We start from the raw sequence: 56,353 nt of genomic DNA on the forward strand, positions 1-56,353 counted from the left end.
CGTCGGCCTCGGGGTCCCGCGGCACGTCGTCGGGCGAGCCCTTGGGCCGGCCCTGCCACGCCAGGGCGTAGAACCAGACGGCGTCCTCGACGGCCTCCTGGTCCTCCTCGGCGACCTGGATGGTCACCGTGGCCAGGCAGATCTCCTCCCCGCCGGCGCAGGAGGCGGCACCGCCGGTGGTGTCGCTGAAGCTGACGACGCCCGCGTAGGTCTCCGGCGCCCGCGGTACGGCGAACACGCCCATCAGGACCACGAAGATCGCGAACGCGGCCAGGCCGTACCAGCGGCGCGGCAGCGGCTCGCCCGGCGGGGGAGGCGTGCTGCGACCGGCCAGGGTGAGCCGGCTCAGCATCCACACCGCCATGCAGCCGCCGCCGACCCCGGCGATCGTGCTCATGCCGAGCAGGAACGGGAGGCTGTCGGCGTTGAAGGGCTGCGGCAGCGGCATGAAGACCTTCGACCACAGCCACTCGCCGTACATCCCCAGCGATCCGACCAGGAGGCCGGACACCAGCGCGAACGGCACGTACCGGTCCTTGCGCCTGGGCTGCAGGAGCGCGGCGACGACCTCGATGATGATGGCCGACGGGATCAGCATGAGGAACCGCGCGGTCAGCACGTCCGGCAGCACCCAGATGGTGACCCACAGGAACCCGTGCGCCAGCCAGAAGGCGCCGGCGACCAGCAGGGCGCCGCCCGGCCCCAGCCACAGGCGTACGGCGCAGCCGATCCACGCGACGAGGAACGCGAAGATGATGAACTGGGTGACCGCGGGGAACTGCGGCACGCCGAGGTCGAACTCCATGAGGAAGGCGAACGGGACCCCGCAGACGGTGATCCCGAGGGCACCGAGGAACCGACCGACGACGCCCTGGGTGCGCGGGGCGCTGACCTGGGCCGCCTCGGCGAGCAGCAGGGGGATGCCGAGCACGAACGTGACGGCGCCCCCGATCATCATCACGTGGGTCGGGCCCCACTCGGTGACGTCCTGGCCGAAGAGCCGGTGCCACAGGTCGTCGGCGGGGAAGCCGACGAGTGCGATCAGGCCGGCGCCGGTGATGACGACGGAGCCGAGCGGGACCCGCCAGTTCTCGGCGAGGCGGATCGTGTGCCGGGGGAGCGGGTCCCGGGCCAGGCCCATGCTGAGGATGCCGGCGTGGCAGAACCCGAGGATGCCCAGGAAGATCGGGTAGTGGCTGGGGTTGGCCAGCGGCCCCTCGTCGCGGCCGTTCTGCATGTGGATCGGGACGTCCCACCACACGCCCCACCCGGCCAGGAGCGCAGAGCCCAGGCCGAGCGCGGCCGGCAGGGCGACCCAGCGGGGGAGCTTGACGAGGTCCGCCGCCCAGTCGGCGAGCCGACTGACGAACGTGGGCTTGTCGGCCCGCTCGCGCAGGACCACCCACGCGAAGAACAGGATGACGACGCCGGCCATGCCGCCAGCGATCAGGATCTCGCTGAAGGCCGCGCCGGCAGCTGGGGGAGTCTCCGCTGCCGCCAAGGTGCTCATCCGCAAACGCTCCGTTCGCTCGGATTGTCTCACTCGAGGGGTTTCGCGCCACGCGGCGCGTGTTACCGCTAGTCGACGTCGCGATTACTTCTCGTTCGCGAGAACGTAGAGCGCCCCGGAACACGGGGTCAAGGAAGGCGGCCGTGATTTGCGGTACACACTGTACCGCTTAGATCGCTTGGCTGCGGGGCGCCCACGTACGCGAGGAAGCAAGGATGTGGCGGTGACCCTGATATCGTCAGGATCAGTTGAAGGGGCTCGTCACGCATGAGCTCTCCCGGTGCCACGCTGCAAGGTGCCGGTTCACTTACGTGGTTCCTTGCGGCCTGCTGTCTGGGCTGCCGTCGAGGTGCGGTGCAGGTGTTTTCATCCGCGCGGCAGGCACCATCGTCTGCGCGTCTCGACAGCAGTGACATCAAGGAGAAATCAAATGGCAACCGGAACCGTCAAGTGGTTCAACGAGACCAAGGGCTTCGGCTTCATCGCGCAGGACGGTGGGGATGGCGACGTGTTCGTCCACCACACCGGCATCGCGGGTACGGGCTTCAAGACCCTCGCTGAGAACCAGCAGGTCGAGTTCGACGTGACCCGCGGCCCCAAGGGCCTGCAGGCGGAGAACGTCCGCGCCGTCTGAGCGACGCACGCCACCGCGAGCGGCCCCACCTCCGGGTGGGGCCGTTCGTCATTTTTCCGCGCGAGCTGGCGGGCCTGTCAGCGGGGTCGCGCCACGCCGGCCGGAGTTGCACACAAACTCTATTGATCTGATATCCTTACCACGTTGATAAACATTACCGAGGTAGGTCACTGTGTGGATTGTTCTCGTCTTCGCCCTCGCCGGCGGCGTCGCCCAGCTCGTCGACGGCACGCTGGGCATGGGGTTCGGCGTCACGTCGGCCTCGGTGCTGCTCTTCATGGGCATCGCGCCGGTCACCGCGAGCGCGGCGACTCACGCTGCGAAGCTCCCGACCACCCTGATCAGCGGGCTCGCCCACTGGCGTGAGGGCAACATCGACAAGGCCATCCTGCTCCGGATCGCGGTGCCCGGAGCCGTCGGTGGCTTCCTCGGCGCAGTCGTGCTGACCAACATCAGCCTCGAGGCGGCGAAGTCCTGGATGGCGGGGCTGCTGATCTTCTTCGGCGCCGTCATCTTCGCGAGGTTCGGTCTCGGTGTCCGGCTGATCCCCACGCCCAAGAACGGTCACACCGCGCGCTGGATCTCGCCGATCGGTCTGCTCGGCGGGTTCGTCGACGCCACCGGCGGCGGCGGCTGGGGACCCGTGGCGACCCCGAGCCTGATGACCGTCACGAGCCACGAGCCCCGCAAGGTGGTCGGCACCGTCAACGCCGCGGAGTTCGTGGTCGCGGTCTCGGTGTCCTTCGGGTTCCTCACGGGAGCCGCGCAGCACGGCATTCCGTGGCTGCCCGTGATCGGGCTGGTCATCGGCGGCGTCATCATGGCGCCGATCGCCGCCCGCCTCGCCGGTCGTCTCCCGCACGCCGCGATGGGCACGATGGTCGGCGGCCTCGTCGTCATCGTCAACGGCGTCACGATCGTCGCGTCCCTCGGTGGCCTCCCGGGCTGGGCCGACGCCGCGCTCATCCTCGCCGCCCTGGTCGTCACCGGCGCCGTCGCCCGGCGGGCGTGGTACCGCGAGAAGGCGGAGCGGGCCGTGGCCGAGGTCGTCGAGCCGGCGCTCGCGCCCTGACCGGCGCCGCGGCCACTACCAGCCGCGCTCCCGCCACTCGGCCAGGTGCGGCCGCTCGGCTCCCAGCGTCGAGTCGTCGCCGTGGCCGGGATAGAACCAGGTGTCGTCGGGCAGCGTGCCGAACAGCTTGGTCTCGACGTCGTCGATGAGCGTCGCGAACGCGACACTGTCGCCGAAGGTGTTGCCGACGCCGCCCGGGAACAGCGAGTCGCCCGTGAACAGGTGGGGGTGGCCGTCGGGGTCGCGGTAGAGCAGGCAGATCGAGCCCGGTGTGTGGCCGGTGACGCGGATGACCTCGAGCTCGCAGTCGCCGACTGCGACGGTGTCGCCGTCGCCCACCCGGCGCGACACCGGGACCCCGGTCTGCCCCGTGATCGCATCGGCGTCCGGCTCACCCGCGACCACCTCGGCGCCGGTGGCAGCGACGACGTCGGCGAGCGCGCGGTGGTGGTCCCAGTGCTGGTGGGTGGTCACGACGGTGGTGAGCCCGGCGTCACCGACGAGGGGCAGCAGGGTGCCCGGCTCCGCGGCAGCGTCGACCAGCACCTGGTCACCGGTCGCCGAGCAGCGGAGCAGGTAGGCGTTGTTGGACATCTGCTCGTCGACCGCAACCTTGGTGATCGTCAGCCGCGACAGCTGCCGGACGTCGGGGGAGCCCCCGACCGTGACGGCTCCGGTGTAATCGGTCATCGTCCCTCCATCCTCGGGAGTGTGCCGGTCGAGCTGGTCAACAGCCCGCCGGGGTCGCGTCCCGTGGCCCACCAGGCCAGCGCGGACGCAGAGCCCGTGACGACGGGACTGTCGACGTCGGCGCTGCCGAACGCGAACGTGCGCCCGACGTCGGTGGCCCGGGCGACCACGGGCGTGCCGTCGTAGCGGCCGGCGTCCTGCTCGAGGAAGCGCACCGCCGTCTCCGTCGGCCAGTCGGCGTGGGTGTAGCCGGCGAGCAGGTCGGCGTGGTGGATCTCGACCTCGCGCAGGCGCAGCAGGGGTACGACGTGCGCGCTCAGCCGGACGCCGCCCGGCGTGCGCTCGAAGGTCGCGTCGTCCGGCAGGGTCGGCAGGTCGGCGAGCGCCGCGTCCAGCATCGCGGCGGAGGTCCGCAACCGGTCGCGGACCTGGGCCGGTGGGGCGGCCGCGAGCGTCGCGATGTCGGCGTCCCGGCGCTCGTTCGAGGCGTACATCAGGGTGGGGACGCCGTCGAGCAGGCCCCGCACCGCCCCGCCGAGTCCTTCGGCGTTGAGCGCGACGTGCGCGATGACGTGGGCCCTCGACCAGCCGGTACAGCCGCTGTCGGCGGCCCAGTCGTCGTCGGGAAGGTGGTCGACGGTGTGCAGCAGCCGGTCGGTCGCGGCCGCGACGGGAAGGGTCACCCGGCCATCATGCCCAACGCCGCCCCGCCGTCGAAGCCGCCCTCGAAACGGTCGTTGTCGGCGCCCCGTGAGATCGTGGTGAACGGTGTGGCGACTTGTGCGCCCGCCGTACCATGGCGAACACTTGTTCGAAGGGTCTCGACAGGCTCGACCACCGATCAGGAACGGAACGTTAGTGGCGGACCAGCTCATCATCCGCGGCGCGCGCGAGCACAACCTCAAGGACATCTCGCTCGACCTGCCCCGGGACTCCCTCATCGTCTTCACCGGGCTCTCGGGCTCCGGCAAGTCGAGCCTGGCCTTCGACACGATCTTCGCCGAGGGTCAGCGGCGCTACGTGGAGTCGCTGTCGGCGTACGCCCGCCAGTTCCTCGGCCAGATGGACAAGCCCGACGTCGACTTCATCGAGGGCCTGTCCCCGGCCGTCTCGATCGACCAGAAGTCGACCTCGAAGAACCCGCGATCGACGGTCGGCACGATCACGGAGGTCTATGACTACCTCCGACTGCTCTACGCCCGTGCCGGTCGCCCGCACTGCCCCACCTGCGGCGCGCCGATCGAGCGGCAGACGCCGCAGCAGATCGTCGACCGCGTGCTCGCGCTGGAGGAGGGCCGCCGGTTCCAGGTGCTCGCTCCGGTGATCCGCGGCCGCAAGGGGGAGTACGTCGACCTCTTCCGGCAGCTGCAGACCCAGGGGTTCAGCCGCGCCCGGGTCGACGGCGCGATCCACAACCTCGACTCGCCGCCGAAGCTCGACAAGAAGATCAAGCACTCGATCGAGGTCGTCGTCGACCGGCTGGCGGTCAAGGACTCGGCGAAGCGCCGGCTGACCGACTCGGTGGAGACCGCGCTCAACCTCGCCAGCGGGCTGGTCGTGCTCGACTTCGTCGACCTGCCCGAGGACGACCCGCACCGCGAGATGCGGTTCAGCGAGAAGATGTCGTGCCCCAACGAGCACCCGCTCGACACCGACGAGCTCGAGCCGCGGTCGTTCTCGTTCAACTCGCCGTTCGGTGCCTGCCCGTCGTGCACGGGCCTCGGCACCCGGATGGAGGTCGACCCCGAGCTGGTCGTCCCCGACCCGACCGCGACGCTGGGCGAGGGTGCTCTCCAGCCGTGGAGCCACGCCCATGTCGCCGACTACTTCGGCAAGCTGGTCCAGGCCCTGGGCGAGGAGCTCGGGTTCGACATGGACACGCCGTGGGAGCAGCTCCCGGCCAAGGCGCGCAAGGCGATCCTCGACGGCCACCCGACGAAGGTGCACGTCGTGACCCGCAACCGCTACGGCCGCCAGCGGTCCTACTACGCCGAGTTCGAGGGAGTGCGCTCCTACGTCGAGCGCCGTCACCGCGAGGCCGAGAGCGACGTCAGCCGCGAGCGGTTCGAGGGCTTCATGCGCGAGGTGCCGTGCCCGGTCTGCGAGGGCTCACGGCTCAAGCCGGTCTCGATGTCGGTCACCCTCGGCTCCAAGGAGTCGGGCGGCAAGAACATCGCCGAGGTCTGCGCGCTGCCGATCAACGAGTCCGCCGACTACCTCCGCAACCTCGACCTCTCCGCCCGCGAGCGGCAGATCGGCGAGCGGGTCCTCAAGGAGATCCAGGAGCGGCTGCAGTTCCTGCTCGACGTGGGCCTCGACTACCTCTCGCTCGACCGGCCGTCCGGGTCGCTCTCCGGCGGTGAGGCGCAGCGGATCCGGCTCGCGACCCAGATCGGCGCCGGTCTGGTGGGCGTCCTCTACGTCCTCGACGAGCCCTCGATCGGCCTCCACCAGCGCGACAACCAGAAGCTCATCGAGACCCTGGTCCGGCTCAAGGACCTCGGCAACACCCTGATCGTCGTCGAGCACGACGAGGACACCATCCGGGTCGCCGACTGGGTCGTCGACATCGGGCCCGGTGCCGGCGAGCACGGCGGCCAGGTCGTCCACTCGGGCACGGTCAAGGCGCTGCTGGAGCACCCCGACTCGATGACGGGGGAGTACCTCTCGGGCCGGCGCGAGATCCCCGTGCCTGCCGTGCGCCGGCCGCGCACGGTCGGCCGTGAGCTCACTGTGCACGGCGCTCGCGAGCACAACCTGAAGAACATCGACGTGAGCTTCCCGCTGGGTCTCTTCGTCGCCGTCACCGGCGTCTCCGGCTCCGGCAAGTCCACGCTCGTCAACGACATCCTCTACACGTCGCTGGCCAAGGAGCTCCACCGCGCGCGGACGATCCCGGGCCGCCACCAGAAGATCACCGGCATCGACCACGTCGACAAGGTCATCCACGTCGACCAGGGGCCGATCGGCCGGACGCCGCGGTCCAACCCCGCGACCTACACCGGCGTCTTCGACCACATCCGCAAGCTCTTCGCCTCCACGCCGGAGGCGAAGATCCGGGGCTACCAGCAGGGCCGGTTCTCGTTCAACGTCAAGGGCGGGCGCTGCGAGGCGTGCACCGGCGACGGCACGATCAAGATCGAGATGAACTTCCTGCCGGACGTCTACGTCCCGTGCGAGGTCTGCCACGGCGCGCGCTACAACCGCGAGACGCTCGAGGTCCACTACAAGGGCAAGACCATCGCCGAGGTCCTCGACATGCCGATCGAGGAGGCGCTGGAGTTCTTCGGGGCGGTGCCGGCGATCGCTCGCCACATGAAGACGCTGGTGGAGGTCGGCCTGGGCTACGTCCGGCTCGGACAGCCCGCCACCACGCTGTCCGGTGGCGAGGCGCAGCGGGTCAAGCTGTCGACGGAGCTCCAGAAGCGGTCGACCGGCCGCACGGTTTACGTCCTCGACGAGCCCACGACCGGGCTCCACTTCGAGGACATCCGCAAGCTGCTCGGTGTCCTCTCCTCGCTGGTCGACAAGGGCAACAGCGTGCTCGTCATCGAGCACAACCTCGACGTGGTCAAGACCGCCGACTGGATCGTCGACATGGGCCCGGCCGGCGGCTCCCGCGGCGGCACGGTCGTCGCCGAGGGCACGCCCGAGCAGATCGCCGTGACCCCCGGCAGCTTCACCGGCGAGTTCCTCAAGCCTCTGCTCGACGGCCGCGAGGCGGCACAGCCGAAGCGCAGGCGCGCGTCCGCGGCGACATCCGGCACGGCCAAGAAGCGGACCACGGCGAAGGCCCGGACCAGCACCCGTCGCTGAGCGTTGCCCAAGAAATCGGTCTCGTCCTGAACCAGACGGCGCCTCGGTACGTTAGGTGCGGTATGACGATCAAAAGATCAACCATCAGTCGGCGGCGGGCTCTCGGCGGGGCCGCCGGCCTCGGGGTCGGGCTGCCGCTGCTGGCCGCGTGCGGCGACGACGGCAGCGACTCCGGGTCCGACCCGGCCACCTCCGACCCGGCCAGCCCGACCTCGGCGGACGGCAAGCCCTCGGCGAGCGAGTCGGCGCCGGCGGGCGAGGGGATCGCGACGTCCGAGGTGCCGGTGGGCGGCGGCATCATCGCGGACCAGGTCGTCATCACCCAGCCGACCGAGGGCGAGTTCAAAGCGTTCACCGCGGTCTGCACGCACCAGCAGTGCCTCGTCGGCGACGTCTCCGGCGGCACCATCAACTGCCCGTGCCACGGGAGCCAGTTCTCGATCGAGGACGGGTCGGTCACGGCCGGGCCGGCGCCCTCGCCCCTCGACACAGTCGGCCTCAGCGTCGACGGCGGCCGGATCGTGGTCGGATGAGCGGCCTCGGGGAGGTCCGTGCCACGCGCCGGATCGTGTTCCACGGGCTGGGGGCGCTCGGCGTCGCCGCCGCCCTGGCGGGCTGCGCCGGGGACGACGGTGACGACGGGGAAGGCGGAGGCTCCGGGGTCGAGTCCGGAGCCGAGCTGACCACCACGGCCGAGGTCCCGGTCGGCGGCGGCATCGTGCTCGCCGACGAGAAGATCGTCGTCGTGCAGCCGACGGAGGGCGACTTCCGGGCCTACACGGCGGTCTGCACCCACCAGCAGCTGCTCGTCACCTCGGTCGAGGACGGCACCATCCACTGCTCCAACCATGGCAGCTCGTACGACGCCGCGACCGGCGAGGTGACCGGAGGGCCTGCGCCGTCGGCGCTGTCGAGCGTGGAGATCACCGTCGAGGGCGACAAGATCCTCAAGGCCTGAGGGCCTGCGCGCGCCAGCGCTCGTCCCGCGGGGACGGCCGGCGGTCGAGGCGGGCGTCGAGCAGGACCCGCGCGTCGTCGTACCGCTCTGCCCGTAGGAGTGCCGCGATCCGGGTCTCCTCCACGATCTCGCGCTGGGCGTCGGAACCGCCGAGCCGCCAGGCGTCCGTCGCAAGCATGCCCAGCCGGTCGGCGGCCTCGGACGGGTGACCGGAGCCGAGCTCCTCGAGCGCGAGGGCGAGCGATGCGACCACCTCGCGATGGGCCGGGTGCGGGTGGCTGGCGCTGCGGGCGGCGAGCCGTCGGAGGGCGTCGAGGTCGCCGAGCGCGAGGAGCGTGACCGCGGCGTGCAGCGCGAGGAACGGAGTGGCCGGTGCTTCGAGGACCCCGCGACCGGTCACCCGGGCGACCTCCTCCAAGCCGGGGACCGCCTCGGCGCCGGGTGTCAGCGCCCACCGGAACAGGAGCGACCCGGTGTCGACGAGCGCCCGGCAGCCGACGGCGCGGCGGGGCTCGAGCTGGGTCGCGTAGCGGCGCCGGAGGGCGTCGAGGTCGCCGAGGGACAGCTCGTGCAGCGCCGCGTGCCAGGCGAAGTGGGTGATGCTCTCGGTCCCGGCGCCCTCCCCGGCGACCCAGGCGTCCATCCAGGCCAGGCCGGCGACGTGGTCACCGGTCTCGTAGTGCGCGTGCGAGCGGGCGTGCGCGGCGTGCCCGGCCGCCGGGTCGACGGCCAGCGCCCGGCACGACAGCGCCATCGCGTCGTCGTACCGGTGCTGCTCCTGGCGGACGAAGGCGAGCACGCCGAGGTACCACGGGTCGTCGCCGTACGACGGCGCCGCGCGCTCGACGATCGCCCAGGCCTCGGCCGGCACCTCGGTCACGCCGGCGAAGGCGATCGTCGGCATCGCCACCGAGAGCAGCAGGGCGTCGCGGGGGTAGGCCTCGAGGTGGGCGAGCAGCGGCCGGTGGTCGCCCTGCAGGTGCTGGTCGACGGCGTGGACGTGGCTGCGCTCGCGGTCGCTGGCCCGCGCGGCGAGCCGGCGGGCGTCGTCGAGCCGGGACGCGATGTCGACGTCGACGCACATCTCGTGACCGAGCAGGGCGAGGTCGGCATGGGCGAGGGCGAACGTCGGGTCGTGCGCGAGCGCGGCGGCGATGCGGACGTGCGCCCCGCGCCGGAGCCGGAGCAGGTCACGGACTCCGGCGACGTACGACGCCGCGGCCGCGGCGTTCGTGGTCAGCGGATAGCCGTAGTCGTCCCGACAACCCATACCGCCAGTGTCACCCGATCGGCCGCGATCGGACGCGATTTCGGTGCGGGCATCTGCCGATCACGCTGTCAGCCGCGAAGTCGTCGGCGACGGTCCGTAGGGTGGAGCCGTGTCGCAGAGCTACCGCCCGAAGCCGGGTGAGATCCCCACCGAGCCTGGGGTCTACCGCTTCCGCGACAAGCAGCGACGGGTGATCTACGTCGGCAAGGCGAAGAACCTCCGGGCGCGGCTCTCGTCCTACTTCCAGGACATCGGCAACCTGCACCAGCGGACCGCCTCGATGGTCACCACGGCTGCCTCAGTGGAGTGGACCGTCGTCAAGACCGAGGTCGAGGCGCTGCAGCTGGAGTACTCCTGGATCAAGGAGTTCGACCCGCGGTTCAACGTGAAGTACCGCGACGACAAGTCCTACCCGTGGCTGGCGGTGACCGTCGGCGAGGAGTTCCCGCGGGTCATGGTCGGTCGCGGCGCGAAGCGCAAGGGCACCCGCTACTTCGGGCCCTACAGCCACGCCTGGGCCATCCGCGAGACCGTCGACATCCTGCTCCGGGTCTTTCCGATGCGGTCGTGCAGCAACGGCGTGTTCAAGCGCTCGCAGCAGATCGGGCGGCCGTGCCTGCTCGGCTACATCGACAAGTGTGCGGCGCCCTGCGTCGGCAACGTCACGCCTGCGGAGCACCGGGCGATCGTCGACGACTTCTGCGAGTTCATGGCGGGCCGCACGCGGCCGTTCATGAAGCGCATCGAGCAGCAGATGTACGCCGCCAGCGACTCGATGGACTTCGAGAAGGCGGCCCGGCTGCGAGACGACCTGGGCGCGATGCGGAAGGCGCTGGAGAAGCAGGCGGTGGTGCTCGGTGACGGCGCCGACGCCGACGTGATCGCGCTCGCGGAGGACCCGCTCGAGGTCGCCGTCCAGGTCTTCTACGTCCGCGGCGGGCGGATCCGGGGCCAGCGCGGCTGGGTCGCCGACCGCACCGACGACAGCGGCACGCCCGAGCTGGTCGAGAACTTCCTGCTCCAGCTCTACGCCGGCGAGCCCGACGCCGTGCCGAAGGAGATCCTGGTGCCGGAGCTGCCGCCCGAGCCGGCGACCCTCGAGCAGCTGCTCGGGGACCTCCGCGGCGCCAAGGTGTCGATCCGGGTGCCGCAGCGGGGCGACAAGAAGTCCCTGCAGGAGAACGTCGCGCGCAACGCGAAGGAGTCGCTGGCCCTCCACAAGACCAAGCGGGCGAGCGACCTGACCACCCGCAACCAGGCGCTCTCCGAGATCGCGGAGGCGCTCGGGCTCGACGAGGCGCCGCTGCGGATCGAGTGCTACGACGTCTCCCACATCCAGGGCACCGAGATCGTGGCGTCGATGGTGGTCTTCGAGGACGGGCTCGCGCGCAAGGGGGAGTACCGCCGGTTCGTCATCCGTGACCAGCAGGGGTCGGACGACGTCGCGGCGATGCACGAGGTGATCACTCGCCGCTTCCGCCGGCTGCTCGACGAGCAGGCGCGCAGCGAGGAGCGGATCGGCGAGGACGGGCCGATGCTGGTCGACCCCGACACCGGCCGGCCCCGCAAGTTCGCCTACGCCCCCGGACTGGTCGTCGTCGACGGCGGCGCCCCCCAGGTGGCGGCCGCCCAGCGGGCGCTCGACGAGCTCGGCATCGACGACATCCCCGTCTGCGGGCTGGCCAAGCGGCTCGAGGAGGTGTGGGTCCCCGGTCAGGAGGACCCCGTCATCCTGCGGCGCACCTCGGAGGGCCTCTACCTGCTCCAGCGGCTGCGGGACGAGGCCCACCGGTTCGCGATCGCGCACCACCGCGGCCGTCGCTCGAAGTCGATGGTCGAGAGCATGCTCGACGACGTCCCCGGCCTCGGCGAGGTGCGGCGCAAGACGCTGCTGCGCCACTTCGGCTCCCTGAAGAAGCTGCGCGAGGCCGACCTCGAGGCGATCGCCGCGGTCCCCGGCATCGGGCCGCGCACGGCCAGCGCGATCAAGACCGCGGTCGCGACCAGCGACGCCACACGGAAGAATCCCGCGTCATGAACCCACCCCACGAAGTTCTTCGCCTCCCCCGCTTCGCTCCTCCGGCGAACAACTCCGCGGGGACCCCGGAATGACGGCCCAACCTGCCGGCGAGCTCGTCGTCGTCACCGGCATGACCGGCGCCGGCCGGAGCACGGCGGCGAAGGAGCTGGAGGACCTCGGCTACTACGTCGTCGACAACCTGCCGCCGAGCCTGCTGCCCGACGTGGTGCGGCTGGTCGACGAGAGCCAGGGGCGGAGCCAGCGGATCGCGGTCGTCGTCGACGTACGGTCCGGCTCGTTCTTCCAGGGCCTGCGCAGCGCCCTGGCCCACGGCGTCACCGGCCGCCACACGACGCTGGTGTTCCTCGACGCCGTCGACGAGGTGCTGGTCCGACGGCAGGAGGCGGCGCGCCGGCCGCACCCGCTCCAGGAGGGTGGTCGGCTGCTCGACGGTCTCAAGCGGGAGCGGGTCGTGCTCGCCGACCTCCGCAGCGACGCCGACCTGGTCATCGACACCAGCAACCTCAACGTGCACCAGCTCACCGACCGGATCGCGGAGTCGTTCGGCACGCCGGAGACGACGCGGCTGCGGGTGACCACGATCAGCTTCGGCTTCAAGTACGGCATCCCGGTCGACGCCGACTACGTCGCCGACATGCGCTTCCTGCCCAACCCGCACTGGGTGCCCGAGCTTCGCGCCCTCACCGGCCGCGACCAGGACGTCGCCGACTACGTCCTCAGCCGGCTCGGAGCGGCGGAGTTCCTCGACCAGTACGTCAGCCTGCTGACCGGGGTCGCGGAGGGCTACCTCCGCGAGGGAAAGCGGTTCATGCGGGTTGCCATCGGCTGCACCGGCGGGAAGCACCGCAGCGTAGCGATGAGCGAGGAGATCGCCCGCCGGATGCAGGAGCGGGGCTACGTCGCCCGCGCGCTCCACCGCGACCTGGGGCGCGAATGACCCCTCGACCCCACGACCGCGCCCAGGCCGTGGTCGCCCTCGGCGGCGGTCACGGTCTCCACGCGTCGCTGACCGCGCTCCGGATGCTGGTCGACGACCTCACGGTCGACGAGCTCACCGCCGTCGTGACCGTCGCCGACAACGGCGGCTCGTCGGGCCGGCTGCGCGGGGAGTTCGGCGTGCTGCCGCCCGGCGACCTGCGGATGGCGCTCGCCGCGCTGTGCGGTGACGACGAGTGGGGCGACACCTGGGCGCGGGTGCTGCAGCACCGCTTCGAGGGCGAGGGGGAGATGCGGGGCCATGTCGTCGGCAACCTGCTGATCGTCGGCCTCTGGGAGCTGCTCGGCGACCACGTGGACGCGCTCGACTGGGTCGGGCGGCTGCTCGGTGCCAAGGGCCGGGTGCTGCCGATGGCGATGACGCCGATGGACATCACCGCCGAGGTGCGCGGCCTCGCGGACGACCCCGACGAGCTGACGTTGGTCAGGGGCCAGGTCGAGGTCGCCACCACGGAGGGCGTGATCACCTCGGTGGCGCTCGACCCGCCCGACCCCGAGATCAGCCCGGCGGTGCTGGCGGCGATCGAGGAGGCCGACTGGGCGGTGCTGGGTCCGGGCTCCTGGTTCTCCTCGGTGATCCCGCACCTCCTCGTCCCGCAGCTGAGGCAGGCTCTGGTCGCGACCGATGCCCGGCTGATCGTCGTCCTCAACCTCGCCGAGCAGCAGGGTGAGACCCACGGCTTCGGGCCGGCCGACCACCTGGCGGTGCTCGCGGAGCACGCGCCGGACCTGGCCGTCCACACGGTGCTGGCGGACCGGGAGAGCGTCGGCGACGGCCTCGACGACCTGCGCGCGATGGTCGCCGCGCTCGGCGCACGGCTGGAGATCGACGACGTCGCGATGAGCGACGGAACCCCGCGGCACGACCCGACGCTGCTCGCCGCCGCCTACGCGCGGATCATGCAGTCCGGTTAGGCCGTTCCGGGTTCTTCGGTAGTTGACCGTCGTGGCAGGATCGCCCTTATGGCGATGACGGCTCAGGTCAAGGCGGAACTGGCCTCCACCCCGGTCACCAAGGCGTGTTGTCGCAAGGCAGAGGTGGCGTCGACCCTGCGGTTCGCCGGCGGTCTCCACATCGTCGGCGGCCGGATCGTGGTCGAGGCCGAGCTCGACACCGGCGCCGCCGCACGGCGCCTGCGCCGCGACATCTCCGAGATGTACGGGCAGTCGTCCGACGTCGTGATGGTGCAGGGCAACGGGATCCGCAAGGGCAGCCGCTACATCGTCCGCGTCGTCAAGGACGGCGAGGCCCTGGCGCGCCAGACCGGCCTCCTCGACCAGCGCGGCCGCCCGGTCCGCGGGCTGCCGCCGGCGGTCGTGTCCGGCGGGGGCTGCGACGCCGTCGCCGCGTGGCGAGGTGCGTTCCTGGCCCACGGCTCCCTGACCGAGCCCGGCCGCTCGTCCTCGCTCGAGGTCACCTGCCCGGGGTCCGAGGCTGCGCTCGCCCTGGTCGGCGTGGCCCGGCGGCTCGGGATCCAGGCGAAGGCCCGCGAGGTGCGCGGCGTCGACCGGGTCGTGATCCGCGACGGCGACGCGATCGGTCAGCTGCTGACCCGGCTGGGCGCCCACGAGACGCTGATGGCCTGGGAGGAGCGCCGCATGCGGCGCGAGGTCCGGGCGACGGCCAACCGGCTCGCCAACTTCGACGACGCCAACCTCCGGCGCTCGGCGCGAGCCGCCGTCACGGCGGGCGCGCGGGTCGAACGGGCGATGGAGATCCTCGGCGACGAGGTGCCCGACCACCTCCGGATGGCCGGCACCCTCCGCCTCGAGCACAAGCAGGCCTCGCTCGAGGAGCTCGGTCAGCTGCACGACCCGGTGCTCACCAAGGATGCGATCGCCGGGCGGATCCGCCGGCTGCTCGCCATGGCCGACAAGCGCGCCGAGGAGCTCGGCATCCCCGACACCGAGGCGTCGCTGACGCCGGAGATGCTCGCCGGCGAGGGCTGAGGCGGGGCACTTACCCGGCCTTCTCGCGGAGCGACGCACCCCGCGCGCGTCGTACGGTCAACCACGCGCTGACGACGGCGACGCAGCCGAGCAGGACCGCGACACCCGTCGCGACGATCGACAGCAATGTCGGGTCGACGTGCGCGACCACCCGCGGCCAGGACACGCCCTCGACCACGCCCAGTGTGATCCGGCGCAGCACGATCCACTGGGTCAGGGACCCGGCGGCGAGACCGGCGACCCCGGCCGCGCCCAGCACCACGCCCTGCTCGAGGGCGACCGCCAGCAGCACGGATCGGCGCCGGACGCCGACCACGCTCAGCGACGCGGCGTCGAGCCGACGGCCCGGCAGCTGGACGGCCGTCGACACCGCCAGCCCGGCGACGGCCATCAGCAGCACGAGGGCCGCGCTCACCAGGTAGAGCCGCAGGACGATGGCGTACGCCGTGCCGTCGAGCCGTTCCACCTCCCGGTCCTGGGTCGTCGCGACGACGAGGCCGCGTGCCGCGAGCGCGTCGTCGATGCGCTGCGGGGTGTCGCTCGTCGCGAGCACCCGGGTGTCGAACTCCGAGCTGAAGATCGACCGGTTGACGCTCATCATCGTGTGGTCGATCGCCACGCCCCGGGGGCCCAGGAACGGCACGCTCTCGGCGACCACCGCGGCGGTGATGGGTGGCGGCTGCCCGGCGCGGGACGTCGCTGCCCCGCCAGGGACGTCACCCGCGACGTCGACGATCTCGCGGCCCGCCACGACCGGGCGCACCGGCGGGACGTCACCGGCGGTCAGTCCCGCGAGGCCGCGCCCGGTCGCCCGGACCGTGAGACCGGCGGACGTGGTGGTGACCTCGCCGGCCACCTGCTGGAGCTCTTCGGCAGAGGTCAGCTGCCAGCCGCCGTCCGTCAGGACGTCGGTGCGGTCCGCGCCGTCCATCTCCATCGGCCCCAGGACGAACGTGCCGTCGAGCTCGGTCGGCAGTCCCGCGCCCCCGCCGATGAGCAGGCCCTCGATCGTGCAGGTCGTCCGGCACGCGACGCGCTCGGTGAGCGACGAGGTGCCGGCCGCGAACGGTCCGACGTAGGCACCGCTGACGGCGCCCTTCGCGTCGCGGAAGCGGACCTCGACCGTGACCGGCTCGCTGCCGCGGGGGACGGTCATGGTGAGGCCGAGCCGGCTGCCCGTGACGGCGGGGAGGGCAGTGCCGGTGAGGACAGCCGCGATCTCGTTGACGTCCCGGCCCGGCGTCCAGGTCTCGTGCCAGGTGGCGACCTGTCCGAGTCGGGCGCCGTCGACAGCGACGTAGATCGCGTCCTGGGCGACGAACGTCCCCGCTGCCATCAGCCAGCGCCCGTCGGGGTCGAGTGCGTGGGTCAGCGCCACCGCCTCCTCCATCGGCAGCTCGGTGGCCCACACCGTGTCCGCCGGTGCCTGGGTGGCAGCCACGCTCTCGCGCCAGGTCGCGGCGGCGTCGTACACCCCGGCACCGAAGGTGCAGACGGCGATCGCCACCGTCAGAGGGAGGACGACGAGCGTGCCGGCCGCGCGCCTGGCCACTGCGCGCACCGCCAGGAACACGACCGTGCCGCGTGGGCGGCGCGCGGCCAGCCTCGCCGCGCCAGCCCGGGCGCCCGCGGTGGCCGCGCCGCCGAACGTCGCCGCCACCAGCACCGGGAGGACCAGGTCGGAGGCGTCGGTCGCGCCACCGGTCCGGGTCAGGGCGAGGGTCGCCACCACCAGGGTGGCCGCGACCAGGACGAGGATCCCGAGCACGGCGGAGCGACCGGCCTTCCGCGGTCGCTGGTGCCCGGTGAGCTGGTCGGCGAGCGTCCTGGTCAGCACGCCGCGGACCGCCAGGGCGCAGACGCCGACCGCCGCGGCCGTCACGGCGAGCACCGTGAGACCGGCGACCGGCGGCAGCGGGAGCGGCAGGCCCGGGGCCAGCCAGGACCGGACGAGCCACTGGGTCAGCCCCACGCCGGCGAGCACGCCGAGTGGCAGCGCGATCACGACGAGCAGAAGTGGCTCGCCGAGAGCGAGGAGCCAGACCCGGCGGCGGCTGGCCCCGCGGAGGGACGCCAGCGCGAGGTCCGGCACCCGCAGGTCGCCGGCGGCCGACGTGAGCCGGCTCAGCAGGGCCAGCGCCACCAGCACGAGCGACACCACCGCCGGCGTCACCGACGAGACCGCGGCCTCGCGCTCCTGCTCGACCTCGGCGGTCACCGCGTCGAGGTCGTTGAGGGAGACCTCGGTCAGGGTGCCGGAATCGAGCGTCTCGGAGCCGGGATCCTCTGCAGCGAGCCCGGACAGCTGACCGGCGTCGAGGTCTGCCGGGACGTCGATCCGCGTGTCTGCCCGTACCAGGAACAGCCGGGCTGGGACCGAAGCGAACTGCTCCGCAGGGACGAGGTACGGCGCCGGACGGCGCGGCAGCAGTTGGGTGCCGAGGACCTGCGCGGGGACGGACGCCAGCCGGGCGGGGTCGAACCAGAAGTCCTCGACCGCTGCCAGCTCGTCGTCGTCGACCCCCTGTCCGTTGGGGTAGACGTAGGTGCCGACCACGGTCAGCTCGCCGAGAGGATCGCCGAGCTCCAGCCGGTCGCCGATCCGGAGGCCGTCCTCCTCGGCGTCGCCGGCGAGAATCGCGGTCTCACCCGGACGCTGCGGACAGCGCCCCTCGATCTCGAGGTGCTCGCAGGCGCCGTCGCGCGCGAGCAGCTGAACCTCGCCGTAAGCCCCGGGGGCAGGGACGCGGTCGGTCTCGAGCTGCAACGACAGGTCGCGCTGCGACGACGGCACCTGTACCGCGTCGCGCGCGGCGGCGAGGGCGTCACCGGGTCCCGGCGAGCCGGTCGGGCGGAACTCCCAGGTACGGCCGGTGATCGGGTTGGGCGCCTCCGACAGCCGGCTGATCGCATAGCTGTTGCCGACCGCGACGGTGAACGCGGGGCCGACGACGGCCGAGGCGACCGCGATCACCAGCAGGGCCAGGGTGCCGGCCGAGAGGAGGGCGCGGGAGCGAAGTCCGTCGAGGGCGACGCGGATCATCCGGCCGCCTCCTCGCGGAGGTTGGCGGGTCGGCTGGCCGCGGCCCTGCTCCCGGACGCCCAGGCGCCGGCGGCGAGGGTCGCGATCGTCACGACCCCGGCCGCGACCAGCACGGGGATCACCTGCACGCCGGTGTCGAGCGGCAGCTGCGCGGGTTGCTCGCGGAGGGCGGGCACCACAGGGGCAAACGCCGCGATCGCTCCCGCGGTCGCAGCCGCGCCGGCCACGGCCGCGACGACGGCGACCAGCACTGTCTGCGCGCGGGACGCCCGGCGCAGCTCGGCCGAGTCGACGCCCAGCACTCGGAGCGCGGCGTGCTCGCGGGTGCGCTCCGCCCGCAGCCGGGACGCGGGGAGCAGGACGCCGAGGACCCCGAGCACCAGGCCCCCGAGGGCGACGAGGAGGAGCCGACGTGCCAGGTCGCTCCCGGAGTCCTCGAGGGTCGCCGAGGAGATCTCTTCCGGGGACAGCGGGCTGCCGACCGCGGCGATGACGTCGTCCGGGGTGTCTGCCCTGGCCAGGATCCACGGCTCGGCGGCCGCGACCGCGGACCCGCCCTCGAAGGTGCTCGTGGGCAGGTCGAGCACCGTGCCTCCGGAGCCGACGAGGGGGAGCGCAGGGACCGTCCTCAGGACGTCGGCGGGGCGGGGCAGGCTGCTCGTCGTCGGTGCCTGCGGGTCGCCCTCCCAGTCGACGCTGGTGGTGGCGACGACCGGGACCGACCACAGGGTGCGGTCGGAGGCGAGGAAGCTCCCGCCCTCCCTGCTCGGGCGCACCTCGAGAGACCTGGCGGTCTGCGTCACCTGGCCCGGCGGCCGGTCGTCGGGCTCGGCGAGGCTCCACTCCCGGTCGAGGAGGTCGAGACCTCCGGCGTTGAGCCTGCTGATCCGGATCACCGGGCGACGGCACCGCGGTCGGTTCCAGGTGTCGGAGGTGCAGGGCCGGCCGGTCGCGACCTCGAGGCCGAGGACACGACAGCCGGCGTCACACCGGCGCAGCGGCACGAAGGTCGTCGTGCTCTCGCCCGGTACGACCCGGAGGAACAGGTCCTGCTGTGCGCCGCCCTCGACCCCGTCGGTGGTGACGGAGACCAGCACGAGCGCCGCGCGCGGGCTGTCCGACGCGACGGTGGCGGTCAGGAAGTTGCCGGTCGTCGTCGGCTCAGGCTTGGCCGACGTCGCGGCGTCGTGGAGAAGGGCGACGGCCGCCGAGCCCTCCTCGGCCGGGGTCTTGTCGAGGTGGTCCCCGACCACGCGCTCGTAGCGGGCGGTGTCGAGGTAGACGCGCCGGGAGACGGCACGGTCGTCGGCGAACACCCTGAGCGCGGCCATCAGCCAGCGGCCGTCGGGATCGGCCGCCCGGGTGGCAGCCAGCAGGCTGTCGGCGTCGCCGGCGTACGGGACCACCAGCGGCGCGCCGGCGGTCACCGCCCGGGTGTCGTCCTCCCAGTCCTGCACCGCCAGCAGCACATTGGTGGCGAGGCCGAGCAACGTGGCGCCTGCGATCACCAGCGGGAGGCCGGCGGTCGCGCGCGGTGCCTGCAGGCGCCGGCCGACGAGCACCGCTCCGAGGTCCGGCCGGCCCGTCAGCCAGCCCGCCACGACCCGCACCAGCCACGTGGCCGTCACGCCGCCCGCGAGCCCGACCAGCGCCGGGCCGGCGAACGGCAGCCAGGCCGATCCGTCGGTGTCGCGCCGGAGCACGGTGACCACCGCGGCGACGATCACGAGAACCGCGAGGAAGCGTGTCCCCGTGCCGCCCGTCAGCCTCGGGACACGGTCGCCGAGCAGCAGGGGGAGCGGTTCGCGCAGGGCGAACAGCATCGCGGCCACGACCACCACCGCGGCGGTGCCGGCGACCGCCACCGCGAAGGTCACCCGCTCGGGCGCCACCGTCCAGCAGAGGGCGGCACCCGCCGCGCCGCCGAGCAGCACAGGGACGAGGGGCTCGGCCACGAGCGCGCGGGCGACCGAGGCCCCGCGGCGTCCCCGCAGTCGGAGCAGCGCGGCCTCGTGCCGCCGCCGGGCGCCGAGGGCCAGGCCGGCCGCAGGCAGGAGACCCGCGGCGAGGAGCACGAGCGGGGTGAGCAGTGCGTTCTCGGACCCGTCGTCCCGGACCGCCATCGGACCGGCAGCGACGACTGCGACGGCGAGGGCGATGGTGAGGTGGGTGCCCCGCCGGAGCCACAGCCCGGCCAGCAGCCGGGACCTCATCCGAGGCGGCCCTCGTCGATCGTCACATGGTCGTCGGCGGCGTCGACGATCGCCGGGTCGTGGGTGGCGATGACGACGACCGCTCCGCGGTCGGCCTCGCGTCGCAGGACGTCGAGCACGACATCGGCGTTGCTCTGGTCCAGCTCGCTGGTCGGCTCGTCGGCGAGCAGCACCGGCGCCTCGACGACGAGTGCCCTGGCCACCGCCACCCGCTGCATCTGGCCACCCGAGAGCTCCTCGACCTGGCGGTCGCCGAGGTCGGCGATGTCGAAGCGCGCCAGCGCCGCCTCCGCGCGGTCGTTGGCGTCGACCCAGCCCACTCCGCGGGCGCGCAGCGCGATCGCGACGTTCTCCCGTGCCGACAGGATCGGCACCAGGCCGTAGACCTGGAGCACGAACGCGATCTCCGGGCGCGGGTCGCCGTTGCCGCGCCACGTCGGAGCGCCGTCGTAGGTCACCGTGCCGGCTGTGGGAGCGATCAGCCCGCCGGCGACAGAGAGCAGGGTCGTCTTCCCGGATCCGCTCGGGCCGGCGACCGCGGTCACCTGACCGGCCGGGAAGGTCACGGACACGTCGTCGAGCAGCAGCGGTCCGGGCTGGTACCGCACCGCGTCGACCACCAGGTGGGCGCCGGTCATCGCACGTCCTCCTGCGGGATGCCGGTGTCGTCGGCGGGGTGGCTGATCACGATCCGGCGGGGCCCGGCCTCGATCCGGACCAGCGTGCCCGGCGGCCACTGCGGGGTGAGGTGCGACGGCAGGTGCAGCACGCCCTCGGCACCGATCACGGCGTACTCCGCACCGTCGCGGCCCTCCGACCCGACCCGGCCGCCCTTCATCGTCACGGTCCGGGGGAACGTCGCGGCCACCTCGGGCTGGTGGGTCACCACGACGATCGTGGTGCCGAAGTCGCGGTTGAGGTCGTGCAACAGCCGTACGACGGCGTCCCGGTCGAGGTGGGACAGCTGGCTCGTGGGCTCGTCGGCCAGCAGCACCTGCGGCTGGGTCGCGACGGCGCACGCCAGCGCCAGGCGCTGACGCTGGCCGCCCGACATCGTGCTCACGACCTGGTCGGCCTGGTCCGCCAGCCCGACCCGCTCCAGCAGCTCCATCGCGGTCGGAGCATCGTCGAGCTCGGCCGACGGCACCCCGATCCGCGAGAAGCCGATGTTGCGGCGGGCGGTCGTGTAGGGGAGCAGGTTGCGGGTGGCGCCCTGGAGCATCGTGGCGACCCGGCGCGCCCGCAGCCGGGCGAGGTGGCGCTCGCTCATCCGCGAGATGTCGTCGTCGCCGAGGTAGATGCGTCCTGCGCTCGGCCGCTGGATCCCTCCCAGCAGGGCCAGCAGCGTCGACTTCCCCGACCCGCTCGGGCCGAGGAACGCGACCCGCTCGCCGGGCTGGATCTCGAGGTCGACGCCCTGGAGAGCCACCACGTCGTGGCCCTCGAACGTCCGGTAGAGGTGGACCACCCCGGCGCACCGCAGACCGATCCCGCCGGCGTCCCTCATCGCCCCGCGCCCTCCCGCTCCCGTGTCATGAGCGCCCATCATGCCTCTTGTGTCGCCGCCCGGCACGGAGCATCGTGGGATGTGCCCGCGACGACGCGGGAACGCATCGGAGGTGACCACATGCGAGCGAACGTGGGCGACCGGCTGGTCGTCGAAGGACGGACCGACTCGATGCACCGCCGCGAGGCCGAGGTGCTCGAGGTCCGCGGCGAGAACGGCGGCCCGCCGTACCTCGTGCGATGGGAGGACGGGCACGAGGCCCTGACCTTCCCGGGCGCCGACGCCCACGTGCTGCCGCCGGCCTGACGGCCGCCGTCGACGTGTGACGGTGGTTACCCGGACGTACGACGGGACACGGCGATTGCTGCTCGAGCACGGACGGTAGGGTCGAACTGCGGGTGACTGAACGCCCGCGCCTTCCGTCAAGGCGGGTGACCAAACGCCCACCACCGAGACTAGGAGCACATCGCTGTGACCGTTCGTGTAGGCATCAACGGCTTCGGCCGCATCGGCCGCAACTTCTTCCGCGCAGTCCGCGCCGCCAACCTCGAGCAGGGCCTCGACATCGAGATCGTCGGCGTCAACGACCTGACCGACAACGCCACCCTCGCGCACCTGCTCAAGTACGACTCGATCCTCGGTCGGCTCGACGCCGACGTCAGCTCGACCGACGACGCGATCGTCGTCGGCGGCACCGAGATCAAGGCCTTCGCCGAGCGCGACCCCGCGATGCTCAAGTGGGCGGACCTCGGCGTCGACGTCGTCGTGGAGTCCACCGGCTTCTTCACCGACGCCACCAAGGCCCGGGCCCACGTCGACGGCGGCGGTGCCAAGAAGGTCATCATCTCCGCGCCGGCCTCCAACGAGGACATCACGATCGTGATGGGCGTCAACCACGAGCTCTACGACGCCGAGCAGCACACCGTCATCTCCAACGCGTCGTGCACGACCAACTGTCTCGCGCCGATGGCGAAGGCGCTCAACGACGGTCTCGGCATCAACAAGGGCCTGATGACCACCATCCACGCCTACACCGCCGACCAGAACCTGCAGGACAACATCCACAAGGATCCGCGCCGCGCCCGCGCCGCCGCGATCAACATCGTGCCGACCTCGACCGGCGCCGCGAAGGCGATCGGCCTGGTGCTGCCCGAGCTCAAGGGCAAGCTCGACGGCTACGCCCTGCGAGTCCCGACCCCGACCGGCTCGCTCACCGACCTCTCCTTCGAGGCGTCGCGCGAGACCAGCGTCGAGGAGGTCAACGAGATCGTGAAGGCCGCCGCGGACGGCAAGATCCTGCGCTACTCCACCGACCCGATCGTGTCCTCGGACATCGTCACCGACCCGGCGTCCTGCATCTTCGACGCGCCGCTGACCAAGGTCATCGGCAACCAGGTCAAGGTCGCCGGCTGGTACGACAACGAGTGGGGCTACTCCAACCGCCTCGCGGACCTGATCGTCCACGTCGGCGCCACCCTCTGACGGTGGGGGAGTACGCCGGACTCGGCGAGGTCAGCGGCAAGCGCGTCCTCGTCCGGTCGGACCTCAACGTGCCGCTGGATGGCACCACGATCACCGACGACGGCCGGATCCGGGCGAGCGTCCCCACCATCAAGGCGCTGGCCGACGCCGGCGCCCGGGTGGTCGTGACGGCCCACCTCGGCCGGCCGAAGGGAGAGCCGGATCCGGCGTACTCGCTCGCGCCGGTGGCGGCGCGCCTCGGCGAGCTGCTCGGCCAGGAGGTCGCGTTCGCGACCGACACCGTCGGCAGCTCCGCCAAGGAGACCGTCGCCGCGCTCGCGGACGGCCAGGTCGCCGTGCTGGAGAACGTCCGCTTCAACGCGGGCGAGACGAGCAAGGACGACGCCGAGCGCGGCGCGTTCGCCGACGAGCTCGCCTCGCTGGCCGACGCGTTCGTCTCCGACGGCTTCGGGGTCGTCCACCGCAAGCAGGCCAGCGTCTACGACGTCGCCCAGCGACTGCCGCACGCGATGGGCGCCCTGGTCGCGACCGAGATCGACGTGCTCCGGCGGCTGACCGTCGACCCCGAGCGCCCCTACGTCGTGGTCCTCGGTGGCTCGAAGGTGTCCGACAAGCTCGGCGTGATCGACAACCTCCTGGGCAAGGCCGACAAGCTGCTCATCGGCGGAGGGATGGTCTTCACCTTCCTCGCCGCCCAGGGGCACGAGGTCGGCAAGAGCCTGCTGGAGGAGGACCAGCTCGACACCTGCCGGGACTACCTGCGGCGCGCGCACGACGCCGGCGTGGAGCTGCTGCTCCCGTCCGACATCGTCATCGACACCGAGTTCCCCTCGGGCGACCGCACGCCGGCACCGGGTGTGGTGCCGTCCTCGGAGATCCCGGCCGACGCGCTCGGCCTCGACATCGGCCCGGACAGCGCGGCGCACTACGCCAAGGCGCTCGCCGACGCGCGCACCGTGTTCTGGAACGGCCCGATGGGCGTGTTCGAGGTCGACGCGTTCGCCGCCGGCACCCGGGCAGTGGCCCAGGCGCTGACGACCGTCTCTGCGGTTGGGGGCCTCACCGTGGTCGGTGGCGGCGACTCCGCCGCCGCGGTCCGCACCCTCGGGTTCGACGAGGAGGCGTTCGGCCACATCTCCACCGGCGGGGGCGCCAGCCTCGAGTACCTCGAGGGCAAGGAGCTCCCCGGCATCACCGTTCTGCTAGACGAGGGAGCCTGACGCATGGCAAGCACCACCCGCACGCCGCTCATGGCGGGCAACTGGAAGATGAACCTCAACCACCAGGAAGCGGTGGTGCTGGTCCAGAAGCTCGCTTGGACGCTGTCGGACAAGCGGCACGACTACGGCTTGGTCGAGGTCGCCGTACTCCCTCCGTTCACCGACATCCGGTCCGTGCAGACCCTCGTCGACGGGGACCGGCTGTCGATCAAGTACGGCGCGCAGGACATCTCGGTCCACCCGTCCGGTGCCTACACCGGCGAGATCTCGGGCGCCATGCTCGCGAAGCTCGGCTGCTCCTACGTGACGGTCGGCCACTCCGAGCGCCGGCAGTACCACGCGGAGACCGACGAGCTCGTCTCTGCCAAGGCGAAGGCCGCGCTGGAGGCCGGCATCACGCCGATCGTCTGCGTCGGTGAGGGCCTCGCGATCCGGCAGGAGGGCACGCACGTGCCCTACAACACCTCCCAGGTCGTCGGGTCCCTCGCCGGCCTGAGCGCCGAGCAGGTCGCCGGCCTGGTGATCGCCTACGAGCCGGTCTGGGCGATCGGCACCGGCGAGGTCGCCACGCCCGACGACGCCCAGGAGGTGTGCGCGGCGATCCGGGGCCAGCTCAAGGAGTCGTACGGCGCCGACGTGGCCGACGCCGTCCGCATCCAGTACGGCGGTTCGGTCAAGGCCGCCAATGTCGCCGGGATCATGGCCCAGCCCGACATCGACGGTTGCCTCGTCGGTGGCGCGAGCTTGGAGGCCGACGAGTTCGGCGGCATCTGCCGGTTCTACGACATGCCGGAACTAGGAAGTCGCTGAGCGTACCTCAGTGGTGTTGCGTCGCCGTTCAGGCCACACGGAGTCCCACCACCGGCAGGACCGCAGCGTGACGTATACCGGTGGCAGGAACGGGAACACTGAGGGCATGACGACCAGTAGCCCGAGCGCACCGGGCGGACTCACCCCATCGGAGGTCGAGCTGCTGGGTCACGAGCTGGACGACATCCGCGAGCGGGTTATCGCCGACCGCGGCGAGCGGGACGCGGCCTACATTCGCCGGCTGGTCAGGGTGCAGCGCGGCCTCGAGCTCGGCAGCCGGGTCGCGCTGCTGGCGAGCCGCAACCGCAAGGCGTGGGTGCTAGGAACGACCGCGCTCAGCCTGGCCAAGATCCTCGACAACATGGAGATCGGCCACAACGTCCTGCACGGGCAGTGGGACTGGATGCGCGACCCCAAGATCCACTCCACGACTTGGCAGTGGGACCACACCTCCCCGCCGGAGCAGTGGCAGCGTGCCCACAACCAAGTCCACCACCGCTACACGAACATCGTCGGCAAGGACAACGACCTCGGCTACGGCATCATGCGGGTCGACGAGGCGCAGGAGTGGCGGCCGCGCTACCTGGTACAGCCGCTGTGGAACCTCGTGACTGCCTGCATCTTCGAGCAGGGCATCGCCATGTACGACCTCGACCTGGGGGAGCACCTCCGCGACAAGAGGAAGATGAGCCCGGCGAAGAAGTCCGAGGCGATGATCACGCTCAAACGGGGTCTGCGCCAGGCGACCAAGGACTACGTCATCTGGCCGCTGCTGTCGGGCCGCGGCTGGCGCTCGACGCTCTCCGCTGCCGCCACCGCCAACCTCGTCCGCAACTTGTGGAGCCACTCGATCATCATGTGCGGCCACTTCCCCGAGGGCGTCGAGGCCTTCGAGCTCGACGAGCTCGACGAGAACGAGTCGCGCGGCGATTGGTACGTCCGCCAGATGCTCGGCTCGGCCAACATCTCCGGCCCCCCGGTACTGCACCTGCTCGCCGGCAACCTCTCCCACCAGATCGAGCACCACCTGTTCCCCGACCTGCCGAGCAACCGCTACGCCGAGATCGCGCCGCGCGTGCGCGAGGTCTTCGACAAGTTCGGGCTCAACTACTGCTCGCGGCCACTCGTCCAGCAAGTCGGCAGCGCGTGGCACAAGGTGGTGCGACTCTCGCTGCCCAACGGTTGGCTCGCCGAGACCAACCGCCGCAACCTGCTCCCACAGCTACGCAAGCTCGCCGCGCGCCCCGCCTGAAAGTTAGCACTCAACCCGGCCCAAGCGCGCGCCGTCGGGGGGGTGCCCGATCGACTCTTCCTCTCACCGCGCGCACGCCGAGCGGTATCGGTGGGTTGGCCGTCTAGTACAGAGGGTCACTTGCACGTTCAGGGTCTGCCCCTGACGTTGAGTTCCTGGACTCGTCGTGCATTCCATGCCAATCGAGGCACATCACGGTCGCGTCGTCCTCGAGAGCGTGCCCCGCGGCTGCGAGTGCGCGATCGGCCAGCCCTCGAACAACCTCTCGCGGGTGCAGATCGGCGGTGTCCGTGATCGCGCCGGGAACGTCGATGTCGGCGACGTTGCGTTCGAGCATCCCATCGGTCACGAAGACAACCCGGTCGCCCGGCTCAAGTGCCAGTCCGGTACTGCTGTACGTGCTGTCGCGGAACATGCCGAGGGGGAGGTCGACGCGGAGGTCGAGCGTCGTCAGTGCAGAGCCGCGAAGCAAGTACGGCATGACATGGCCGGCGTTGACGATCTCGAGGGAGCCTGTTCGCAGGTCGACGCGGCCGATCAGACCCGTGACGAAGTCGTCGCCGGCGCGGCTGACTGCCTGCTCGGTCAGAGCAATGTTGGTGTCCACTGCCTGATCGGTCAGGGACGCGCCTCTGCGGCGTGCGCCTCGCAGCCCACCCATGCACGTGCTCGCCGTCAGGGCGGCGTTGACGCCGTGCCCCATCGCGTCGGTGAGCGACAGGTGCAACAGGTCGCGCTCCAGGCTGTAGTCGAACGTGTCCCCGCCGATGCTCGCGGCCGGTTCCAGCCACCCGGCAAGGGTGAACGCGGCTGCCTCGCACGTGCGAGCCTCGGGTAGCAGCCGCTGCTGGATCTCCGCGGACAGGCTGAATGCCCGGCTCCGCTGCCCCCATTCGAACAAGTCGGTGTGCCGACGGTTGGCGATCACCACGAACGCCAGCAGATGGGCAACCTGCGCGATCTCGGCCGCCATCTCCTGATCAGGCTCATCCGGCAGGCACAGCTCAAGCAAGCCGATGGACTCTCCGCGTTCTGTCACCGGGGCAAGCACGCGCCATGAGCCCGTACACCCAGCCCTCCTTTCCGCAGGGTCGGGCGGCAGCACCTGTACCGATTGAGTGCGTACCGCCTGCTCTTCCGGTCCGCCATCGAACGGGAGGACTGTCGCGGACTCCTCATCCTCTCGACGCTCGCCCGGGATCATCGGTCGATGGCTGCCGGTCTGGACCTTCCGTAGCGGCACATGTGCCAGGCGTACCAGAGCTCGACCGGAGAGGTCGGTGATGAGGAAGGACACTGCTGCCGCGCCGAACGCGAGGCCGAGCTCGTGGGCGACCGCTCCCACCGCGTCGACAGGGGAGGCAGCCTCCGCAGCATCTAGGACACGTCCCACGTCTAGGGATCTGCGTGAACGCTCCATCGCCGGAGCATAGTAGAGCCGATGTTCGGCGCACTTGCCCGCAGGTTCGTCCACCTCCGTGTTAAACGTTTCCGGCCCCGTTCGCACAACCGGACGGGCAGCCCTCCTCCCGTGCGGGCGGTTCAGGAAGGCAGCTGCCGGTTCTACGACATGCCGGCACTGTGACGGATCGCCCTGTCCGCGGGCGTGTCCCGCTTTCAAGACGCCCTCGCGGCTGACGTAGGATTCCTGACGTGCTGGAAACCGTCTTCACCGTCCTGCTCATGATCACGAGCGCGCTGATGATCCTTCTCGTGCTGCTGCACAAGGGACGTGGCGGCGGACTCTCCGACATGTTCGGCGGTGGCGTCTCCAGCTCCCTGGGCGGCTCTTCCGTCGCCGAGCGCAACCTCGATCGGTTCACGATCGGCATCGGCGTGATCTGGTTCGCCTGTGTCATCGCGCTCGGCCTCCTGTTGGCCTACCAGAACTGATCGTCCCCCCGACCGAAGAACATGTGACCGGTCCGTCTGACGGATCAAGCTGAGGAGAGTCCGTTGGCTGGTGGAGGCAACGCGATCCGCGGAAGCCGCGTCGGTGCAGGCCCGATGGGCGAGGCCGAGCGTGGCGAGGCCGCGCCGCGGCAGGCGGTGACCTACTTCTGCGCACACGGGCACCGCTCGGTGATCGCCTTCTCGGTCGACGCCGTCGTCCCCGACTCCTGGGACTGCCCGAAGTGTGGGCTTCCCGCAGGCCTCGACTCGGAGAACGCCCCGCCGGCGCCGAAGATCGAGCCCTACAAGACGCACCTCGCCTACGTGAAGGAGCGTCGCTCCGACAAGGAGGCCGAGGTCATCCTCGACGAGGCGATCCAGCTGCTCCGCTCGCGTCGCAAGTCCGGCGAGATCATCTTCTAGATTGCGCGAGCGTGTCGCAGATCGTGCGGCACGCTGCCGCGCGCGCAGTTGACGCGACCCTTGGTCGCGGTCGCTGAGCGGCTACAACTTGCTGGCAGCCTCGTGGTCGAGGAACCACGTGGTCTCGACGAGGCCCTTGACGCCGCGAGCGGGGGTCTCCGCCACCGTGCCGTCGTCGGCGAGGGCACGGGCGACGGCGTCGGCCTTGGCCTCGCCCGAGACGAGGAACCACACCGCCTGAGCGCGGTCGAGGGCCTCGAAGGTGAGGGTGACCCGGTCCGGTGGTGGCTTTGGGGAGTCGTGGACCGCGACGGCGATGGCGTCGGTGGCGGCGAGCCCGGGATGACCGGGGAACAGGGACGCGACGTGGCCGTCCGGTCCGACACCGAGCATGAGCACGTCGAACGCGCCGCCGCCCTCGGCCCGGACCGTGTCGGAGTACGACGCAGCGGCCGTCTCCGCGTCCGGCACCTGGTCGGCCGCGGGCACCTCGTGCACCCGGGTCGCGCCGACCGCGTCGAGGAACGCAGCCCGGGCCTGGACCGCGTTGCGGTCGGGGGAGTCGGCAGCCACGAAGCGCTCGTCACCGAACCAGAAGTGGACGGCGCCCCAGTCGACGCCCGACGCCGGAGCCATCCGTGCCACCTCGCGGTGGATGGTGTCGGCGATCGTGCCGCCGGTCAGGCCGACCTGGGGGACGTGACCGGCCGCCTGCGCGTCGGCGATCCGGTTGAGCAGCTCGCCGGCGACGGCGGTGGCCAGGGTCTCCGCGTCCGGGTGGACCTCGATCAGGGGTGCCGGGCGGTCGTGGTCCATCAGCGTCGGTGCTCCCGGTAGTAGTCGATGAGTGCCCGCGTCGACGGGTCCTGCTGCGCGAGCGCCGTGTCGTCGCCGGCGACGGCAGGCGTGATCTGCTGGGCGAGCTGCTTGCCGAGCTCCACGCCCCACTGGTCGAAGCTGTCGATGCCCCACACGACGCCCTGGGTGAAGGTGATGTGCTCGTAGAGCGCGATCAGCTGACCGAGGACGGACGGCGACAGCTCCGGCGCCATGATCGACGTCGTCGGTCGGTTGCCGGTGAAGACCCGCGCCGGGACGATCGCCTCGGGCGTGCCCTCCTCCCGCACCTCGTCGGCCGTCTTGCCGAACGCGAGCGCCTTGGTCTGGGCGAAGAAGTTCGCCAGGAACAGCTCGTGCACGTCGACGTCGCCGTCGGCGAGCGGGTGCGCCGGGTTGGCGACCGCGATGAAGTCGGCGGGGATCAGCCGGGTGCCCTGGTGGATGAGCTGGTAGAACGCGTGCTGGCCGTTGGTCCCCGGCTCGCCCCAGAACACCTCACCGGTGTCGGTGGTGACGGGGCTGCCGTCCCAGCGCACACCCTTGCCGTTGGACTCCATCGTGAGCTGCTGGAGGTAGGCGGCGAAGCGGTGCAGCGACTGCGCATAGGGGAGCACGGCGTGCGTCTGCGCCCCCAGGAAGTTGACGTACCAGATGTTGAGCAGGCCCATCAGCGCCGGGACGTTGCGGTCGAGCGGCGTCGTGCGGAAGTGCTCGTCGATGGCGTGGAAGCCGGCGAGGAACTCGGCGAAGCGCTCGGGCCCGATCGCGATGACCAGCGAGAGGCCGATGGCGGAGTCGACGGAGTAGCGGCCGCCGACCCAGTCCCAGAAGCCGAACGCGTTGGTGGGGTCGATGCCGAACGCCTCGACCTTGTCGAGCGCGGTCGACACCGCCACGAAGTGCTTGGCAACGGCGCCAGGCGCGTCCCCCAGGCCGTCGAGGAGCCAGGTGCGGCACAGCCGGGCGTTGGTGAGGGTCTCCAGCGTGCCGAAGGTCTTGCTGGACACGACGAAGAGCGTGGTCGCCGGGTCGAGGCCGGCGAGCTTCTCGGCCGCATCGGTCGGGTCGATGTTGCTGATGAAGCGGCACTCGATCCCGTCCTGGCGGTAGGGCTTGAGCGCCTCGTAGGCCATGACCGGCCCGAGGTCGGAGCCGCCGATGCCGATGTTGACGACCGTCCGGATCCGCTCGCCGGTGGCGCCGAGCCACTGGCCCGACCGCACCTGGTCCGCGAACGAGTACACCCGTTTCAGCACGGCGTGGACGTCGGCGACCGCGTCCTGGCCGTCGACCTCGAGCCGGGCGTCCGCCGGGAGCCGCAGCGCCGTGTGGAGGACTGCACGGTCCTCCGTGACGTTGATGTGCTCACCGGCGAACATCGCGTCGCGCCGCTCCTCGAGGCCCACCTCGCCGGCCAGGGCGAGCAGTGCCGCGACGACGGGTTCGTCGACGAGGTTCTTCGACAGGTCGACGTGCAGGTCGCCCGCGGTGAACGTCAGCCGCTCGACGCGGCCAGGATCCTCCGCGAACGCCGTCCGCAGGTCGGGCGTGCCCGCCGCAGCCAGCCGGGTCAGGTCCGCCCAGGCCGAGGTCGTCGTCGGGTCCATGGTCAGCCCATCTGGCCCTTGACGGTCTCGATCAGCTCGACCCAGGACGCCTTGAACTTGTCCACGCCCTCGGACTCCAGCGTCAGGAAGACGTCGTCCAGGTCGACGCCGACCGCGGTCAGCTCGTCGAAGAGGGCCTGAGCCTCGGCAGCGCGACCGGTGACCTGGTCGCCGGCCACCTCGCCGTGGTCGGCGAACGCCTCCATTGTCTTCTCCGGCATCGTGTTGACGGTGTTGGCGACCACCAGGTCCGTCACGTAGAGAGTGTCGGGGTAGTCCGGGTTCTTCACGCCGGTCGACGCCCACAGCGGGCGCTGGACGTTGGCGCCGGCCGCGGCCAGTGCCTGCCAGCGCTCCGAGGCCACGACCTCCTCGAACGCGGCGTACGCGAGCCTGGCGTTGGCGACGGCGGCCTTGCCGCGCAGCGCCAGGGCAGCGTCGGTGCCGATCGCGTCGAGCCTCTTGTCGATCTCGGTGTCGACGCGGGACACGAAGAACGAGGCGACCGACCGAATCGTCGCCAGGTCGACTCCGTTGGCCTGGGCCTGCTCGAGGCCGGACAGGTAGGCGTCCATCACGGCGCGGTAGCGGTCGGTGGAGAAGATCAGGGTCACGTTGACGCTGATGCCCTCGGCGATCGCCGCCGTGATCGCCGGGAGGCCCTCCAGGGTGGCCGGGATCTTGATCAGCGCGTTCGGCCGGTCGACGGCCGCCCAGAGGGCCTTCGCCGAGGCGATGGTGGCGTCGGTGTCGTTGGCGAGCGTGGGCTCGACCTCGATCGACACCCGGCCGTCGTCAGCGGTGGACGTGGCGACGGGGGCGAGGATGTCGCACGCGTTGCGTACGTCGTCGGTGGTGACGTCGAAGACGACCCGGTCGACGTCCGCCCCCTGCGCCACCAGCGTGCGCACCTGCTCGTCGTAGCGCTCGCCGTCGGCGATCGCGGCGGCGAAGATGGTGGGGTTGGTCGTGACTCCGACGACCGACTTCTCGGCGACGAGCTCGGCGAGGTTGCCGGTCTCGATCCGCTCGCGTGAGAGGTCGTCGAGCCAGATGGACACACCGGCGTCGGCCAGTGCCTTCAGGCGATCACTCATGGGGTTCTCCTTCGTGGATCGTGGGGCCTGATTGGTGGCGCGGCCGCGTCGGTGGTTACCTGGCGGCGGCCTCGATGCTGTCCTTGGCCGCCTGGGCGACGGCCTCGGCCGTGAATCCGAACTCACGGAAGATCCGGGCGCCCTCGGCGGAGGCGCCGAAGTGCTCCAGGCTCACCATCCGGCCGGCGTCGCCGACGTACTCGCGCCAGCCCTGCCGGATGCCGGCCTCGACGCTGACCCGCGCCTTGACCGTCGGCGGGATGACCTCGTCGCGGTAGGCCTGGGTCTGCTGCTCGAACCACTCGATGGACGGCATCGAGACGACCCGGGCGTTGATCCCGTCGGCCGCGAGCAGCTCGCGGGCGCCGACCGCCAGCTGCACCTCGGAGCCGGTGCCGATCAGGATGACGTCGGGCTGGGCACCGGCGGCCTCGACGAGGACGTAGCCACCCTTGCCGACCTTCTCCGTCGTCGCGAACCCGTCCTCGCCGCGCGGGAACACCGGGACGTTCTGCCGGGTCAGGATCAGGCCGGCCGGCCGGTCGGAGTTCTTGAGGATCTGCAGCCAGGCCGCCGCGGTCTCGTTGGCGTCGGCCGGGCGGACGATGTCGAGGCCGGGGATGCCGCGGAGCGCCCAGAGGTGCTCGACCGGCTGGTGCGTCGGGCCGTCCTCGCCGAGGCCGATCGAGTCGTGCGTCCACACATAGACGACCGGGGCCTGCATCAGCGCCGCGACGCGGACGGCGCCGCGCATGTAGTCGGAGAACGTGAGGAACGTGCCGCCGAAGACGCGGGTGCCGCCGTGGACGGCGATGCCGTTCATGATCCCGCCCATGCCGTGCTCACGGATGCCGAAGTGGATCACGCGGCCGTGGTGGGGGTCGCCCTGCCACTCCTCGACGGACCGGTCCTTCGGCAGGAACGACGGGACGCCGGAGATGGTGGTGTTGTTGGAGCCGGCGAGGTCGGCCGAGCCGCCCCACAGCTCGGGCATGATCGGCGCGATCGCGTTGATGACCTTGCCCGACGCGGAGCGGGTGGCGACGCCCTTCGGGTCGGCGGGGAACGACGGGAGCGCGGCCTCGATGCCCTCGGGCAGTGCCCGGCCCTTCATCCGGTGCAGCAGGGCGGCCTGCTCCTGGTGCGCGGCGGCCCACTCGTCGTAGCGGCGGTCCCACTCGGCGCCCCACGCCTTGCCGCGCTCGAGGAGCGAGCGGGTGTGCTCGATGACGTCGTCCGGCACCTCGAAGGTCCGCTCCGGGTCGAAGCCGAGCAGCTTCTTCGTCGCGGCCACCTCGTCGGCGCCCAGCGCCGAGCCGTGGGCGGCCTCGGTGTTCTGGGCGTTCGGCGCCGGCCACGCGATGATCGTCCGCAGCACGATGAGCGACGGCTGGTCGGTGACGGCGTCGGCGGCCTTGAGCGCCTCGTAGAGCGCCGGGACGTCCTCGTGGTAGTCCGCGCCGTTGGCGTGGTCGCCCTCGTGGGTCCAGTCGACGGTCTGGACGTGCCAGCCGTAGGCCTCGTAGCGCTTCGCGACGTCCTCGTTGAACGCGATGTGGGTGTCGCCCTCGATCGAGATCCGGTTGGCGTCGTAGATGACGGTGAGGTTGCCGAGCTCCTGGGTGCCGGCGATCGAGGAGGCCTCGCTGCTGATGCCCTCCTCGAGGTCGCCGTCGGAGGCGATGGCGTAGATGTGGTGGTCGAAGAGCGACTCACCGGGCGCGGCGTCGGGGTCGAACAGGCCGCGTTCACGACGCGCGGCCATGGCCATGCCGACCGCGTTGGCGACGCCCTGGCCGAGCGGGCCGGTCGTGACCTCGACGCCGGCGGTGTGGCCGAACTCGGGGTGGCCCGGGGTCTTCGACCCCCACGTCCGCAGCGTCTTGAGGTCGTCGAGCTCGAGCCCGAAGCCGCCGAGGTAGAGCTGCGTGTAGAGCGTGATCGAGCTGTGTCCGGCGCTCAGCACGAACCGGTCGCGCGACATCCAGTCGGGGTCCGCGGGGTCATGCCGCATGACCTTCTGGAAGAGGAGGTACGCCGCCGGCGCCAGGCTCATGGCGGTGCCCGGGTGGCCGTTCCCCACCTTCTGCACGGCGTCCATGGCCAGCACCCGTGCGGTGTCGACCGCCTTGCGGTCAAGATCGGTCCAGTCGAGCTCCGGGATCATGGGTCCGAGCCTAGTCGCCGGGCCGGGAGACCGGGCAGGCAGTCTCCGTGGGCCGGATGGCGGACCACGGACCGATCACGGATACACTCGCCTCGGCCTGATCCCTGCCGTGAGGTTCCCCTGTGACGACCGTCGATCCTGAACGCCCAGCCACGCGGCTGGTCGTCGGAGTGAACGGCGTCGTCGAGCAGGGCGACGTCCTCGAGCGGGCCTCGCTGCGCGACGTCGTGATGGCGTACGTCGGGCTCACCAAGCCACGGGTCATCGAGCTCCTGCTCCTCACCACCGTGCCCGTGATGTTCTTTGCCGCCGGCGGTGTGCCGGACCTGCCGCTGGTCGTGGCGACGGTCCTCGGCGGGGCGCTCTCCGCCGGCTCCGCGTCGGTCTTCAACTGCGTCTACGACCGCGACATCGACGAGCAGATGCGGCGCACGCGGCGCCGGGCGCTGCCGCGCCACATCATCAGCCCCCGCGCAGCGCTGGTGTTCGGCTTCGTGCTCGGGATCCTGTCGACGGTGATCCTCTACGCCTGGGTCAACCCGATCTCGGCCGGCCTGTCGGTGGCCGCCAACGCCTTCTACGTCTTCGGCTACACCATGCTCCTCAAGCGGCGCACGGCCCAGAACATCGTCTGGGGCGGCATCGCCGGCTGCTTCCCGGCCCTCATCGGCTGGACCGCCGTCACGGGCGAGCTGGCGTGGGCGCCGGTCATCCTGTTCGGCGTGGTCTTCTTCTGGACGCCGCCCCACACCTGGGCGCTCGCCCTGCGCTACCGCGAGGACTACAAGCAGGTCGACGTCCCGATGCTCCCGGTCGTCCGGTCGGCCCGCGCCGTCGCGCGGCAGATCGTGGCCTACAGCTGGGTGATGGTCGCCACCAGCCTGCTGCTCTGGCCGGTGGCCGGCACCGGGCCGGTCTACCCGATCGCCGCGGCCGTCCTCGGCGCCGTCTTCCTGGTGCAGGCCCACCAGCTGGAGCGTCGCGCCCGGGGGACCGAGGACCTCTCGGTGATCCGGCCGATGCACCTCTTCCACAGCAGCAACCTCTACCTCTCGCTGCTGTTCGTCGCGGTCGCTATCGACCCGCTGCTGCGGTAGCCCGGTCGCGCTGGTGCGCTGACAGCACCAGCCAGGTGATCGCGGCGGAGGTCAGCGCCGCGCCGAGCATGTGGATCCCGACGAGCAACTCGGGCAGGTCCAGGTAGTACTGCGAGAAGCCGACTACGCCCTGGACCACCTCCACGACGAGGAGTACGCCGGCCGCCCGCGCGAGGGCTGGGCTCGGGATGCGGCGCGCGGCGATGGCCGCGCCGATCGTGAGCGCGACCAGCACGTAGACCGCCCACGCGTGCACGTGTGACATCACCTGCGGGTCCAGCCCGTTCCGCGGTGCGTCTGCATCGCCGGCGTGCGGCCCGGAACCAGTGACGACCGTGCCGAGGTAGAGGACGACCCAGCCGACGCCGAAAACGACCCAGGCGAGTCGGCGGTCGCCGGTCGGCGCGGCCTGACGGGGCGTCCCGACGAGGTGGTCGAGCAGCAGCACGCAGACCCCGATCATCGCCATCGAGACGAGCAGGTGGAACGCGACGACCCACGGGTTGAGGTCGGAGAGCACGGTGATGCCGCCGATGATCGCCTGGGCGGGGATGCCAAGCGCGATGATCGTCGAGTAGAGGACCGGACGAGGGTCCTCGGACCGGCGGCTCCGGGCCGCCAGCCAGCAGGCGACGGCGATCGTGACGAGCACGTAGGTGAGCATCCGGTTGCCGAACTCGATCACCCCGTGGGCGCCGAGCTCGCCGTGCGGAGTGAAGGACTCGTCGGTGCACTGCGGCCAGGACGGGCACCCGAGGCCGGACGCCGTCAGCCGCACGGCGCCGCCGGTGATGACGATGACGACGTTGGCGACCAGGTTCGCCCACGCGAGCGCGACCATCCGGGGACCCAGCTTCTCCTCCACCCGGCCGAGGATCTGCTCCAGGCTCACTCCCACCGGAACCACCTCCCGGCGGCCGCACCGCCCACGACCGCCCATCCGGCGAGCACCGCCAGCTCCACGACCGGCAGGTCGCCGTCGCACGCGGCGCGCATGGCCTCACCCAGCGCGCCGGAGGGCAGCCACTGCACGACGTCGCCGAGGCCGCCGTACGCGCTCGCCGGGAGCACGACGGCGCCGCCCGCGAGCAGCAGCAGGTAGACGAGGTTGGCCGCGGCCAGAGTGGCCTCCGCGCGCAGGGTGCCGGCGAGGAGCAGGCCGAGCGCTGCGAAGGCCGCCGTGCCGAGCACGACCGCCGCCATCAGCCCGAGCACGGCGACGTCCGGCGACCAGCCGAGGACGACGCCCGCCACGGACAGCACGCCCAGCTGGAGCACCTCGACGACGAGCAGGGCGGCCACCTTGCCGGCGAGCAGGGCGCTGCGCGACAGCGGCGCGGTGCCGAGCCGCTTGAGGACGCCGTACCGGCGCTCGAAGCCGGTCGCGATCGCCAGCGACGTGAACGCCGTCGACATCACGGCGAGGGCGAGGACGCCGGGGGTCAGCACGTCGACGGTCGGGTCGTCGAAGGAGAGCCCGAACCGGTCCGCGGCCTGGACGGCGCCGACCAGCACGATCAGCGGGATGACGATGGCGAGCAGCAGCTGCTCGCCGTTGCGGAGCAGGAGGCGCGCCTCCATCGTCGCCTGCGCCAGGATCTGGCGCGGCAGGGGAGCGGCGCCCGGGGCGGGACGGAAGGTGCCGGTGGTCATGAGGAGCCCTCCCGGCCCGTCAGCTCCAGGAAGACGTCCTCGAGGTTGCGCTGGCCGAGGGTGAGGGCCTCGGGCAGGACGCCCTGCTCCTCGCACCAGCGCGACACGGTGGCCAGCGTCGACTGGTCGGCGGGACCGGAGACCTGGAGGCTCACGTCGTCCAGCACCGTCAGCTCCGTGGTCGGGCCGAGTGCCGCGGCGAGCGACTCCGGGGCGCCGGCCGGGAACGGCTGGGTGACGACGAGCCGGATCGTCGCCACGGTCCCGCCGCGGGTCAGCTCGAGCGGCGACCCGCTCGCCACGAGCCGGCCGCGGTCCAGGATGTGCACCTTGTCGGCGAGCCGCTCGGCCTCCTCGAGGTAGTGGGTGGTGAGGACCACCGTCACGCCGTCAGTGCGCAGCTCCTCGAGCAGCTCCCACACCGAGCGCCGGATCTGCGGGTCGAGGCCTGCGGTCGGCTCGTCGACGAAGACCAGCTCCGGTCGTCCGACGATGGCCATCGCCAGGCCGAGCCGCTGCTGCTGGCCACCCGACAGCCGGCGGTACGGCGTCCGCCCGCACTCGTGGAGGGCGAGCCGCTCCATGAGCAGCCCGGTGTCGATCGGGTGCGCGTGCAGGCGCGCGAGGTGGTGGAGCATCTCCTCTGCGCGCGCGCCGCTCCAGGCGCCACCGGACTGCAGCATCACGCCGATCCTCGGCATCAGTGCCCGCCGGTCGCGGATCGGGTCGAGGCCGAACACCCGCACCGACCCGCCCTGCGGTCGGCGGTAGCCCTCGCAGGTCTCGAGCGTGGTGGTCTTGCCGGCGCCATTGGGGCCGAGCACCGCGGTGATGGTGCCGGTCGCGACCGCGAGCGAGAGCCCGTCCACGGCGGTCTTGTCGCCGTACCGCATCACCAGGCCGTCGACCTCGACGGCCGCCGAGGGGTGACGCTCTGCTGGCACGCCGGAAGTGTCTCACTACGCTGGCGGCCGTGAATCCCTGGGTGTACGGCGTGATCCTCGTCCTGTGCGCGGTCGCCGCAGTGCTCCTCCTGGTGCACCTGGTGCGGGACGCGCCGGCCGAGGACGGGATCTATCTCGTGCTCGGCTCCGCCGAGGTCGCCCTGCTCGTGCAGCTCGTCTGGGGGAGCGTGGCGCTCGCCGACACGTCCCGCGAGGTGTCGGGGACGCTCTTCGTCAGCTACCTGGTCGGCGTGCTGCTGGCCCTGCCGATCGGCGCGTTCTGGTCGCTGGCCGAGCGGAACCGGGCGGGGACCGCTGTCCTGCTGCTCGCGGTGCTGACGGTCGCCGCGCTCGAGGTCCGCCTCGACGCGATCTGGAGTGGTGCGGGTGCCTGAGCACGACGGACGGCTCGACCTGTCGTCGGGCTGGGGCCGCGCCCTGGTCTTCACCTACGGCGTCTTCGCCGTCGCCGCCACCGGCCGGTCGCTGGTCCAGCTCGGCACCGACGCCGACCGGGCGCCGCTGGCGTACTCCCTCTCGCTGTTCGCCGCGGTGGTCTACCTCGTCGCGACCACCTGCCTGCTGATCGGCGGTGTCACCGGGTGGCGGGTGGCCGGGATCGCGGTCTGCGTCGAGCTCCTCGGGGTGCTGTCCGTGGGCGCGCTCAGCTACGTCGCGACCGACCTGTTCCCGGACAAGACCGTGTGGTCCCACTTCGGCCAGGGCTACGCGTTCCTGCCGCTCGTCCTGCCCTTCGCCGGGCTCGCCTGGCTACGGCACACCCGGGTCTCGTGACGGTCGCTGCGGGACCTCCTCGATGGGCACCGCGATACTTAGGGTGACCTTGCTTGATCGGCCGGAAGCATTAACGTCACACTGGTGTTGTGGAAAACATGGACTCCCACAACCAGGACACCGACCAGCCGACGCGTCAGCGCGTCGCTCGGTCGATCCTGGTCAACGGGCCCTCCACAGCAGCAGCGCTCGCGGAGCGCCTCCATCTGACGCCCGCCGCCGTACGCCGGCACCTCGACCACCTGGTCGAGGAGGGCGCTGTCGAGGCGCGTGACCCGCGTCCCGCCGGCCACCGCGGCCGCGGGCGACCGGCCAAGGTGTTCGCCCTCACCGAGCGCGGGCGCGACGGCTTCGAGGCACAGTACGACGACCTGGCCAACCAGGCGCTGCGGTTCCTCGCGGACACCGGCGGCGAGGACGCCGTGCGGGCGTTCGCCGACCGCCGCGCGGCCTTCATCGAGGAGCGCTTCCCGGCGGTTGCCGCCGCCCACCCGGAGGCCACCCCGGCCGAGGTGCTGGCGCTGGTGTTCTCCGACGAGGGCTACGCCGCGTCCGTGCGGCAGCTCCCGGTCGTCGGTGAGCAGCTGTGCCAGCAGCACTGCCCGGTGTCGCACGTCGCCCATGAGTTCCCGCAGCTGTGCGAGGCCGAGACCGCGGCGATCGCCCGCGTCCTCGGCACCCACGTCCAGCGCCTCGCCACCATCGCCCACGGCGACGGTGTCTGCACCACGTGCATTCCTGGCTCGACCACCGAGAAGAAGGAGCAGGTCACCTCATGACCTCCATCGAAGACCTCAACCCCGAGCTGAAGGGGATCGGTCGCTACGAGTTCGGCTGGGCCGACTCCGACGTCGCCGGTGCCGCGGCCAAGCGCGGCCTCAACGAGGACGTCGTCCGCGACATCTCCTCGAAGAAGAGCGAGCCGCAGTGGATGCTGGACCTGCGCCTGAAGGGCCTCAAGCTCTTCCACCGCAAGCCCATGCCCACGTGGGGCTCGGACCTGTCGGGGATCGACTTCGAGAACATCAAGTACTTCGTTCGCTCCAGCGAGAAGCAGGCCGCCACCTGGGAGGACCTGCCCGAGGAGATCAAGAACACCTACGACAAGCTCGGCATCCCGGAGGCGGAGAAGCAGCGCCTCGTCGCCGGCGTGGCGGCGCAGTACGAGTCGGAGGTCGTCTACCACTCGATCCGCGAGGACCTCGAGGCCCAGGGCGTGCTCTTCCTGGACACCGACACCGCGCTCCGTGAGCAGCCCGAGCTGTTCCAGGAGTACTTCGGCACCGTGATCCCGGTCGGCGACAACAAGTTCGCCGCGCTCAACACCGCGGTCTGGTCCGGCGGCTCGTTCATCTACGTGCCCAAGGGCGTCCACGTGGACATCCCGCTGCAGGCCTACTTCCGGATCAACACCGAGAACATGGGCCAGTTCGAGCGGACGCTGATCATTGTCGACGAGGACGCCTACGTCCACTACGTCGAGGGCTGCACGGCGCCGATCTACTCCTCCGACTCGCTGCACTCCGCGGTCGTCGAGATCATCGTGAAGAAGGGCGGCCGCTGCCGCTACACGACGATCCAGAACTGGTCGAACAACGTCTACAACCTGGTGACCAAGCGTGCGGTCTGCGAGGCCGGCGCGACCATGGAGTGGGTCGACGGCAACATCGGCTCCAAGGTGACGATGAAGTACCCCGCCGTCTACCTGATGGGCGAGCACGCCAAGGGCGAGACCCTCTCGATCGCGTTCGCGGGCGAGGGCCAGCACCAGGACGCCGGCGCCAAGATGGTGCACGCGGCGCCCCACACGTCGAGCTCTATCCTCAGCAAGTCGGTCGCGCGCGGCGGCGGGCGTACGTCGTACCGCGGCCTGATCCAGATCAACGAGGGCGCGCACGGGTCGAAGTCCAACGTGCTGTGCGACGCGCTGCTCGTCGACCAGATCAGCCGGTCCGACACCTACCCCTACGTCGACATCCGCGAGGACGACGTGTCGATGGGCCACGAGGCCTCGGTCTCGAAGGTCTCCGACGACCAGCTCTTCTACCTCATGTCGCGCGGCATGGCGGAGGACGAGGCGATGGCGATGATCGTGCGCGGCTTCGTCGAGCCGATCGCCAAGGAGCTCCCGATGGAGTACGCCCTCGAGCTGAACCGACTCATTGAACTGCAGATGGAAGGAGCCGTCGGCTGATGACGGCAGTTGCCGAGGCTCTCGAGGCCGCCGACCAGGGCCACGTCGAGAGCCACCTCAACCCGCCCGCGTCGTACGACCTGGCCGACCACCCCGTCCCGAACGGACGGGAGGAGGTCTGGCGGTTCACGCCGCTCAAGCGGCTCCGCGGGATCCTCGACGGGGACGCGTCGTCCGACCACCTCACGTGGGAGACGACCCTGCCCGCCGGGGTGACGCTGACCGAGATCACCGCCGAGCAGGCGGTCGAGATCGGGGAGCTCGCTCCCAACGAGCGTCCCGCCGCGCTGGCGGCCGCGAACTCGGGCGGCGCGATGCTGCTCGACGTCCCGGCAGACACCGTCGTCGAGGAGCCCGTGGTCATCCGGCTGAAGGGCTCCTCCGTCGACGACCTGGTGTGGGGCCGCCTGCTCTACCGGGTCGGCGCGCACGCCGAGGTCACGATCGTGCTGCTGCACACCGGCTCGGCGCGCTACTCCGCGATCCAGTCGTTCCTCGTGGGCGACGGTGCGAAGGTCAACGTCCTCAGCCTCCAGGACTGGGACGACGACGCCGTCCACCTCGGCCGCGACGCCATCCGCGTGGGGCGGGACGCGTCCGTGAAGCACACGTCGATCTCGTTCGGCGGTGACCTGGTCCGGATGCACGCCAACGTCGAGTACGCCGGTCCCGGCGGCGAGGCCGAGCTCCTCGGCCTCTACTTCGCCGACGAGGGCCAGCACCTCGAGCACCGCCTGTTCGCCGACCACAACGCGCCCAAGACCAAGTCGCACGTGGTCTACAAGGGCGCGCTGCAGGGCAGGGGCGCGCACACCGTGTGGATCGGCAACGTCCTGATCCGCAAGGTCGCCGAGGGCATCGAGACCTACGAGGAGAACCGCAACCTCGTCCTGACCGACGGCTGCCAGGCCGACTCGGTGCCGAACCTCGAGATCGAGACCGGCGAGATCGCCGGCGCGGGCCACGCCTCGGCGACCGCCCGGTTCGACGACGAGCAGCTGTTCTACCTGCGCTCGCGCGGCGTCTCGGAGAAGGAGGCGCAGCGCCTGGTGGTGCACGGCTTCTTCAACGACCTGATCCGCAAGGTCGGCATCCCCTCGATCGAGGAGAAGCTCCTGGAGACCGTCGAGGCGGAGCTCGCCAAGAACGTCCTCAAGGAGCTCACGTGAGCTTCGAACGCGCCTGCGCGCTGGCCGACGTACCCGAGGACGAGGCGCTCGCCGTCACCGTCGGGGAGTACGACGTCGCCGTGGCCAAGATCGTGCACAGCGACGGGGGCGTTGACTTCTATGCGCTGCAGAACCAGTGCTCCCACGCCGCGGTCTCGCTCTCCGAGGGAGAGGTCGAGAACGGCACCGTGGAGTGCTGGCTGCACGGGTCCTGCTTCGATCTGCGCACCGGCAAGCCCACCCACCTTCCCGCGACGGAGCCCGTCGCCACGTTCCCTGTCGCCATCCAAGACGACGAACGCGGCGTCGCTTCGCTCTATGTCGATGTCACCACCACGTTGAACGGAGTCACCCCCGCATGAGCACCCTGGAGATCAAGGACCTGAAGGTCCAGGTCAAGACCGAGGACGGCCCGAAGGAGATCCTCAAGGGGGTCACGCTGACCATCAAGGACGGCGAGACCCACGCGATCATGGGCCCCAACGGCTCCGGCAAGTCGACGCTGGCCTACTCGATCGCGGGCCACCCGCGCTACGAGGTGACCGGCGGCACGGTGACCCTCGACGGCGAGGACGTGCTGGAGATGTCGGTCGACGAGCGCGCCCGCGCCGGCCTGTTCCTCGCGATGCAGTATCCCGTCGAGGTCCCCGGCGTCTCCGTCGCCAACTTCCTCCGCACGGCGAAGACCGCGATCGACGGCGAGGCCCCCAAGCTGCGCACGTGGGTCAAGGACGTCAACGGGGTCATGGAGCGGATGAACCTCGACGCGTCGTTCTCGCAGCGCTCGGTCAACGAGGGCTTCTCCGGCGGCGAGAAGAAGCGCCACGAGATCGCCCAGCTCGACCTCCTCGACCCCAAGGTCGCGATCCTCGACGAGACCGACTCCGGTCTCGACATCGACGCGCTCAAGGTCGTCTCCGAGGGCGTCAACCGGTTCCGCGAGCGAGAGGGCAAGGGTGTCCTGCTGATCACGCACTACACGCGGATCCTGCGCTACATCAAGCCGGACTACGTCCACGTCTTCGTCGACGGCCAGGTCGCCGACGAGGGCGGCCCGGAGCTCGCCGACGAGCTCGAGGCCAACGGCTACGAGAAGTACCTCGGGACGAAGGTCTGACCATGGCCACCTCATCGGCCTCACCGGTGCTCTCGGGCCTGCTGCCCGAGCTCGAGGTGGTCCGCAAGGACTTCCCGATCCTCGAGCGCATGCTCGCTGGAGGGCGGCCGCTGGTCTACCTCGACAGCGCCAACACCTCGCAGAAGCCGCAGGTGGTGATCGACGCGATGGTCGACCACCTCGAGCGGCACAACGCCAACATCGCCCGGGCGATGCACCAGCTCGGTGCGGAGTCGACGGTGGCGTTCGAGGACGCGCGCGACAAGGTGGCCGCCTTCATCGGCGCCCCCGAGCGCGACGAGGTGATCTTCACCAAGAACGCCTCCGAGGCGCTCAACCTCGCCGCCCACACCCTGGCCTGGCCGGGGGACCGGCAGGTGGGGCCCGGTGACGAGGTCGTCATCACCGAGATGGAGCACCACTCCAACATCGTGCCGTGGCAGCTGCTGACGCAGCGCACAGGCGCGACGCTGCGCTGGTTCGGCATCACCGACGACGGCCAGCTCGACCTGTCGACGATCGACGACCTGGTCAACGAGCGCACCAAGGTCGTGGCGCTGACCTGGGTGTCCAACATGCTCGGGACGATCAACCCGATCGCCGAGATCACCCGCCGTGCCCACCAGGTCGGTGCTCTCGTCGTGGTCGACGCCTCGCAGGCCGCGCCCCAGCTGCCGATCGACCTCACCGCGATGCCGGCCGAAGAGCGGCCGGACCTGATCGCGTTCACCGGCCACAAGGTCGTGGGCCCGACCGGCATCGGCGTCCTCTGGGGCAGCCGGGCCGTGCTCGACCAGCTGCCGCCGTTCCTCGGGGGCGGCGAGATGATCGAGACCGTCCGGATGGAGGGCTCGACCTACGCCCCGATCCCGCACAAGTTCGAGGCCGGCACGCCGCCGATCGTCGAGGCGATCGGCCTGGGCGCGGCGGTCGAGTACCTCGGCCACCTCGGCATGGACGCCGTGCACGCGCACGAGCAGGCGATCACGGCCTATGCGCTCGAGGGCCTGGCGACGGTCCCCGGGCTGACGATCCTCGGCCCGACCGACGCAGCGCAGCGCGGCGGTGCGATCGCGTTCGAGGTCGACGGCGTCCACCCGCACGACATCGCGCAGGTCCTCGACTCGCGCGGCGTCGCCGTCCGCGCCGGGCACCACTGCGCGAAGCCGGCACACGCCCGGTTCGGCGTGCAGAGCTCGACCCGGATGTCGTCGTACCTCTACACGACGCCGGCCGAGATCGACGCGCTCGTCGAAGGTCTGGAATACACCCGCTCGTACTTCAAGTTGGGTTAGGGATGAGCACTGCGATGACCGCACAGGATCTGGATGCTCTCTACCAGGAGATCATCCTCGACCACTACAAGAACCCCCACGGCAAGGGCCTGCGTGAGGACTTCGAGGCTGAGGTCCACCACGTCAACCCGACCTGCGGCGACGAGGTGACCCTGCGGGTCCATCTGGACGCTGCCGGGGTCGTCCCTGTTGTTGCCGACGTGTCGTACGACGCCCTCGGTTGCTCGATCTCCCAGGCGTCGGCCTCCGTGCTCTACGACCTGGTGGTCGGCAAGTCCGTCGACGAGGCGCTGGCGATCCACGAGGAGTTCCTCACCCTGATGCAGGGCAAGGGCTCGGTCGAGCCCGACGAGGACGTCCTCGAGGACGGCATCGCCTTCGCCGGTGTCGCGAAGTTCCCGGCGCGCGTGAAGTGCGCGCTGCTGTCGTGGATGGCTTGGAAAGACGCCACCGCCCAAGCTGGAGGAGACCGATGACTGAGAGCCAGATCGACCCTTCGACAGGCTCAGGACAACGCCACGGCGACGACCTGCCGGAGGTCCCCGAGGCTGCTGGATCGGGCGGCGCTGCCGGCTCCTCGACGACCACGATCGAGGATGTCACCGAGGCGATGAAGGACGTCGTCGACCCCGAGCTGGGGATCAACGTCGTCGACCTCGGCCTCGTCTACGGCGTCCACCTCGACGACGACACCAACGTCGTCCTGGACATGACGCTCACCTCGGCGGCCTGTCCGCTGACCGACGTGATCACCGACCAGACCGAGTCCGCGCTCGAGGGCCTCGTCAACGACGTCGCCATCAACTGGGTCTGGATGCCCCCGTGGGGCCCCGACAAGATCACCCCCGACGGCCGCGAGCAGCTCCGGGCCCTCGGCTTCAACGTCTGAGGTCAGCAGGCACCGAGCGTGCGCGGTGGCCGCGTCGGCCGAAGAGGTTGAGCGGGCGCGTTGCCGCGACGAACGAGCGGCGACGACCGCCGTGTCGAAACCTGCTGATCACTCCAGGGTCGGCAGCGCCGGCTCGAAGGTGAGCCGGGCGTCGCCTCCGTGCTGCGTGCCCTCGCCCGACCAGGTGCCGGTGCCGGTGTAGGTCTCGCCGTCGATCGTCAGGTCGACGGTGTAGGCGTACGGCGCCGGGCCGAGCCCGTCGATCCGCCGTTCCGGGGTGTCCGACGGGACCGCGAGCTCGACGAACCCGTCGTCGGCACAGTGCTGGTCGACCTCGGACAGAGCGAAGGTCTCGACCGCCCCGTTCGCGGACTTCACCGTGACGCCGGCGCTGACGGCGCCGTCCACTGCCGCGTCGTCGAGGACCAGCTCGAGGTCTGCCATGCCCCCCGAGCTCGGGGTGTTCTGGGTGATCGTCATCCACGACAGGGGGACGCCGTCGCGGGTGACCGTCCACCGCCAATAGCCCGACGTGTCGCCACTGCCGGCGTAGACGAAGTAGCCGGCGAAGCGATCCACGGCCGGGCCGCTCGGGGTGAGCTGCAGGTGGGTCTCGCTGTCAGGCTCCACGAGCACCGGATAGCTGGCGCACCGGGTCCCGTCGGGAGCCTCGCTCAAGGTGATCGACCACTGCCCCGGCAGGGGGAAGGCGGCCGGCAGGGGGGAGGGGAAGCCGACGTCCGGGAGGGCCGCAGGGGACGGGATCGCGTGGTCGCCGCACCCATTGCCCCAGCAGAACGATCCCTGCTGAGCGTCGACGGGTCCCTCGGCGCCGCCGAGGACCAGCACCGGCGGAATGTCCCCGGTGGCCGGGTGCGGCGTGAGAGCCGTCCCGCTCGGGTTGACCGTCGCGTCCGTCGCGACGGGGGGTGCGGTCCGGTCTTCGCCGGGGCCGCCCCGGGTCGCGACGACGGCGATGACTGCGGCCGCCGCCGCCACGGTGCCGACGGCGACGAGGCCACGGGTCCGGCGCTGCCGCCGGCCGTGCCGGTCCAGCACGAGCGCGAACGGCGGCGCCGTGTCCGGGGTCTCGGCCGCGACGGCGTCGGCGAGTGCGTGGCGGAGGTGATCGGTCATGACAGCTGCTCCGAGTCGACGAGGTGAGGGGCGAGCGCCGCGCGAGCGCGGGCCAGGCGCGACTTGACGGTGCCGACCGGCACCTTCAGCACCCGGGCGACCTCGTCGACCGGACGGTCGACGAGGTGGTGGAGCACGAGGACCGCGCGCTGGTCGATCGGCAGCCGGGCGATCGCTGACGCGAGGTCGATCAGGTCGTCGGTCCCGCCCGGGTCGGCGTGCTCGAGGTCCGGGCCGGCCAGGCGGGGAAGGGCGAGCCGGGCGACGCGGTGCCTCCGGTGGCGGGAGACGAGCATGCGCACGGCGACCGTGCGCAGCCACATCTCCGGGTCGTCGTACTCGCGCACGGTCGACCAGCGCTGCAGCAGCTTGACGAACGCCTCCTGGGCGACCTCCTCGGCGTCTGCGCGGCTGCCCCCGACGACGGTCAGGAGGCCGATCAGTCGCGGGCAGGCGGCCGCGTAGAGCTGGGCTACCTCGTCACTGGCGTCCGCGTGCACACCTCTCACACGCGCCACGGTCGCGTCCGGTTCCCTCTACGACCGGGATTTCTCGATCGACGTGGCGTACCGCTCGTCGGTGTAGCGGCGCAGCTTCCTCAGGAACCAGCGGAACGTCAGGTTCATCACCGGCTTCCCCAGCGGCACCAGCCGTCGCGACGGCCCTGCGACGTCGAGCGCGAGGGTCCAGGTGAGCCGGCAGCCCTCGGTGGTCCGCTCGACGTCGTACTCTCGGCGAACGCCTGCACGGTCTTCTCCGAGGACGCGTTGAACCGGAAGGCCATCCGGGTGGGCGGCTCCCACAGGAGGAACTCCTCGTCGCCGACCAGGCCGCCTCGCATGTCGACCACCCGGGTGGTGCCGACCCCGCGGGGAGGCGGGCTGGTCCAGGTCACCTTCGTGATCACCTTCGCCCAGCGCGGCCAGGCATCGGCGTCCTCGAGCACCTCGAAGAGCTGTTCCGGGGTGATCGCGAGATCCACGCTGTTGGAGTAGCGGTGGCGCGCGGCGTCGACGAAGCCGGCGTCGACGAGCTGGCACGGATGCATGTCGGGCATGCGACGAGACTAGAACACGTTCTCGTCGATACCGTCGGGTCTCGTGACCCGGATCCTCGTCCCTCCCGCGCGCGTCCCGCGGTGGGTGGAGAACTTCGGCGAGCGCCACGGCCCGACCTGGCTGACCGTCGTCGACGGCGCGCTCCGCGGGGACGCCGAGGACGGGTCCTGGTTCGCGGCCCGGCTGCCGCTCGAGCGGGCGTACGACGGCGCGGCCGACGTCGGTGCCTTCGTCGCCGCCGCGGAGCCGGCGGGGGACTGGGGAGTGCTGCTCGTGCGGAAGGGCGGCTTCGCCGTGGCCCGGCTGGCGGGGGAGCGGCTGGTGGGGTCGAAGGTCGGCCAGCGCCACGTCCAGGGGCGCACCAAGGCGGGCGGCCAGTCGCAGCAGCGGTTCGCGCGCCGGCGGGACAACCAGGCCCGCGAGGCGTACGCCGCCGCCGCCGACCACGCCGCGCGGGTCCTGGACGGCCTGCGCGGCCCCCTGGTCGCCGGCGGCGACCGGGCGGCCGTCGACGCGGTGCTGGCCGACCCGCGCCTCGCGGGGCTTCCCGTCGCCGGACCCTGGCTCGCCGTACCCGATCCGCGGAGAGCGGTCCTCGACGCGGCGATCGCCGCCGCCCGGGCGGTGCAGGTCGACGTCGAGAACGCCTAGCGGTGAGGGCCTTGGTGAGGAACCGGCTGTGCGGATCGAGGACGTACGACGCGAAGGGGCCGCACTCCACGAACCCGCGTGACCGGTAGAGCCGGCGCGCAGGCGCGAAGTAGTCCTGGCTGCCGGTCTCCAGGCTCAGCCGGGTGTAGCCGCGCTCGGTCGCCGTGGCGAGGACGTGGTCGAGCAGCCGGCCGGCGACCCCGCGCCGCCGCGCCGCTGCGGCGGTGCGCATCGACTTGATCTCACCGTGCGTCGGGTCCAGCTCCTTGAGCGCCGCCGTGCCGAGGACCTGGTCGCCCTCGGAGAGGGTCCAGAACGTCATGCCCGGACCGGCGAGCGCCGCGGCGTCGAGGGCGTGGACGCTCTCCGCCGGGGACGTCGCGAACATGTCGGCGAGGTGCTCTTCGAGCAGCGCCAGGACCGCGGGTCGGGTCGGGTCGTCGACGGCGATGCGCACCGGATCATTCTCGCGGATCGCGGTCGCGTGCTCGCGTCGGGGCGCCCGTGATCGGCTAGCGTCCGTGGCATGTGGCAGCCCGAGCCCGACTGGGTGGCGCTCCCGGGTGGGACCGGGACCTCCACCGTCGGCGTGTGGCGTACGGCGCTCGGGGGCCGGCCGGTGGTGGTGAAGCGGCTCGCCGCGCCGCAACCGGGCGATCCTGCCTCGTTGAGCGACCCGTCCCACATCGCCTACTGGCGCCGCGAGGCCGACGTGGTGGTCACCGGGCTCATCGACGCGACCCCCGGGCTGCGCGGCGCGCCGGCGTCGGTCGAGGAGGATCCCGAAGGCGTGACCATCATCCGCGACTGGGTCGAGGACGCCGCGTCCAGCGGGCTCTTCCTCGCGCTCTGCCTCGGCCGGTTCGCGGGTGCCGACCTGCCGCGCCCGCGGTTCCTGGCCCGCACCCTGATGCGCGACCGGGTGGACCGGGTGGCGCGGAACGGCGGCTGGCCGACCCTCGACCGGACGACGGTCGCCGACGTGGCGGACCACCTGTGGCGGCGCCGTGGTGCGATGCTCGACCTGCTCGACGGCCTGCCGCAGGTGCCGCAGCACGGCGACCCGACCGGCGCCAACCTGCCGGGCCGCAGCGGGGACGAGGCGATCGCGATCGACTGGGGAACGCTCGGCACGGGTCCCGTCGGTGGCGACCTCGGCTACCTGTCCCTCTCGTCGCGGGAGGGGTTCGAGCCGCTGCTCGACGCCTACCTGCTGGGACTCCCGGACGCCGACCGCGACCAGGTGGTCCTCGGCGCGCAGGTCGTCGCGGTCTACACGGCGCTCACCCGCGCGGAGTGGGCCCTGGCCCGCGCGGCGGCGGGGGAGGGCGCACTCGCCTCGAAGTACCGGCATCCCTCCGTGGCGCCGCACCTGCGCACGCTGCAGCGCCAGTTCCCCCACATGGAAGCGTTGCTCCAGCTGTGAGGGTCCGGCGCTGGGTCGCCGTGGCCGTGTGCGGGACCCTGCTCCTCGGCTGCACCGACAGCTCGAGCGAGCCGGATGATCCCGCGCCGGGGCTGCCGCGGCCTGCGCCGGTCGAACAGCTGCCAGGGCGGGTCGTCGACACCGTCGGCGTCGCCTCGTTCAACGTCTACCGCCACCTGCCGCGCCGAGACGCGATGGCGGACGCAGTCAGACTGACCCGTGACGAACAGGTCGACGTCATCGGCTGGCAGGAGACCAGGGCGGACTACTTCCCCGACGTACGCCGCCGGCTGGCCGGGCGTGGCTGGGACACCTGGCAGCTCTGGGAGCCGGCCGGCCCGTTCTGGCTGGCCGTCTCCTGGCGGCGTGACCGGTTCTCGCTGGTGGAGGGCTCGTGGACCGAGGCGCACGGCGGGGCGGGGCCGCAGCGCACCGACCTGCCGTTCCCCCCGCGCGGCTACATCGTCGTGACCCTGCGGCACCGGGAGAGCGGGAAGCTGCTCACGGTCGTCGACACCCACCTCAACCAGGGGATCGAGACGGGTGACCAGCTCCAGGACACGCTCAACGCGGACTACGCCAAGGAGCACCTGAAGCTCCTGGCGCAGGTCTGGGACCGGGTCCCGGGGGACCTCGTGAGCGGCACCGGCGACTACAACTTCGACTTCGCCGACGACTTCCGCGCCCGCCCGGAGGGCGGTGTCTGGGACACGCAGCACAGCCACGCGACGCCGTCGTACGAGGTGCTGGGGCTCGACGGCGTCGCGCCGACCCGTGGGTCACGCTGGATCGACTACGTCTGGATCGCCGACCGCACCCTCCGGGTGGAGGCGCAGGACCGGGGGACCGGCCAGTTCGTCCGGCACGAGTCGCTGGGCGGCTTCGCGTCCGACCACCGGCCGCTGGTCGTGCAGATCCGCTGGTACGACCGCTGAGCCGGCTCGGTCACTCCTCGGTGAGGACCTCGTCCTCCGAGGCGTCGAAGGTGTCGCAGGCGCCGAGGTCGCCCGACTCGTAGCCGACCAGGAACCAGTGCTTGCGCTGTCCGGAGGAGCCGTGGGTCCAGGTCTCCGGGTTGACCTGGCCCTGGGTCTTGCGCTGGATCCGGTCGTCGCCGACCGCCTCCGCCCCCTCGATCGCCAGGTCGATGTCCTCGTCGGAGAGGTCCTCGATGAGCACCTCGCCCGACTCGTCCTCGGTGGAGGTCGCGTGGTGCGCCCACATGCCGGCGTAGCAGTCGGCCTGGAGCTCCAGCCGCACGCCGAGCGAGGTCGGCCCGGTGTCGCGACTCCGGCTCGCCTCGGTCATGAACCCGAGCAGGTTCGAGATGTGGTGGCCGTACTCGTGGGCGAGGACGTAGAACTCGACGAAGCCGCCGTCCGGGCCGCCCAGCTCGTCCTCGAGGACCTGGTCGAAGAACGTGGTGTCGAGGTAGATCGAGTCGTCGCCCGGGCAGTAGAACGGGCCGACCGAGGAGTCCGCGTTGCCGCAGGCGGTGCTCACCTGGCCGGAGAACGTCGTCAGGGTCTCGATCGGGCGGAACTTCCCGCCGAGCTCGGACTCCCAGTAGTCGGTCAGCGAGTTCTCGACCGCGACCCGGGCGCAGTCGTGGTCCTCGTTGGCGTCCTCACCGGTCTCGCAGTGGTCGTAGCGACCGCTGTCCTCGGCGTCGCTGAGGCGGCTTGCGGAGTAGGGGGAGCCGCCGCCGAGCAGGTCGAGGTTGAGGCACTGCGAGAGGACGAAGAGCGCTATCAGCAAGATGACGCCGCCGATGCCACCGCGGGCGCCGAGGCCTCCGGGGATGGGCAGGCGCATGCCGCCACCCCCGCCGGGAAATCCCCCACCGCCAGATCGGGTGTCCCGCACGCGGGACCTGTCGAGCCGAGCCTTCGGATTGAACCTGACCACCTCTGCACCCTAGGGGATGCTCCCGTTTGGGCCGGGGTGTCCGCTCCGTGGGAGACTGAGCCACGTCATGATCACGGTTCACCAGCTCGAGGTCAGAGCCGGTGCCCGGCTCCTGATGGAGGACGTCACCTTCCGGGTCGCCGCGGGCGACAAGGTCGGCCTGGTCGGCCGCAACGGCGCCGGCAAGACGACGCTCACCAAGATCCTCGCCGGTGAGGCACTGCCCGCCAGCGGGTCGGTCTCCGCGAACGGCGAGGTCGGCTACCTGCCGCAGGACCCCCGCACCGGTGACCCCGACCAGCTCGCCCGCGAGCGGATCCTGTCCGCACGCGGCCTCGACGACGTCGTACGACGCCTCCGGGCGTCCGAGGTCGAGATGGGCAGCGACGACCCGACGACCCGGGAGCGCGCGATGCGGCGCTACGAGCGGGCCGACGCCGAGCTGCACGCCGGTGGCGGCTACGCGGCCGAGTCGGAGGCGGCGTCGATCGCGCACAGCCTCGGCATCACCGACCGGCTCCTCGGCCAGCCGTTGAAGACGCTCTCCGGTGGCCAGCGGCGCCGGGTCGAGCTCGCGCGGATCCTCTTCTCCGACGCCGGGACGCTCCTCCTCGACGAGCCGACCAACCACCTCGACGCGGACTCGATCGTGTGGCTCCGCGACTTCCTCAAGGCGTTCACCGGCGGCCTGGTCGTCATCAGCCACGACACCGACCTCCTCGAGGCGACGGTCAACCGCGTGCTCCACCTCGACGCCAACCGGGCGGTCATCGACACCTACAACATGGGCTGGAAGGCCTACCTCCAGCAGCGCGAGACCGACGAGAAGCGGCGCAAGCGCGAGCGCACCAACGCCGAGGCGAAGGCGAAGACGCTCACCGACCAGGCCAACAAGATGCGCGCCAAGGCCACCAAGGCGCAGGCGGCGCAGTCGATGCTGAAGCGGGCCGAGCGGATGCTGGCCGGCGTCGAGGCCGAGCGGCAGTCGGACCGGGTGGCGCGGATCGCGTTCCCGAAGCCCGCGCCGTGCGGCAAGACCCCGCTGACGGCTGCCGAGCTCTCGAAGTCCTACGGCTCGCTCGAGGTGTTCACCGACGTCGACCTCGCGATCGACAAGGGGTCGCGGGTCGTCATCCTCGGCCTCAACGGAGCCGGCAAGACCACGCTGCTGCGGATCCTCGCCGGTCTCGACCAGCCCGACACCGGCAAGGTCGTCCCGGGCCACGGCCTCAAGCTCGGCTACTACGCCCAGGAGCACGAGACGCTCGACGTCAACCGCACCGTGCTGGAGAACATGCAGTCAGCGGCACCACAGCTGACCGACACCGAGGCCCGCTCCGTGCTCGGGTCGTTCCTGTTCTCCGGCGAGGACGCCCACAAGCCCGCAGGCGTGCTCTCCGGCGGGGAGAAGACCCGGCTGGCGCTGGCGAGCCTGGTCGTGTCCGCCGCCAATGTGCTGCTGCTCGACGAGCCGACCAACAACCTCGACCCGGCGTCCCGCGAGGAGGTGCTGGCCGCGATCCGCTCCTACGAGGGCGCGATCGTGCTGGTCACCCACGACGAGGGCGCCGTCCACGCTCTCGAGCCGGACCGCGTCCTCATCCTCCCCGACGGGGTCGAGGACCTCTGGAACGCGGACTACGCCGACCTCGTCGCGCTGGCCTGACTACTCCTCGGCGATCGCCTCGAGCACGTTCATCCGGGAGGCCCGGATCGAAGGGACCACCGCGGCGAGCACGCCGACCACGACGGCGATCACCAGGAAGACAACGAGCTGCGAGAGCGGCAGGGCGAGGCTGGTCAGGTCGTCCTTGAGCGTCTCGCGCAGGGTCACCCCGATGACGAGGCCCAGACCGAGGCCGAGCACCGCGCCGAGCACGGCGATCGCCACGGACTCCAGGGTGATCATCCGCCGCAGCCGGCGCCGGCTCATGCCGATCGCGCGGAGGAGCCCGACCTCGCGGGTGCGTTCGATGACGCTGAGACCGAGGGTGTTGACGATGCCGAAGACCGCGATGACGATCGCCAGCGCGAGCAGGCCGTAGATGATGTAGAGCAGCTGGTTGACCTGGTCGCGGATCGAGTCGCTGAAGCCCTCCTTGTCGTAGACCGCGACGATCGGGACGTCGGACGCGGCGTCGTCGAGGTCGTTCTTGACGGTCTCCGGGTCGGCGCCGTCCTCCATCAGGATGCTGATCGAGGTGTCCTGGCGGGTCAGCCCCGCGTTCTCGATCTGCTCCAGCGGGACGTTGATCGGCGCGGTGACCTCGGACGACTTGACGATCCCGACGACCTCCAGCTGGAGCTTCGAGCCACCCGGGAAGGTCAGGTCGAGGGGATCGCCCAGCGCGAGGTCGTGCTCCTCGGCGAAGTCGTCGTAGACGAAGGCCTCCGGACCTTGCAGGTCGATCCGGCCCTCCTCCACCTCGAGGTCGTAGACGTCGGTGAACGCGGCGTCGTTGCCGGCGACCGACTCGGTGTCGCCGGCGTACCTCGCGCCGACCCACTGCTGCCGGCTGACGACCGAGACCCCGTCGACGTCCTCGAGCGCGTCGCCGACCGTTGTCGAGAACGGCATGAAGTTCACGCTCTGCACGAGGTAGTCGGCGGTGAACTCCTCGTCGACCAGGTCGTCGATCGACTCGTTCATCGACGCGGCCAGCACGCCGATGGTCGACACGAGAGCGAGCCCGATCATCAGCGCCGACGCGGTCGCGCCGGTGCGCCGCGGGTCGCGCAGGGCGTTCTCGCCCGCGAGCCGCCCCGGCGCACCGAACAGGCGCCCGAACACGGCGCGGCACCCGACGAGGACGGGCCTCCCGAGGATGGGGCTGATCACCGCGACGGTGAGGATCCAGATCACCGCTCCGATGCCGACCCAGAGCGCGTCGGGTCCTGGTGCACCCACCACCCCCCAGGCTGCGAGCGCGGCGCCCACGACAAGGAGCGCACCGCCGACGGTCGCACGGCGCCCGAGCGGGGCGGGGGCGTGCGGCGACTCGGCGCGCATCGCCGCGACCGGGGCGACCCGCCCGGCGCGCCGCGAGGGGACGTAGGCCGCCACCATCGTGACGACGACACCGACGACGTAGCTGACGATGACCGCGCTCGCAGTCAGGTCGAGCGCGTTGCCGGCGATGTCGAGCCCGATCGCCCGGAACAGAGCAGCAAGACCTCGCGAGAGCAGCCAGCCCAGCCCGATGCCGATCGTCGACGCGACGAAGGACAGAACCAGGGCCTCGAGGAGGACGGACCGGGTCACCTGCTCGCGGGCGGCGCCGAGGGCGCGCATCAGCGCCAGCTCGCGCGACCGCTGGGCGACCAGGATCGAGAAGGTGTTGAGGATGATGAACCCGCCGACGAGCACCGCGATGCCCGCGAAGATCAGCAGGAAGATCTTGACGATGCCGAGGAACTCGCCGATGGCCGCCTGCGACTCGTCGGCGACCTTGTCGCCGGTGACCGCCTCGAAGCCGTCCGGCGCGACCTTCTCGGCCGCGGCGGCGAGCTCCTCCTGCGACACCCCGTCCGCCGCGGTGAGGCTTACCCGGTTGTAGACGTCGTGACCGTTGAGGAACAGCTCCTGCGCACCCTCGGTGGAGAAGATGAGCAGCGTCGCCCCTGCGGTGCCACCGCCGTTGAACTCAGCGGTGCCGACGAGGGTGGCGGTCTGCTCGATCTCGCCGTACGGCGCCAGCAGCTGAACCTCGTCGCCGAGCTCGTAGTCGCCGTTCTCGGCCGCGCCGGTGTCGAGCACGATCTCGTCGGTGCCCTCCGGCCAGTGACCGCTGTCGAGCTCGAGGATCGAGCCGCCGTCCATGTTGGGGCCGTCGTGGTAGTTGAACGCCAGCGTGGGCGCGCCGGTGCCACCGACGAGGGTGCCGTCGGAGGCGAGCAGGCTCATCCCGAACCCGGCGATGTCGCCGTCGGCCCGCTCGACCTCGGGCAGCGCCTCGAGGTCGGCGATCGCCTCCGGGGTCACCACGTTCTTCGGTGTGCCGGAGTAGCCGGCATCGAACTCGGCGAAGTCCTTCGCGCGGACGACACCGTCGGGCGTCGAGCCGTAGATGATGCCGTCGAACGTGGTCGACAGGCCGTTGCTGAAGACGAGCACGCCGGAGAGGAACGCGACGCCGAGCACGATCGACAGGCCGCTCATGACGAGGCGGACCTTGCGCGCGAGCAGGTTGCGCAGGGTGAGCTTGAACATCGTCAGGGTGTCCCGGCTGCCGCCGCGACGAGCGTCTGGAGCGCGGTCATGTGCTCGAGGATCTGCTCGCGGTCGGGGTTGTCGATCGCGTCGACGACCTGGCCGTCGGCGAGGAAGATCACCCGGTCGCAGTACGACGCCGCCACCGCGTCGTGGGTCACCATGACGACCGTCTGGCCGAACTCGTCGACGCTGCGCCTCAGGAACGACAGCACCTCGGCGCCCGACGTGCTGTCGAGGTTGCCGGTCGGCTCGTCCGCGAAGACGATCGACGGCTTGCTCGCGAGCGCCCGGGCGCACGCGACGCGCTGCTGCTGGC

General features: G+C 71.4%; 53 protein-coding genes and 1 pseudogene (2 of these 54 cut by a window edge). 31 read left to right on the top strand and 23 right to left on the bottom strand.

Annotated elements, in window-relative coordinates:
• Positions 1–1,510: the 5' portion of an ABC transporter permease gene (locus F0U47_RS03300; RefSeq protein WP_149748853.1), read on the bottom strand. Its footprint begins 404 nt before the window's first position; 1,510 of the gene's 1,914 nt are visible here — the first part of the coding sequence; the start codon lies at positions 1,508–1,510; its stop codon lies off the left edge, out of view.
• 430 nt (positions 1,511–1,940) lie between these two features.
• On the opposite strand from F0U47_RS03300, the gene F0U47_RS03305 reads away from it, so the two are divergent.
• Positions 1,941–2,144, top strand: coding sequence for a cold-shock protein (locus F0U47_RS03305; RefSeq protein WP_149748854.1), 204 nt, complete (start codon positions 1,941–1,943; stop codon positions 2,142–2,144).
• A 172-nt stretch (positions 2,145–2,316) separates the two neighbouring features.
• Positions 2,317–3,216, top strand: a complete 900-nt coding sequence (locus F0U47_RS03310) for a sulfite exporter TauE/SafE family protein (RefSeq protein ID WP_149748855.1) — start codon at positions 2,317–2,319, stop codon at positions 3,214–3,216.
• 15 nt (positions 3,217–3,231) lie between these two features.
• Here F0U47_RS03310 and F0U47_RS03315 read toward each other — a convergent pair whose 3' ends face one another.
• The gene (locus F0U47_RS03315; protein ID WP_149748856.1) at positions 3,232–3,906 is read right to left on the bottom strand and encodes an MBL fold metallo-hydrolase; all 675 of its coding nucleotides are present in this window, start codon (positions 3,904–3,906) and stop codon (positions 3,232–3,234) included.
• On the bottom strand, positions 3,903–4,589 hold the full coding sequence (locus tag F0U47_RS03320) for a maleylpyruvate isomerase family mycothiol-dependent enzyme (protein ID WP_188111143.1): 687 nt from the start codon (positions 4,587–4,589) through the stop codon (positions 3,903–3,905). The genes F0U47_RS03315 and F0U47_RS03320 overlap by 4 nt, the downstream gene beginning before the upstream one ends.
• A gap of 175 nt (positions 4,590–4,764) precedes the next feature.
• On the opposite strand from F0U47_RS03320, the gene uvrA reads away from it, so the two are divergent.
• The 3 genes from uvrA (at position 4,765) to F0U47_RS03335 (ending at position 8,680) form a co-directional block, all read left to right on the top strand.
• A complete protein-coding gene (uvrA, locus tag F0U47_RS03325) occupies positions 4,765–7,722 on the top strand; it encodes an excinuclease ABC subunit UvrA (protein WP_149748858.1) in 2,958 nt (985 codons plus the stop codon).
• A 62-nt stretch (positions 7,723–7,784) separates the two neighbouring features.
• Entirely contained in the window at positions 7,785–8,255 is a 471-nt protein-coding gene (locus F0U47_RS03330; RefSeq protein ID WP_149748859.1) for a QcrA and Rieske domain-containing protein, read from the top strand.
• Positions 8,252–8,680 carry a Rieske (2Fe-2S) protein gene (locus tag F0U47_RS03335; RefSeq protein WP_149748860.1) on the top strand — a complete coding sequence of 143 codons (429 nt, stop codon included), beginning with the start codon at positions 8,252–8,254 and terminating at the stop codon, positions 8,678–8,680. The genes F0U47_RS03330 and F0U47_RS03335 overlap by 4 nt, the downstream gene beginning before the upstream one ends.
• On the opposite strand, the gene F0U47_RS03340 is transcribed toward F0U47_RS03335, so the two are convergent.
• Positions 8,670–9,950 (bottom strand): tetratricopeptide repeat protein, encoded by a 1,281-nt coding sequence (locus F0U47_RS03340; protein WP_149748861.1) that lies wholly within the window; start codon positions 9,948–9,950, stop codon positions 8,670–8,672. The two genes, F0U47_RS03335 and F0U47_RS03340, sit on opposite strands and share 11 nt — an antisense overlap.
• A 109-nt stretch (positions 9,951–10,059) precedes the next feature.
• Between F0U47_RS03340 and uvrC the strand changes: the two genes are divergently transcribed.
• The 4 genes from uvrC (at position 10,060) to whiA (ending at position 14,937) form a co-directional block, all read left to right on the top strand.
• Positions 10,060–11,988 (top strand): excinuclease ABC subunit UvrC, encoded by a 1,929-nt coding sequence (uvrC, locus tag F0U47_RS03345; protein WP_149748862.1) that lies wholly within the window; start codon positions 10,060–10,062, stop codon positions 11,986–11,988.
• A 70-nt stretch (positions 11,989–12,058) separates the two neighbouring features.
• Positions 12,059–12,928 carry an RNase adapter RapZ gene (gene rapZ / locus F0U47_RS03350; protein ID WP_149748863.1) on the top strand — a complete coding sequence of 290 codons (870 nt, stop codon included), beginning with the start codon at positions 12,059–12,061 and terminating at the stop codon, positions 12,926–12,928.
• The gene (locus F0U47_RS03355; RefSeq protein ID WP_149748864.1) at positions 12,925–13,902 is read left to right on the top strand and encodes a gluconeogenesis factor YvcK family protein; all 978 of its coding nucleotides are present in this window, start codon (positions 12,925–12,927) and stop codon (positions 13,900–13,902) included. The genes rapZ and F0U47_RS03355 overlap by 4 nt, the downstream gene beginning before the upstream one ends.
• A gap of 48 nt (positions 13,903–13,950) precedes the next feature.
• Entirely contained in the window at positions 13,951–14,937 is a 987-nt protein-coding gene (whiA, locus tag F0U47_RS03360) for a DNA-binding protein WhiA (protein WP_149748865.1), read from the top strand.
• A 10-nt stretch (positions 14,938–14,947) separates the two neighbouring features.
• On the opposite strand, the gene F0U47_RS03365 is transcribed toward whiA, so the two are convergent.
• The 4 genes from F0U47_RS03365 to F0U47_RS03380 are packed head-to-tail and all read right to left on the bottom strand — an operon-like array spanning position 14,948 to position 21,700.
• Positions 14,948–17,980 carry an FtsX-like permease family protein gene (locus F0U47_RS03365; protein ID WP_149748866.1) on the bottom strand — a complete coding sequence of 1,011 codons (3,033 nt, stop codon included), beginning with the start codon at positions 17,978–17,980 and terminating at the stop codon, positions 14,948–14,950.
• Positions 17,977–20,193, bottom strand: coding sequence for an FtsX-like permease family protein (locus F0U47_RS03370; protein WP_149748867.1), 2,217 nt, complete (start codon positions 20,191–20,193; stop codon positions 17,977–17,979). The genes F0U47_RS03365 and F0U47_RS03370 overlap by 4 nt, the downstream gene beginning before the upstream one ends.
• Positions 20,190–20,831 carry an ABC transporter ATP-binding protein gene (locus F0U47_RS03375; protein ID WP_149748868.1) on the bottom strand — a complete coding sequence of 214 codons (642 nt, stop codon included), beginning with the start codon at positions 20,829–20,831 and terminating at the stop codon, positions 20,190–20,192. The genes F0U47_RS03370 and F0U47_RS03375 overlap by 4 nt, the downstream gene beginning before the upstream one ends.
• The gene (locus tag F0U47_RS03380; protein ID WP_149748869.1) at positions 20,828–21,700 is read right to left on the bottom strand and encodes an ABC transporter ATP-binding protein; all 873 of its coding nucleotides are present in this window, start codon (positions 21,698–21,700) and stop codon (positions 20,828–20,830) included. Before F0U47_RS03380 ends, F0U47_RS03375 begins: the two co-directional genes overlap by 4 nt.
• A gap of 120 nt (positions 21,701–21,820) precedes the next feature.
• Between F0U47_RS03380 and F0U47_RS03385 the strand changes: the two genes are divergently transcribed.
• From F0U47_RS03385 to F0U47_RS03405, 5 genes are all read left to right on the top strand, one after another.
• Positions 21,821–22,006 carry a DUF1918 domain-containing protein gene (locus F0U47_RS03385; RefSeq protein WP_149748870.1) on the top strand — a complete coding sequence of 62 codons (186 nt, stop codon included), beginning with the start codon at positions 21,821–21,823 and terminating at the stop codon, positions 22,004–22,006.
• 165 nt (positions 22,007–22,171) lie between these two features.
• On the top strand, positions 22,172–23,182 hold the full coding sequence (gene gap, locus F0U47_RS03390) for a type I glyceraldehyde-3-phosphate dehydrogenase (RefSeq protein WP_149748871.1): 1,011 nt from the start codon (positions 22,172–22,174) through the stop codon (positions 23,180–23,182).
• A gap of 2 nt (positions 23,183–23,184) precedes the next feature.
• Positions 23,185–24,402, top strand: coding sequence for a phosphoglycerate kinase (locus tag F0U47_RS03395; RefSeq protein WP_149748872.1), 1,218 nt, complete (start codon positions 23,185–23,187; stop codon positions 24,400–24,402).
• Positions 24,403–24,405: 3 nt separating this feature from the next.
• The gene (tpiA, locus tag F0U47_RS03400) at positions 24,406–25,212 is read left to right on the top strand and encodes a triose-phosphate isomerase (protein WP_149748873.1); all 807 of its coding nucleotides are present in this window, start codon (positions 24,406–24,408) and stop codon (positions 25,210–25,212) included.
• A 106-nt stretch (positions 25,213–25,318) separates the two neighbouring features.
• The gene (locus F0U47_RS03405; protein WP_149748874.1) at positions 25,319–26,464 is read left to right on the top strand and encodes a fatty acid desaturase family protein; all 1,146 of its coding nucleotides are present in this window, start codon (positions 25,319–25,321) and stop codon (positions 26,462–26,464) included.
• Positions 26,465–26,567: 103 nt separating this feature from the next.
• Here the strand turns inward: F0U47_RS03405 and F0U47_RS03410 are convergent, their stop codons facing one another.
• Positions 26,568–27,884: a PP2C family protein-serine/threonine phosphatase gene (locus F0U47_RS03410; RefSeq protein WP_149748875.1), complete on the bottom strand. Its 1,317-nt coding sequence runs from the start codon at positions 27,882–27,884 to the stop codon at positions 26,568–26,570.
• Positions 27,885–28,120: 236 nt separating this feature from the next.
• On the opposite strand from F0U47_RS03410, the gene secG reads away from it, so the two are divergent.
• The gene (gene secG, locus F0U47_RS03415) at positions 28,121–28,357 is read left to right on the top strand and encodes a preprotein translocase subunit SecG (RefSeq protein ID WP_149749119.1); all 237 of its coding nucleotides are present in this window, start codon (positions 28,121–28,123) and stop codon (positions 28,355–28,357) included.
• Between the two features lie 63 nt (positions 28,358–28,420).
• A complete protein-coding gene (locus F0U47_RS03420; RefSeq protein WP_149748876.1) occupies positions 28,421–28,780 on the top strand; it encodes an RNA polymerase-binding protein RbpA in 360 nt (119 codons plus the stop codon).
• Positions 28,781–28,861: 81 nt separating this feature from the next.
• Here F0U47_RS03420 and pgl read toward each other — a convergent pair whose 3' ends face one another.
• Genes pgl through tkt form a run of 4 tightly spaced genes read right to left on the bottom strand, consistent with a single transcriptional unit; the run spans position 28,862 to position 34,491 of the window.
• Entirely contained in the window at positions 28,862–29,596 is a 735-nt protein-coding gene (gene pgl / locus F0U47_RS03425; protein WP_149748877.1) for a 6-phosphogluconolactonase, read from the bottom strand.
• Positions 29,596–31,227 (bottom strand): glucose-6-phosphate isomerase, encoded by a 1,632-nt coding sequence (gene pgi, locus F0U47_RS03430; protein WP_149748878.1) that lies wholly within the window; start codon positions 31,225–31,227, stop codon positions 29,596–29,598. Before pgi ends, pgl begins: the two co-directional genes overlap by 1 nt.
• 2 nt (positions 31,228–31,229) lie before the next feature.
• A complete protein-coding gene (gene tal, locus F0U47_RS03435; RefSeq protein ID WP_149748879.1) occupies positions 31,230–32,324 on the bottom strand; it encodes a transaldolase in 1,095 nt (364 codons plus the stop codon).
• A 55-nt stretch (positions 32,325–32,379) separates the two neighbouring features.
• Complete coding sequence (gene tkt, locus F0U47_RS03440; protein ID WP_149748880.1) at positions 32,380–34,491, bottom strand: transketolase; 2,112 nt, start codon at positions 34,489–34,491, stop codon at positions 32,380–32,382.
• A 230-nt stretch (positions 34,492–34,721) separates the two neighbouring features.
• Here tkt and F0U47_RS03445 point away from each other — a divergent pair, with 230 nt between their 5' ends.
• Positions 34,722–35,588, top strand: a complete 867-nt coding sequence (locus tag F0U47_RS03445) for a heme o synthase (protein ID WP_149749120.1) — start codon at positions 34,722–34,724, stop codon at positions 35,586–35,588.
• Here the strand turns inward: F0U47_RS03445 and F0U47_RS03450 are convergent.
• The 3 genes from F0U47_RS03450 to F0U47_RS03460 are packed head-to-tail and all read right to left on the bottom strand — an operon-like array spanning position 35,566 to position 38,185.
• Entirely contained in the window at positions 35,566–36,486 is a 921-nt protein-coding gene (locus F0U47_RS03450) for a COX15/CtaA family protein (RefSeq protein ID WP_246159407.1), read from the bottom strand. The two genes, F0U47_RS03445 and F0U47_RS03450, sit on opposite strands and share 23 nt — an antisense overlap.
• On the bottom strand, positions 36,477–37,241 hold the full coding sequence (locus tag F0U47_RS03455; RefSeq protein ID WP_149748881.1) for an ABC transporter permease: 765 nt from the start codon (positions 37,239–37,241) through the stop codon (positions 36,477–36,479). The genes F0U47_RS03450 and F0U47_RS03455 overlap by 10 nt, the downstream gene beginning before the upstream one ends.
• Positions 37,238–38,185 (bottom strand): ABC transporter ATP-binding protein, encoded by a 948-nt coding sequence (locus F0U47_RS03460; protein ID WP_246159408.1) that lies wholly within the window; start codon positions 38,183–38,185, stop codon positions 37,238–37,240. Before F0U47_RS03460 ends, F0U47_RS03455 begins: the two co-directional genes overlap by 4 nt.
• A 29-nt stretch (positions 38,186–38,214) precedes the next feature.
• Here F0U47_RS03460 and F0U47_RS03465 point away from each other — a divergent pair, with 29 nt between their 5' ends.
• From F0U47_RS03465 to F0U47_RS03510, 10 genes are all read left to right on the top strand, one after another.
• The gene (locus tag F0U47_RS03465; protein WP_149748882.1) at positions 38,215–38,580 is read left to right on the top strand and encodes a hypothetical protein; all 366 of its coding nucleotides are present in this window, start codon (positions 38,215–38,217) and stop codon (positions 38,578–38,580) included.
• Positions 38,573–38,980 carry a hypothetical protein gene (locus tag F0U47_RS03470; RefSeq protein WP_246159409.1) on the top strand — a complete coding sequence of 136 codons (408 nt, stop codon included), beginning with the start codon at positions 38,573–38,575 and terminating at the stop codon, positions 38,978–38,980. Before F0U47_RS03465 ends, F0U47_RS03470 begins: the two co-directional genes overlap by 8 nt.
• Before the next feature lie 98 nt (positions 38,981–39,078).
• A complete protein-coding gene (locus F0U47_RS03475) occupies positions 39,079–39,759 on the top strand; it encodes a helix-turn-helix transcriptional regulator (protein ID WP_149748884.1) in 681 nt (226 codons plus the stop codon).
• On the top strand, positions 39,756–41,174 hold the full coding sequence (gene sufB / locus F0U47_RS03480) for a Fe-S cluster assembly protein SufB (RefSeq protein WP_149748885.1): 1,419 nt from the start codon (positions 39,756–39,758) through the stop codon (positions 41,172–41,174). The genes F0U47_RS03475 and sufB overlap by 4 nt, the downstream gene beginning before the upstream one ends.
• Positions 41,174–42,343 (top strand): Fe-S cluster assembly protein SufD, encoded by a 1,170-nt coding sequence (sufD, locus tag F0U47_RS03485; protein WP_149748886.1) that lies wholly within the window; start codon positions 41,174–41,176, stop codon positions 42,341–42,343. Before sufB ends, sufD begins: the two co-directional genes overlap by 1 nt.
• Complete coding sequence (locus F0U47_RS03490; RefSeq protein ID WP_149748887.1) at positions 42,340–42,705, top strand: non-heme iron oxygenase ferredoxin subunit; 366 nt, start codon at positions 42,340–42,342, stop codon at positions 42,703–42,705. The genes sufD and F0U47_RS03490 overlap by 4 nt, the downstream gene beginning before the upstream one ends.
• Positions 42,702–43,460 carry a Fe-S cluster assembly ATPase SufC gene (gene sufC / locus F0U47_RS03495; protein WP_149748888.1) on the top strand — a complete coding sequence of 253 codons (759 nt, stop codon included), beginning with the start codon at positions 42,702–42,704 and terminating at the stop codon, positions 43,458–43,460. The genes F0U47_RS03490 and sufC overlap by 4 nt, the downstream gene beginning before the upstream one ends.
• Before the next feature lie 2 nt (positions 43,461–43,462).
• Positions 43,463–44,755, top strand: a complete 1,293-nt coding sequence (locus F0U47_RS03500) for a cysteine desulfurase (RefSeq protein WP_149748889.1) — start codon at positions 43,463–43,465, stop codon at positions 44,753–44,755.
• Between the two features lie 14 nt (positions 44,756–44,769).
• Complete coding sequence (sufU, locus tag F0U47_RS03505) at positions 44,770–45,231, top strand: Fe-S cluster assembly sulfur transfer protein SufU (protein ID WP_149748890.1); 462 nt, start codon at positions 44,770–44,772, stop codon at positions 45,229–45,231.
• Complete coding sequence (locus F0U47_RS03510; protein WP_149748891.1) at positions 45,228–45,644, top strand: metal-sulfur cluster assembly factor; 417 nt, start codon at positions 45,228–45,230, stop codon at positions 45,642–45,644. Before sufU ends, F0U47_RS03510 begins: the two co-directional genes overlap by 4 nt.
• 108 nt (positions 45,645–45,752) lie before the next feature.
• On the opposite strand, the gene F0U47_RS03515 is transcribed toward F0U47_RS03510, so the two are convergent.
• The 3 genes from F0U47_RS03515 to F0U47_RS03525 form a co-directional block, all read right to left on the bottom strand.
• Entirely contained in the window at positions 45,753–46,781 is a 1,029-nt protein-coding gene (locus F0U47_RS03515; RefSeq protein WP_149748892.1) for a hypothetical protein, read from the bottom strand.
• A complete protein-coding gene (locus F0U47_RS03520) occupies positions 46,778–47,290 on the bottom strand; it encodes a sigma-70 family RNA polymerase sigma factor (RefSeq protein WP_188111144.1) in 513 nt (170 codons plus the stop codon). The genes F0U47_RS03515 and F0U47_RS03520 overlap by 4 nt, the downstream gene beginning before the upstream one ends.
• 116 nt (positions 47,291–47,406) lie before the next feature.
• Positions 47,407–47,838, bottom strand: coding sequence for an SRPBCC family protein (locus tag F0U47_RS03525; RefSeq protein WP_223162627.1), 432 nt, complete (start codon positions 47,836–47,838; stop codon positions 47,407–47,409).
• A 43-nt stretch (positions 47,839–47,881) separates the two neighbouring features.
• Between F0U47_RS03525 and F0U47_RS03530 the strand changes: the two genes are divergently transcribed.
• Entirely contained in the window at positions 47,882–48,490 is a 609-nt protein-coding gene (locus F0U47_RS03530) for an acVLRF1 family peptidyl-tRNA hydrolase (RefSeq protein WP_149748894.1), read from the top strand.
• Between the two features lie 115 nt (positions 48,491–48,605).
• On the opposite strand, the pseudogene F0U47_RS03535 reads toward F0U47_RS03530, so the two are convergent.
• Positions 48,606–48,878: pseudogene (locus tag F0U47_RS03535) on the bottom strand (GNAT family N-acetyltransferase); the annotation flags it as partial.
• A gap of 138 nt (positions 48,879–49,016) precedes the next feature.
• On the opposite strand from F0U47_RS03535, the gene F0U47_RS03540 reads away from it, so the two are divergent.
• Both F0U47_RS03540 and F0U47_RS03545 read left to right on the top strand, forming a co-directional pair.
• Positions 49,017–49,916 carry a phosphotransferase gene (locus F0U47_RS03540; RefSeq protein ID WP_149748895.1) on the top strand — a complete coding sequence of 300 codons (900 nt, stop codon included), beginning with the start codon at positions 49,017–49,019 and terminating at the stop codon, positions 49,914–49,916.
• On the top strand, positions 49,913–50,851 hold the full coding sequence (locus F0U47_RS03545; protein WP_149748896.1) for an exonuclease/endonuclease/phosphatase family protein: 939 nt from the start codon (positions 49,913–49,915) through the stop codon (positions 50,849–50,851). Before F0U47_RS03540 ends, F0U47_RS03545 begins: the two co-directional genes overlap by 4 nt.
• A 10-nt stretch (positions 50,852–50,861) precedes the next feature.
• On the opposite strand, the gene ypfJ is transcribed toward F0U47_RS03545, so the two are convergent.
• Positions 50,862–51,824: a KPN_02809 family neutral zinc metallopeptidase gene (gene ypfJ / locus F0U47_RS03550; protein ID WP_149748897.1), complete on the bottom strand. Its 963-nt coding sequence runs from the start codon at positions 51,822–51,824 to the stop codon at positions 50,862–50,864.
• Between the two features lie 67 nt (positions 51,825–51,891).
• Between ypfJ and F0U47_RS03555 the strand changes: the two genes are divergently transcribed.
• Positions 51,892–53,490 (top strand): ABC-F family ATP-binding cassette domain-containing protein, encoded by a 1,599-nt coding sequence (locus F0U47_RS03555; protein ID WP_149748898.1) that lies wholly within the window; start codon positions 51,892–51,894, stop codon positions 53,488–53,490.
• Here F0U47_RS03555 and F0U47_RS03560 read toward each other — a convergent pair whose 3' ends face one another.
• Complete coding sequence (locus tag F0U47_RS03560; protein ID WP_149748899.1) at positions 53,491–56,034, bottom strand: ABC transporter permease; 2,544 nt, start codon at positions 56,032–56,034, stop codon at positions 53,491–53,493.
• A 2-nt stretch (positions 56,035–56,036) separates the two neighbouring features.
• On the bottom strand, positions 56,037–56,353 hold the end of the coding sequence (locus F0U47_RS03565; RefSeq protein WP_149748900.1) for an ABC transporter ATP-binding protein. 457 nt of this gene lie beyond the right edge of the window; the window shows 317 of its 774 coding nt (coding positions 458–774); its start codon lies off the right edge, out of view; it ends in the stop codon at positions 56,037–56,039.

It is taken from the genome of Nocardioides antri (genome assembly GCF_008373765.1).
Classification (GTDB): Bacteria; Actinomycetota; Actinomycetes; order Propionibacteriales; family Nocardioidaceae; genus Nocardioides; species Nocardioides antri.

What these genes read in the sequence shown, in the direction of transcription:
- F0U47_RS03315 (WP_149748856.1), bottom strand. Translation starts at nt 3,906, where the DNA reads ATGACCGATTACACCGGAGCCGTCACGGTCGGGGGCTCCCCCGACGTC.
- F0U47_RS03370 (WP_149748867.1), bottom strand. Translation starts at nt 20,193, where the DNA reads ATGAGGTCCCGGCTGCTGGCCGGGCTGTGGCTCCGGCGGGGCACCCAC.
- F0U47_RS03510 (WP_149748891.1), top strand. Translation starts at nt 45,228, where the DNA reads ATGACTGAGAGCCAGATCGACCCTTCGACAGGCTCAGGACAACGCCAC.
- F0U47_RS03410 (WP_149748875.1), bottom strand. Translation starts at nt 27,884, where the DNA reads ATGGAGCGTTCACGCAGATCCCTAGACGTGGGACGTGTCCTAGATGCT.
- pgl (WP_149748877.1), bottom strand. Translation starts at nt 29,596, where the DNA reads ATGGACCACGACCGCCCGGCACCCCTGATCGAGGTCCACCCGGACGCG.
- F0U47_RS03375 (WP_149748868.1), bottom strand. Translation starts at nt 20,831, where the DNA reads ATGACCGGCGCCCACCTGGTGGTCGACGCGGTGCGGTACCAGCCCGGA.
- sufU (WP_149748890.1), top strand. Translation starts at nt 44,770, where the DNA reads ATGACCGCACAGGATCTGGATGCTCTCTACCAGGAGATCATCCTCGAC.
- pgi (WP_149748878.1), bottom strand. Translation starts at nt 31,227, where the DNA reads ATGGACCCGACGACGACCTCGGCCTGGGCGGACCTGACCCGGCTGGCT.
- rapZ (WP_149748863.1), top strand. Translation starts at nt 12,059, where the DNA reads ATGACGGCCCAACCTGCCGGCGAGCTCGTCGTCGTCACCGGCATGACC.
- sufD (WP_149748886.1), top strand. Translation starts at nt 41,174, where the DNA reads ATGACGGCAGTTGCCGAGGCTCTCGAGGCCGCCGACCAGGGCCACGTC.
- F0U47_RS03455 (WP_149748881.1), bottom strand. Translation starts at nt 37,241, where the DNA reads ATGACCACCGGCACCTTCCGTCCCGCCCCGGGCGCCGCTCCCCTGCCG.
- F0U47_RS03540 (WP_149748895.1), top strand. Translation starts at nt 49,017, where the DNA reads ATGTGGCAGCCCGAGCCCGACTGGGTGGCGCTCCCGGGTGGGACCGGG.
- sufC (WP_149748888.1), top strand. Translation starts at nt 42,702, where the DNA reads ATGAGCACCCTGGAGATCAAGGACCTGAAGGTCCAGGTCAAGACCGAG.
- tal (WP_149748879.1), bottom strand. Translation starts at nt 32,324, where the DNA reads ATGAGTGATCGCCTGAAGGCACTGGCCGACGCCGGTGTGTCCATCTGG.
- tpiA (WP_149748873.1), top strand. Translation starts at nt 24,406, where the DNA reads ATGGCAAGCACCACCCGCACGCCGCTCATGGCGGGCAACTGGAAGATG.
- F0U47_RS03445 (WP_149749120.1), top strand. Translation starts at nt 34,722, where the DNA reads ATGGCGTACGTCGGGCTCACCAAGCCACGGGTCATCGAGCTCCTGCTC.
- F0U47_RS03330 (WP_149748859.1), top strand. Translation starts at nt 7,785, where the DNA reads ATGACGATCAAAAGATCAACCATCAGTCGGCGGCGGGCTCTCGGCGGG.
- F0U47_RS03475 (WP_149748884.1), top strand. Translation starts at nt 39,079, where the DNA reads ATGGACTCCCACAACCAGGACACCGACCAGCCGACGCGTCAGCGCGTC.
- F0U47_RS03305 (WP_149748854.1), top strand. Translation starts at nt 1,941, where the DNA reads ATGGCAACCGGAACCGTCAAGTGGTTCAACGAGACCAAGGGCTTCGGC.
- F0U47_RS03405 (WP_149748874.1), top strand. Translation starts at nt 25,319, where the DNA reads ATGACGACCAGTAGCCCGAGCGCACCGGGCGGACTCACCCCATCGGAG.
- whiA (WP_149748865.1), top strand. Translation starts at nt 13,951, where the DNA reads ATGGCGATGACGGCTCAGGTCAAGGCGGAACTGGCCTCCACCCCGGTC.
- tkt (WP_149748880.1), bottom strand. Translation starts at nt 34,491, where the DNA reads ATGATCCCGGAGCTCGACTGGACCGATCTTGACCGCAAGGCGGTCGAC.
- F0U47_RS03335 (WP_149748860.1), top strand. Translation starts at nt 8,252, where the DNA reads ATGAGCGGCCTCGGGGAGGTCCGTGCCACGCGCCGGATCGTGTTCCAC.
- F0U47_RS03525 (WP_223162627.1), bottom strand. Translation starts at nt 47,838, where the DNA reads ATGCCCGACATGCATCCGTGCCAGCTCGTCGACGCCGGCTTCGTCGAC.
- F0U47_RS03560 (WP_149748899.1), bottom strand. Translation starts at nt 56,034, where the DNA reads ATGTTCAAGCTCACCCTGCGCAACCTGCTCGCGCGCAAGGTCCGCCTC.
- F0U47_RS03385 (WP_149748870.1), top strand. Translation starts at nt 21,821, where the DNA reads ATGCGAGCGAACGTGGGCGACCGGCTGGTCGTCGAAGGACGGACCGAC.
- F0U47_RS03355 (WP_149748864.1), top strand. Translation starts at nt 12,925, where the DNA reads ATGACCCCTCGACCCCACGACCGCGCCCAGGCCGTGGTCGCCCTCGGC.
- F0U47_RS03340 (WP_149748861.1), bottom strand. Translation starts at nt 9,950, where the DNA reads ATGGGTTGTCGGGACGACTACGGCTATCCGCTGACCACGAACGCCGCG.
- sufB (WP_149748885.1), top strand. Translation starts at nt 39,756, where the DNA reads ATGACCTCCATCGAAGACCTCAACCCCGAGCTGAAGGGGATCGGTCGC.
- F0U47_RS03380 (WP_149748869.1), bottom strand. Translation starts at nt 21,700, where the DNA reads ATGAGGGACGCCGGCGGGATCGGTCTGCGGTGCGCCGGGGTGGTCCAC.
- F0U47_RS03555 (WP_149748898.1), top strand. Translation starts at nt 51,892, where the DNA reads ATGATCACGGTTCACCAGCTCGAGGTCAGAGCCGGTGCCCGGCTCCTG.
- F0U47_RS03515 (WP_149748892.1), bottom strand. Translation starts at nt 46,781, where the DNA reads ATGACCGATCACCTCCGCCACGCACTCGCCGACGCCGTCGCGGCCGAG.
- F0U47_RS03365 (WP_149748866.1), bottom strand. Translation starts at nt 17,980, where the DNA reads ATGATCCGCGTCGCCCTCGACGGACTTCGCTCCCGCGCCCTCCTCTCG.
- F0U47_RS03500 (WP_149748889.1), top strand. Translation starts at nt 43,463, where the DNA reads ATGGCCACCTCATCGGCCTCACCGGTGCTCTCGGGCCTGCTGCCCGAG.